General features: G+C 61.4%; 43 protein-coding genes (1 of these 43 cut by a window edge). 15 read left to right on the forward strand and 28 right to left on the reverse strand.

From position 1 onward, the window contains the following. From HY26_RS14695 to HY26_RS14725, 7 genes are all read right to left on the reverse strand, one after another. Window positions 1-201, reverse strand: the start of a protein-coding gene (locus tag HY26_RS14695; RefSeq protein WP_034761742.1) for a CpaF family protein. The gene continues 1,296 nt to the left of window position 1, outside the view; the window shows 201 of its 1,497 coding nt (coding positions 1-201); it begins with the start codon at window positions 199-201; the stop codon falls past the left edge of the window. 24 nt (window positions 202-225) lie between these two features. Then, window positions 226-1,629, reverse strand: coding sequence for an AAA family ATPase (locus HY26_RS14700; protein ID WP_112073930.1), 1,404 nt, complete (start codon window positions 1,627-1,629; stop codon window positions 226-228). Between the two features lie 26 nt (window positions 1,630-1,655). After that, window positions 1,656-2,369 carry a CpaD family pilus assembly lipoprotein gene (locus tag HY26_RS14705; protein WP_146740247.1) on the reverse strand — a complete coding sequence of 238 codons (714 nt, stop codon included), beginning with the start codon at window positions 2,367-2,369 and terminating at the stop codon, window positions 1,656-1,658. An 11-nt stretch (window positions 2,370-2,380) separates the two neighbouring features. Beyond that, on the reverse strand, window positions 2,381-3,946 hold the full coding sequence (locus HY26_RS14710) for a type II and III secretion system protein family protein (protein ID WP_034761739.1): 1,566 nt from the start codon (window positions 3,944-3,946) through the stop codon (window positions 2,381-2,383). Window positions 3,947-3,948: 2 nt separating this feature from the next. Beyond that, window positions 3,949-4,791, reverse strand: a complete 843-nt coding sequence (gene cpaB, locus HY26_RS14715; RefSeq protein ID WP_051599540.1) for a Flp pilus assembly protein CpaB — start codon at window positions 4,789-4,791, stop codon at window positions 3,949-3,951. A gap of 99 nt (window positions 4,792-4,890) precedes the next feature. Beyond that, window positions 4,891-5,406, reverse strand: a complete 516-nt coding sequence (locus HY26_RS14720; RefSeq protein ID WP_158531519.1) for a prepilin peptidase — start codon at window positions 5,404-5,406, stop codon at window positions 4,891-4,893. Between the two features lie 155 nt (window positions 5,407-5,561). After that, complete coding sequence (locus HY26_RS14725) at window positions 5,562-5,717, reverse strand: Flp family type IVb pilin (RefSeq protein WP_034761736.1); 156 nt, start codon at window positions 5,715-5,717, stop codon at window positions 5,562-5,564. Window positions 5,718-6,010: 293 nt separating this feature from the next. Between HY26_RS14725 and HY26_RS14730 the strand changes: the two genes are divergently transcribed. The 3 genes from HY26_RS14730 to HY26_RS14740 all read left to right on the forward strand — a co-directional run bounded on the left by HY26_RS14730 (window position 6,011) and on the right by HY26_RS14740 (window position 7,771). Beyond that, the gene (locus HY26_RS14730) at window positions 6,011-6,454 is read left to right on the forward strand and encodes a pilus assembly protein N-terminal domain-containing protein (RefSeq protein WP_112073933.1); all 444 of its coding nucleotides are present in this window, start codon (window positions 6,011-6,013) and stop codon (window positions 6,452-6,454) included. 141 nt (window positions 6,455-6,595) lie between these two features. Beyond that, window positions 6,596-7,156: a TadE/TadG family type IV pilus assembly protein gene (locus tag HY26_RS14735; protein WP_051599538.1), complete on the forward strand. Its 561-nt coding sequence runs from the start codon at window positions 6,596-6,598 to the stop codon at window positions 7,154-7,156. 3 nt (window positions 7,157-7,159) lie between these two features. Further along, window positions 7,160-7,771: a TadE/TadG family type IV pilus assembly protein gene (locus tag HY26_RS14740; RefSeq protein WP_051599537.1), complete on the forward strand. Its 612-nt coding sequence runs from the start codon at window positions 7,160-7,162 to the stop codon at window positions 7,769-7,771. A 69-nt stretch (window positions 7,772-7,840) separates the two neighbouring features. Here the strand turns inward: HY26_RS14740 and HY26_RS14745 are convergent, their stop codons facing one another. The 12 genes from HY26_RS14745 to HY26_RS14800 form a co-directional block, all read right to left on the reverse strand. Further along, window positions 7,841-9,334, reverse strand: a complete 1,494-nt coding sequence (locus HY26_RS14745; RefSeq protein WP_051599536.1) for an MFS transporter — start codon at window positions 9,332-9,334, stop codon at window positions 7,841-7,843. Between the two features lie 108 nt (window positions 9,335-9,442). After that, window positions 9,443-10,873, reverse strand: coding sequence for a UDP-N-acetylmuramate--L-alanine ligase (gene murC, locus HY26_RS14750; RefSeq protein ID WP_034761730.1), 1,431 nt, complete (start codon window positions 10,871-10,873; stop codon window positions 9,443-9,445). A 64-nt stretch (window positions 10,874-10,937) separates the two neighbouring features. Then, window positions 10,938-12,038, reverse strand: coding sequence for an undecaprenyldiphospho-muramoylpentapeptide beta-N-acetylglucosaminyltransferase (murG, locus tag HY26_RS14755; RefSeq protein WP_112073934.1), 1,101 nt, complete (start codon window positions 12,036-12,038; stop codon window positions 10,938-10,940). Then, window positions 12,031-13,185 (reverse strand): FtsW/RodA/SpoVE family cell cycle protein, encoded by a 1,155-nt coding sequence (locus HY26_RS14760; RefSeq protein WP_233351641.1) that lies wholly within the window; start codon window positions 13,183-13,185, stop codon window positions 12,031-12,033. The genes murG and HY26_RS14760 overlap by 8 nt, the downstream gene beginning before the upstream one ends. Continuing rightward, complete coding sequence (gene murD / locus HY26_RS14765; protein WP_112073935.1) at window positions 13,182-14,597, reverse strand: UDP-N-acetylmuramoyl-L-alanine--D-glutamate ligase; 1,416 nt, start codon at window positions 14,595-14,597, stop codon at window positions 13,182-13,184. Before murD ends, HY26_RS14760 begins: the two co-directional genes overlap by 4 nt. Window positions 14,598-14,607: 10 nt before the next feature. Next, window positions 14,608-15,801, reverse strand: a complete 1,194-nt coding sequence (gene mraY, locus HY26_RS14770) for a phospho-N-acetylmuramoyl-pentapeptide-transferase (protein WP_034761717.1) — start codon at window positions 15,799-15,801, stop codon at window positions 14,608-14,610. Beyond that, window positions 15,801-17,237: a UDP-N-acetylmuramoyl-tripeptide--D-alanyl-D-alanine ligase gene (gene murF / locus HY26_RS14775; protein ID WP_034761714.1), complete on the reverse strand. Its 1,437-nt coding sequence runs from the start codon at window positions 17,235-17,237 to the stop codon at window positions 15,801-15,803. Before murF ends, mraY begins: the two co-directional genes overlap by 1 nt. Next, window positions 17,234-18,676: a UDP-N-acetylmuramoyl-L-alanyl-D-glutamate--2,6-diaminopimelate ligase gene (locus HY26_RS14780; protein ID WP_233351642.1), complete on the reverse strand. Its 1,443-nt coding sequence runs from the start codon at window positions 18,674-18,676 to the stop codon at window positions 17,234-17,236. Before HY26_RS14780 ends, murF begins: the two co-directional genes overlap by 4 nt. Then, window positions 18,673-20,295 carry a penicillin-binding protein 2 gene (locus HY26_RS14785; protein WP_051599534.1) on the reverse strand — a complete coding sequence of 541 codons (1,623 nt, stop codon included), beginning with the start codon at window positions 20,293-20,295 and terminating at the stop codon, window positions 18,673-18,675. The genes HY26_RS14780 and HY26_RS14785 overlap by 4 nt, the downstream gene beginning before the upstream one ends. Beyond that, window positions 20,292-20,621 carry a septum formation initiator family protein gene (locus HY26_RS14790; protein ID WP_081812921.1) on the reverse strand — a complete coding sequence of 110 codons (330 nt, stop codon included), beginning with the start codon at window positions 20,619-20,621 and terminating at the stop codon, window positions 20,292-20,294. The genes HY26_RS14785 and HY26_RS14790 overlap by 4 nt, the downstream gene beginning before the upstream one ends. Then, complete coding sequence (gene rsmH / locus HY26_RS14795) at window positions 20,618-21,643, reverse strand: 16S rRNA (cytosine(1402)-N(4))-methyltransferase RsmH (RefSeq protein WP_034762443.1); 1,026 nt, start codon at window positions 21,641-21,643, stop codon at window positions 20,618-20,620. Before rsmH ends, HY26_RS14790 begins: the two co-directional genes overlap by 4 nt. Further along, window positions 21,643-22,194 (reverse strand): division/cell wall cluster transcriptional repressor MraZ, encoded by a 552-nt coding sequence (locus HY26_RS14800; RefSeq protein WP_112073936.1) that lies wholly within the window; start codon window positions 22,192-22,194, stop codon window positions 21,643-21,645. The genes rsmH and HY26_RS14800 overlap by 1 nt, the downstream gene beginning before the upstream one ends. Window positions 22,195-23,001: 807 nt before the next feature. On the opposite strand from HY26_RS14800, the gene HY26_RS14805 reads away from it, so the two are divergent. The 3 genes from HY26_RS14805 (at window position 23,002) to HY26_RS14815 (ending at window position 26,312) form a co-directional block, all read left to right on the forward strand. Continuing rightward, on the forward strand, window positions 23,002-23,910 hold the full coding sequence (locus tag HY26_RS14805) for a hydrogen peroxide-inducible genes activator (protein WP_112073937.1): 909 nt from the start codon (window positions 23,002-23,004) through the stop codon (window positions 23,908-23,910). 141 nt (window positions 23,911-24,051) lie between these two features. Next, complete coding sequence (locus tag HY26_RS14810; protein ID WP_112073938.1) at window positions 24,052-25,254, forward strand: MFS transporter; 1,203 nt, start codon at window positions 24,052-24,054, stop codon at window positions 25,252-25,254. An 80-nt stretch (window positions 25,255-25,334) separates the two neighbouring features. After that, entirely contained in the window at window positions 25,335-26,312 is a 978-nt protein-coding gene (locus tag HY26_RS14815) for a GNAT family N-acetyltransferase (protein ID WP_112073939.1), read from the forward strand. A 27-nt stretch (window positions 26,313-26,339) separates the two neighbouring features. On the opposite strand, the gene HY26_RS14820 is transcribed toward HY26_RS14815, so the two are convergent. Then, the gene (locus HY26_RS14820; RefSeq protein ID WP_112073940.1) at window positions 26,340-27,806 is read right to left on the reverse strand and encodes a sigma-54 dependent transcriptional regulator; all 1,467 of its coding nucleotides are present in this window, start codon (window positions 27,804-27,806) and stop codon (window positions 26,340-26,342) included. A gap of 720 nt (window positions 27,807-28,526) precedes the next feature. Between HY26_RS14820 and HY26_RS14825 the strand changes: the two genes are divergently transcribed. Next, window positions 28,527-28,736, forward strand: a complete 210-nt coding sequence (locus HY26_RS14825) for a hypothetical protein (protein ID WP_034761690.1) — start codon at window positions 28,527-28,529, stop codon at window positions 28,734-28,736. A gap of 114 nt (window positions 28,737-28,850) precedes the next feature. On the opposite strand, the gene HY26_RS14830 is transcribed toward HY26_RS14825, so the two are convergent. The 5 genes from HY26_RS14830 to HY26_RS14850 form a co-directional block, all read right to left on the reverse strand. Then, window positions 28,851-29,933, reverse strand: coding sequence for a PLP-dependent cysteine synthase family protein (locus HY26_RS14830; protein ID WP_034761687.1), 1,083 nt, complete (start codon window positions 29,931-29,933; stop codon window positions 28,851-28,853). Window positions 29,934-29,965: 32 nt separating this feature from the next. After that, window positions 29,966-30,862, reverse strand: a complete 897-nt coding sequence (locus HY26_RS14835; RefSeq protein ID WP_112073941.1) for a DMT family transporter — start codon at window positions 30,860-30,862, stop codon at window positions 29,966-29,968. Window positions 30,863-30,941: 79 nt separating this feature from the next. Continuing rightward, a complete protein-coding gene (locus HY26_RS14840; protein ID WP_034761681.1) occupies window positions 30,942-32,477 on the reverse strand; it encodes a 2-isopropylmalate synthase in 1,536 nt (511 codons plus the stop codon). Between the two features lie 151 nt (window positions 32,478-32,628). Then, entirely contained in the window at window positions 32,629-33,381 is a 753-nt protein-coding gene (locus HY26_RS14845) for a TVP38/TMEM64 family protein (protein ID WP_139068866.1), read from the reverse strand. Window positions 33,382-33,488: 107 nt separating this feature from the next. After that, window positions 33,489-33,944: a helix-turn-helix domain-containing protein gene (locus HY26_RS14850; protein ID WP_112073943.1), complete on the reverse strand. Its 456-nt coding sequence runs from the start codon at window positions 33,942-33,944 to the stop codon at window positions 33,489-33,491. Window positions 33,945-34,159: 215 nt separating this feature from the next. Between HY26_RS14850 and HY26_RS14855 the strand changes: the two genes are divergently transcribed. Further along, window positions 34,160-35,470, forward strand: coding sequence for a cytochrome P450 (locus HY26_RS14855; RefSeq protein WP_112073944.1), 1,311 nt, complete (start codon window positions 34,160-34,162; stop codon window positions 35,468-35,470). Here the strand turns inward: HY26_RS14855 and HY26_RS14860 are convergent. Beyond that, window positions 35,463-36,668, reverse strand: coding sequence for an NAD(P)/FAD-dependent oxidoreductase (locus HY26_RS14860; RefSeq protein WP_112073945.1), 1,206 nt, complete (start codon window positions 36,666-36,668; stop codon window positions 35,463-35,465). The two genes, HY26_RS14855 and HY26_RS14860, sit on opposite strands and share 8 nt — an antisense overlap. Window positions 36,669-36,813: 145 nt before the next feature. Between HY26_RS14860 and HY26_RS19155 the strand changes: the two genes are divergently transcribed. The 3 genes from HY26_RS19155 to HY26_RS14870 all read left to right on the forward strand — a co-directional run bounded on the left by HY26_RS19155 (window position 36,814) and on the right by HY26_RS14870 (window position 39,051). Further along, entirely contained in the window at window positions 36,814-36,966 is a 153-nt protein-coding gene (locus HY26_RS19155) for a hypothetical protein (protein WP_175354463.1), read from the forward strand. Window positions 36,967-36,987: 21 nt separating this feature from the next. After that, window positions 36,988-37,422 carry a group III truncated hemoglobin gene (locus tag HY26_RS14865; protein ID WP_034761673.1) on the forward strand — a complete coding sequence of 145 codons (435 nt, stop codon included), beginning with the start codon at window positions 36,988-36,990 and terminating at the stop codon, window positions 37,420-37,422. A 108-nt stretch (window positions 37,423-37,530) separates the two neighbouring features. Next, entirely contained in the window at window positions 37,531-39,051 is a 1,521-nt protein-coding gene (locus HY26_RS14870) for an inorganic phosphate transporter (RefSeq protein ID WP_034761671.1), read from the forward strand. 5 nt (window positions 39,052-39,056) lie between these two features. Here the strand turns inward: HY26_RS14870 and HY26_RS14875 are convergent, their stop codons facing one another. Next, window positions 39,057-39,494, reverse strand: coding sequence for an ester cyclase (locus tag HY26_RS14875; protein WP_112073946.1), 438 nt, complete (start codon window positions 39,492-39,494; stop codon window positions 39,057-39,059). Window positions 39,495-39,827: 333 nt separating this feature from the next. On the opposite strand from HY26_RS14875, the gene HY26_RS14880 reads away from it, so the two are divergent. Then, the gene (locus tag HY26_RS14880) at window positions 39,828-42,008 is read left to right on the forward strand and encodes a hypothetical protein (protein ID WP_146740249.1); all 2,181 of its coding nucleotides are present in this window, start codon (window positions 39,828-39,830) and stop codon (window positions 42,006-42,008) included. A 45-nt stretch (window positions 42,009-42,053) separates the two neighbouring features. Here the strand turns inward: HY26_RS14880 and HY26_RS14885 are convergent, their stop codons facing one another. Continuing rightward, window positions 42,054-42,650: an RNA polymerase sigma factor gene (locus tag HY26_RS14885; protein WP_112073948.1), complete on the reverse strand. Its 597-nt coding sequence runs from the start codon at window positions 42,648-42,650 to the stop codon at window positions 42,054-42,056. A gap of 206 nt (window positions 42,651-42,856) precedes the next feature. Here HY26_RS14885 and HY26_RS14890 point away from each other — a divergent pair, with 206 nt between their 5' ends. From HY26_RS14890 to HY26_RS14905, 3 genes are all read left to right on the forward strand, one after another. Next, window positions 42,857-43,201, forward strand: coding sequence for a helix-turn-helix domain-containing protein (locus HY26_RS14890; RefSeq protein ID WP_112073949.1), 345 nt, complete (start codon window positions 42,857-42,859; stop codon window positions 43,199-43,201). Between the two features lie 109 nt (window positions 43,202-43,310). Further along, window positions 43,311-45,515 carry an excinuclease ABC subunit UvrB gene (gene uvrB, locus HY26_RS14895; protein WP_112073950.1) on the forward strand — a complete coding sequence of 735 codons (2,205 nt, stop codon included), beginning with the start codon at window positions 43,311-43,313 and terminating at the stop codon, window positions 45,513-45,515. A gap of 66 nt (window positions 45,516-45,581) precedes the next feature. Continuing rightward, window positions 45,582-46,852, forward strand: a 1,271-nt coding sequence (locus HY26_RS14905) for an ATP-binding protein (RefSeq protein ID WP_146740250.1), incomplete at its 3' end; no start/stop codon positions are given.

The raw sequence follows: 46,852 nt of genomic DNA on the forward strand, positions 1-46,852 counted from the left end.
CTTTTCCTGCTTCGGCTCCGGCGGGGCCGGGGCTGGCGGAGACGGCGCCTTGGGCGCGCCCTTCACCGCAACAGGTTTTGGTGCTGCCGCTTTTGCGGCCTCCGGACGCGGTGCGGCTGGCGCAGGTGCAGCCTTCGGCGCCGGCGCAGAGGCCGGTGCCGCTGTCGGTGTCGCAGAAGGTGAACGTTTCCCGAATGCCATTCGTATGTCCCGCCTTGTCAGGCCTTACTTGCCCAACAGTTTCTTGAAGATGGATTTCTGCTGCGCCGCGACCGAACGCCCGGTGAGCAGCGAAGCCATATGGTCGATTGCCTGGGCAGAGCGCGACGTCCCGTCCGTCTCGGAAATCATTTGCCCGTTGTTTGCTGCCGTACCGAACAGTTCCGGTTCGAACGGCAGGATCACTTCCGGCTCAACGCCAATCGCGGCGCCGAAGTCTTTCACCGGAATTTCCGGCCGCTTCGGCACACCCGACATGTTTATGACGAGACGCGGCGGGTTGTCGTTGGGCCGGGCAGCCTTCAACTGGTCGATATAATTCTTGCCGTTGCGCAGGGAGGCGAGATCCGGCTGGCAGACGATGATCACTTCATCGGATGCAACGAGCGTGCGCTGCACCCAGCGGCTCCACACATGCGGCAGGTCCAGGACCAGGAATGGCACGTTCCGTCGAACGACTTCGATCACGGAGACGTAAGACTCATCCGGGATGTCCATGATCTGGCCGATCGAGGCCGGCGCTGTGAACAGGGAGAGCCGGTCACTTGCCTTGGCAAGCAGACGCTCGATCACGGCATCATCTGCCCGTTCCGGCTGGAGCAAGGCATCGGCGATCGTCTGCGCCGGCTCCTGATTGAAATCCAGTGCCGTGGTCCCGAATGACAGATCAAGATCGACGAGTGTCGTATTGACCTTGGTGTTCTCTGCCATGGCCCAAGCCAGGTTGTGGGCAATTGTCGAGGCCCCGACCCCACCTTTCGCACCAACCACAGATATCTGTTTGCCGACAAATGGCGCATCCGGATCAGCGAAGAGACCAGAGATGGTCCGGAGAATCTGCAGGGGCTGGAATGGCGGGACAACGTACTCGCTGACGCCGCGGGCAACCAGTTGGCGATACAGGGCGATATCGTTGATCGCGCCGACAACCATCACCTTGACTGTTTCGTCGCAATGTTCTGCCAGCTGATCGATCTCGGACAGAAGCTGGGCCGAACGGGCAGACGACTCGATGATGAGCAGGTTTGGCGTCGGGTTTACGCGCATATATTCGGTCGCCGCGGAAATGCCGCCCGGGTGCGCCTCGATCGTGGCGCGGCCCATGCGCCGGTCACGGGCGCAAACTTCCATCAACAGGCGGGTTTCATCGCGCTCGTAGAAGACCTGGATCGAAATGGCGGGCAGGACGGAATCTCCCCCCAGGCCATCCTCAGGCGCAGAAAAGACCGGTTGGTCAAACTCGACTTCACGCTGCGGCGTATCCAGATCGACCATTACCGAAGACTCTTCCATCTCTTCGGCCACCGGCTCCTCTTTCGGCAGGGCCAGATCCGCCAATGGATCATCTGCGAAGACGTCTTCGAAGTCGGATTCGAAATCGGATTCGTGGAGCGGCTTTTCACTGGACATGGCTTGTTTATTCCTTGTCTTACGCTCTAGTTCGAAACGGCTTGGGAGACGGTGCCGGATTCATTGCTGCCGCGCGTGGAAGCCGTCGATTCCCCCTTGCGGAATTTCTCAAGAATAACGCTGCGGCGAACCGGATCGGCGCTATCCAGCGGCCGGCTTCCAAGAAGGTCGGCCGGATCGGCGATCATCACTGCGAGGTTCGCACGGATAGAACAACCGAGCGTCGCCCGCTCATTGTTGGAGCTGATGTCCGAATAGTCGATCGTGGCCTGAGAAGGACAATCTGGCGCAATCGCATCGTAGGCCTGGAACGCCAGGATCATCGGTTCGGACACGAGGGAATCTTCGCCATGATGCGTTCCCTCGATCTCTTCATACTGAACGCCATTCTCGTAGGCGATCGCGCGGGCCTCTGCGACCGCTGCAACAGCCAGCTGCGGATTGGCGGATGAGGCTGGCAAGGACATGATCAGCGGGCCATGGCCATGATCCCGATACGCCGAAACGAAATTCGAGATCGCAGCCTTGTCTGCGAGGCTGACTTCCGACGCTTGCGGGTGGATCGCAATCTCCAGGAATTCAGTCTTCTTCTCAACGCGGATGGCATTCCGGTCCAGCGCGGTTCCCTGCAGATAGGCGGCAGGTACATTCGATGGGGCCACGCTGGAGCAAGCGCTCAGCGCTGCCATGCCAATGCCGGCAACAATCAAAGTGGCGGTGGGTTTCAGGATCCTGGTCACCTTCTGGTCCCCTATTCCTCGATAAAGCCCACAGGGGCACGATAGTCGGATGCCGATACGGGTTCACCGTTGCGGCCATATTGTTCATTCAGCTTCCCGAAGAAGATCGTCTTCGCGTCCGAAGCGTTTGCATAACCGTCAGCTGGCGTACGAAGCTGGTCCTTCTTGGTCGGGTCGACCAGATAAGGCGTCACGATCACGACGAGTTCGGTCTCCTCCTGGATGAAGTCGCGGGACTGGAACAGCGCGCCCAGGATCGGCAACTTCTTGAGGCCGGGAATCTGGTCGAGGCTCTGACGCGACTGCGACTGGATCAGACCTGCCATCATCATCGAGCCACCAGACGGCAGCTCAATCACCGACTCGGCCCGGCGGACAGAGAGCGCCGGCAGGGTCACACCTTCATAGGAGGTGGTGTTGCCCTGGGCGTCGACAATCGTGGTGCTCTCGCCCTGGAAGGCGCCCTCGGAGCTCAGCTCGGAAACTTCCGTCGAGATCTTCAGGGAGATACGACCTTCCGACAAGACGACCGGCGTAAACCCGAGACCGACGCCGTAGGGCTTGAACTCGACCGTGATCCGGCCATTCTGGTCCTGACCGACCGGTACCGGGAATTCACCGCCGGCAAGGAATTTCGCACTCTCGCCGGACATGGCGACAATATTCGGTTCGGCCAGTGTTTTGACGATGCCGATACGCTCCAGCGCATTCAGTTCAACACCGACGCTCGACTGGAGGTCCTGGCCAACATAATTGCTGTACGTAGCACGGCCGGAGAAGCCGCCCAGGGAGCGTCCCTGAAGCGGATAGCCCAGGCTCGAACCGACTTTCGAGGAGACGTCGAACGGCAGCCCCGGGAAGAGCGCGGTCGTATCAGCATTCACGGGCGGATTGTTGCCAACGAACAGCTGGCGCTCGACCAGATTGCCGAGGTCACCGAAGGTCGGTGCTCCGCTCAGATTGATCCCAAGCTGCTTGATCGCATTGCGCTGCATCTCGACGACGCGGACTTCCAGGAGCACCTGGTCCTTCGCCGCAATGTCGATCATGTTGATGACTTTGGTCTCTTCTTCCTCACCGCTGCCCAGATAGGCTTCGACAAGGCGTTCCACAGCGTCAGATTCGGACAGGCTGTCCGTGGTTCCGGTAATCACCACATTGCCGTTCAGGCCTTCAACCTTGACCCGGGCACCCGGCACATGGCGGGCAATCATCTGCTGGATGCTGGCCATGTCCATCTCGACATTGATTTCGAGATTGAGAAGCTGGTTGCCCTGGCGGTCAAAGACAAAGGCATTTGTCTGCCCGTAATCCATGCCCCGGAAGATGATCCGCTGCGACGTCTGCACAATGGCGTCGGCAATCTCCGGATTCGTGATCACGACATCTGCTGCAGGCGCGCTCAGGTCGATGATTGTCGACTTGTTCAGCCCGAGTGTCACTTGCTCGCTGACCGCGGATTCACCCGGTTGGGTGATCTGGGTCCCGAATGTATTTGGTCCCGCCAAAGCCGCCGGCCCTATCGCGAGCGACAAGGCAATTACAGCTGCCGTTCTGGCTTTCTGGAAGGCCTTCATGCTCAGCTACCCCCAAGGCCGGACGCTGCCTGGCCATTGCGATAAATTGTGATGCCGTTTCCGGGCGTACCGCCGCCGCGCAGGAGGTCAGTCCGTGCGCCCCGCGACCCAGTGTCACCTGCATCCGACCACGGCCGCAGCGACAGCGACAACGTGCCGAGACGCTGCGAATGGGCGATCAGTTCCGCTTCGTCCGGCTTCACTTCCAGCGTGGCCGTATTGCCGATCTGGGAGGCCGATTCGGATTCGCCCTGGTAAAAGACCTGGTCGATTGCCAGCACCCGGACATTCTGGAGAATGGTTTCAGTCACAGGGCGGTCCAGAACCGCTTCAGCCATGGCGACCTGCGCCTGATAGGTCAGGATCACATCCACCCGGTCATCCGGAAGGATGAAGCCGCCGGACGCCGATTCGGTCGAGATCTCCACGGAGATGGCCCGCATACCGGGCGACAGCAGCGCGGCCATGAAGCCGGTCTCGCCCTTCATGACCAGCTTTTGCGGAAGGACAGGCTCTTCTGCATAGATTGGAATGCGCACGACGCTTCCCGACAATTCTGCGATTGCGTCAGCGTCAGCTTCTTCCGTCTTGTAACCATCCACGACGTTTTTCTCGGGCCATGGCGCCCATTCAAAATCATCGGGTGACAGAAGGTCACCAACCATCAGGTCGCGCTTCGCGACGAGAACGTGAGTCTCGGAGACTTCTCTCGTCTGCAACACGGTCTGCTGCTCAGTAACGGTCTGCGTCACGGTCTGCGGCTGGGTCAGCCCCCGGACGAGAAACGCTGCCGCTATGGCCGCAGCGGCCGCGCCAATCAGGATAATGAGACGCATCGGTGACATGGAGTGTAACTCCCCTAAATTACGATACACAGGGACTCTGGCCGGTCAGCGCTCATCCCCATCCACGAGTCAGATTCCCACAGCACGCCTAAAGCAACGTTAACCGATTACTCCGGCTGATCTTAACGTTTGGGAAAGAATTGGAGACGCGGGGCTGGCGAAGAAGGCCCCCGCCGCGATGGCCACACCGTAAGGAACGCCGGCTTTTTCTTCAAACGGAGCGCGGATCGGCCCCGGCACCACGGCCGCCGGTATCGTGTTCCGCACAAGCACAATGATCATTGCACAGAGACCGCCGACAAGCGCCATCGCAAAAATGAACTGCAAGGACGCTGAAGGCCCGACCCAAAGCATGACGGCCGGGATCATTTTCGCATCCCCTCCCCCAAAAATGCGGAACGCAAACAGGCCGAAAGCAATCACAAAAGCTGCCAGGCCGGCCAGCACGTGTCCGAAAATGATTTCCATGGGGAGGCCGGAAAATGCTGCCGCGGGAATGAACAGGCCAGCAAGCATCAGATTCAGCCAATTGGGAATCGTCAGGCTGTTCACATCGTGAAGTGCCGCAAAAAGGCAGAGGGCGAGGAATAGCCCGCCAAGAATGACCAGAATCATGTCCGCACTCCCCATCAGAAAGGACTGCGCCGGACCCTGCCCCCTAAATCCTAAGGAATGCTGATCACTGGATCCCGGGCCATTGGCCAAAGAAAAAGACCGCCGGGAAAACCCGGCGGCCTCTTCTAGGTAATCAGTAGTTCTGAGAACTACGATTAGGACATCGCAGTAGCGACTTCCTGGAACTTGGCGTTAGCGTTCGTACCAAGAGCCGTAACACCACCGATGATGGCAACAGCGATCAGAGCGGCGATAAGGCCGTATTCGATAGCCGTAGCACCCGACTCGTCTTTCAGAAAACGTGCAAACATTGGAAACTCCCATCATGCATTTGTTCGCGCCCCGGTTCTCATTTGTCTGCCGGAACAGTTCGAACTCTACGCGATTATTGTTCACATCGAGTTGAGAGAAACAGAAATTCCATGAAGGGGTTACAGGGATTTGTTTACTACCTGAATCCGGGTGCGGACAGGTTCGGCCCCTGCGGCCTTACTTGGATTCTTTATATACATAGCTCATCCGGAAAAGCGAGCTTTTAGGCAGTTAGCACTCGTGAAACTTTCTTCAGACAAATTGCACGAAATCATTCCCGGAGTGACCAGACATGAAAACTTTCGCACGGACTTGCGCATTCGGCCTGGCCGCCAGCCTGTTGGTGCTCCCGGCAATTGCGGGACCTTTGACCGTCGAAACCAACAAGACTGTCCCGCTCAAAATGAAGGGGACGGCAGCAAGTGTTGTACTCGGTAACCGGAACATTGCAGACGTTGCCGTTCATGACGAACATCTGATCTTTATCACCGGCAAGACATTCGGCACCACCAATCTGATGGTGTTCGACCGTTCGGGGAACCAGATCCTGAATACCGAAGTCGTTGTCACAGCCAATACGTCAAATCTCGTCACCGTGAATCGTAACGGGTCGAATTTCACTTATGACTGTGCCCCGTCCTGCCGCTCTATCATCAGCCCGGGCGACAACGTCCAGCATTTCGATGATCTGATGCAGCAGCAGATGGGTATGCAGGCCCTGACAAACGCCGACTGATCTGGCGCCTAAATCCGGGTCGCCACGGTCGTCTGCGGCTTTACGTCGGGAATTCCTTGAAATTTGTACGATCTCTGAAACGGGCCGCAAACCCAGATCTGGTAGCCAGAAGACTGAGCGACTCTGAGAGAGGGGTTTGGGATGCGTTCGCCGAATGCGGGATTTCTGACATCCAGACTGCAGCGCAAGCTTGCAGAGTGGGCGACTGAACGCCGTGGCCAGACGGCGGTGGAATTCGCCCTGATCGCTGCGCCTTTCTTTTTCATCATTTTCGGCCTGATGGAGATCTGCCTGATCTTCATCATGTCGACGGTACTGGAACATGCCGTGTCGGACGCCTCTCGTGAGATCCGGACCGGCCAGGCGCAAGAAGCCGGGTTTTCCAAAGTCGAATTCCAGAACTCCGTCTGTGACGAGATGTTCGGCCTGATGGGATGCGATGCGAGCCTGCACATCGACGTGAAGCGGCTCACCAGCTTCAGCGCCGCCAATTTGGGATCCCCGCTCGATTCGGATGGTAATTTCGATGACAGCGACTTTGACTTCCAGCCAGGTGGCGCCAATGAAATCGTGGCTGTGCGCGTCTATTATGAGTGGGGTCTGGTGACGCCGGTCCTGTCTGCCCCTCTGGCAAACATGGCCAATGGCAAGCACCTGATTTCGGCCACGACCGTCTTCCGCAACGAGCCATTCGGAGACTGATCCATGGCCAAACGTACCCTTCTTTCGCGGCTCAACCCTCGTCTGAACTGGCGCGGCATCCGCGGGCTTCGTTACAATGAGCGGGGCATTTCTGCGGTCGAGTTCGCTCTGATCTCGCCCCTGCTGATCATGCTCTATCTCGGCGCCATCGAACTCAATTTCCTGATGGAAGCCGACCGCCGGGTCACCCAGACCAGCGCCAGCCTTGGTGACCTGACCGCCCGTCTCACGACCGTGACGGATGCCGACATGGCGGAAATGTTTGCAGCGGCAAAAGTCCTGATGGAGCCGTATGACGCAACCACGGCCGAGATGCGTATCTCAAGCATTGTCGACAATGGCGACGGCAATCCGAAAGTGGCCTGGTCCGACGCTCACAACATGACGCCGTATACGAAAGGCACGACGGTAACCCTGCCTACCGGGATCATGCCCTCCCCCGGCTCAATCATCATGGCCGAAGTCAGCTATCCGTATGAGAGCGACATCGGCTACATCATTACGACCTCGAAGACGATCAGCGACAAATTCTACCTGCGTCCGCGGCGCGTGTCTGAAATCGCCCGTGTGACATCGTCCGGTTCAGGTACCAACCCGTTCGGCCCCACCAGCTGATCCAACTCCTCTCCCAGGAGCATTTACCGGAAGGCTGGCCTCTCAGGAGGCCGGCCTTCCTTTATGGGATCAGTCTTCGAAACCACGTTTCGGCGCGTGGACTTTCCAGAGGATGATCAATCCGGCCAGGAACATGAACCCGATACCGCCCATGCCGATCCGCTGATTGCCGGTCACCCAGGTGAGCAGGCTGACGATACCGGGGCCCATCCACACCGTCACTGTCCCGGCGATGGCATAGAGGCCGAAGAATTCTCCAATCCGGTCGCGCGGGGCAATATGCACCAGCATGTACCGGCTCGATGAAATCGACGCGACCACGGCGATTGCAACCGGGATGACGAACAGGAAATAGGTGATGTCAGACAGCGTGCTGAAGAACGGGCTGTCCCAGATGGGCGTGTTGGCCGGTAGCAAGCCGAAGAACAGCGCGTCCGGCGTGATCGAGAGCTGCGCGAGCAGCAGGATCACCAGCGCTGAAATTTCCCAGACAAGCGCCAGCTTCGGTCCAAGAAGGCGGTCCAGATAACCGCCCACAAAGCCGCCGACGGCCCCGAAAAGAACGCCTGTGATCCCAAAGAACAGGATTTCGACGCCGGTCCAGCCGAGGAAGGTGCCGGCATAGACCGCGCCAAGCGTCAGCAGCGCTGACATCGCATCGGCATAGATGGTGCGGGCGATCAGGAACCGCATGGTCTGCGGGTGCTCCTTGAACAGGCCTTTCAGGTAGCCAAACAGCACCTTCCCACGCTCAATCAGGTTCTGTGCATTCCCGGAATGGCGGTCTTCACCGCGAAATACGTCCGCCGCCGCCTGTTTCCAGGTTGTGCTCTGGCCACCCTTGATACCGTCCGGCATGAAGATGAAGAACGGGATCAGCAGCACGGCCATCCAGACCGCGACAAACGGCCCGGCGAACCGTTCCGGCGCAAAGGTCTCCCGGTCCAGCTTGATCACCTGTTCTGCCGGCGCAAATGGCAATCCCGATCCGGGCAGCAACAGGCCGAACAGGAAGAAGACAAGAATCCCGACGCTCAGAATGTTGCCTAGCGAAAGGCCCAGGCCGGAGATATAGGGCAAGGCGCTTGGCCGGCCCGCATTCGGCAGCATCGCATTGTGCAGCACTTCCGAGTAGCCGTAGCAGCAATAGGCCACCGCGAGGACGGCCATGGTCGGCCACATGGTCAGCGGGCCTTCCGGGCGCGCCCACCAAAGGCTGAACGAGCAGACGAACATGAGCGCCATGAAGAAGGCGATCGGCGGCTTCCGCCGGCCCGCCTTGTCAGCGATGACTCCCAGGAAAGGCGCCGTCAGGGCTGTTGCGATGCCTGCAATCGTAACCGTCAGGCCGGAAAGGCTGAGACCATGCTCACCGCCCCCGGCCATCTCTTTTGCGAAATAGGGCGCAAAAACATAAATGACGATCAGGTTGTAATAGGGATTGCGCGCGCCTTCGAAGATCGCCCAGGCCAGTCCCTTGATCCCGAACGGCCCGCCGTCAGCGCGCTCCGTCTCGGATTCGGGCACAGCCAGCACCGGTCCGACAACCTGCGTGTCGCTCATTTAGTTTCACTCCCTTGGCCAATAGTCGCCTCTTGCCGGGCGGTTTCGTCCAGCCTGCGACATTGCAAGGCAAAGGGGAAGAGTCAGTCTGCGGCACCTGCCGCGAGGTCAGCTTGTGGTTTCCAGCTTGGAGGCAAGGTCTCCGGCATAGCGGGTAATGTCGCCCGCGCCGAGGCAAACGACCATGGTGCCGGGCCCTGCTTGCGACCGGATCACGCCGGGCAAATTCTCCAGCGAATCCAGCAGCGACACTGACCGGTGGCCATGCCGCCGGATGGATGCGACGAGCGATTCTGCGTCATAGCCTTCGATCGGGCTTTCGCCCGCCTCATAGACTGGCGCGACAAGCACTTCGTCCGCCTGGTCAAAACATCGTGAGAATTCTTCGAACAGGTCCCGCAGGCGGGTGTAACGGTGCGGCTGGCAAACGGCGATGATTTGCCCCTGTCCCTGCATGGCCCGGGCGGCTTTCAGCACGGCGGTGATCTCCACCGGGTGGTGGCCGTAGTCGTCGATGATGCGGACCGGCGCTTCGCCGGCAACCGGGGTCCACTCCCCCACCGATGTAAACCGGCGCTTCACGCCGCCGAAACTGATCAGGGCGTTCCGGATTTGCTCGTCCGTCGCACCGAGTTCCAGCGCCACGGCAATTGCCGCGAGGGAGTTCTGCACATTGTGCTCGCCCGCCATGGGCAGGGTCAGACCTTCGATCATGCGCGGCATGGCCGATCCGGGGCGGCGCAGCGCGACATCAAAGTGCGCGCCGGCCAGGTCGGTTTCCAGATTCACGGCGCGGATATCAGCCTGCCGGTTGAAGCCATAGGTGATACGGCGACGGTCCGTCACCCGTGCGGCGAGCGCCTGCACTTCCGGGTGGTCGGTACACAGAACGGCAAACCCGTAGAAGGGAAGGTTTTCGACAAAGACATCGAATGCCTCGCGAAGTTTCTCCATGGAACCGTAATGGTCCATGTGTTCCGGATCGATGTTCGTGACAATGGCGCAGGTAGGGTGCAGTTTCGTGAACGTCCCGTCGCTTTCGTCGCTTTCCACGACCATCCAGTCGCTTTCGCCCGCCTTGTAGTTCGAACCATAGGCGTGGATGATGCCGCCATTGATGACGGTCGGGTCGATCCCGGACCCGTCCAGCAGGGCCGCCACCATGGACGTTGTCGTCGTCTTGCCATGGGTGCCCGCAACGCAAACCGTGTATTTGAGGCGCGTGATTTCAGCCAGCATGTTGGCCCGGCGCACGACCGGGATACCGGCGGCGCGCGCCGCGGCGACTTCCGGATTGTCGCCCTTGATGGCGGACGAAATGATCACCGTACCGGCGCCTTTGACGTTGTCCGCCTTGTGCCCGATGAAGACCTTCGCCCCGCGCTGGCGCAGGCGCTCAATGTTGTCGGAATCCTTGATGTCGGACCCCTGCACATCATAACCCATCGTGATCATCACATCGGCGATGCCGGACATCCCGATACCGCCAATGCCAACGATATGAGCCGGGCCAAGATCAAAAGGTGTTGGGGAAGCCATGTTCTAAGGTCTCCGGAGTCTGGTGTGTGTCATGCTGCGCCAAGTCGGGGTGCCGGTCGAGACCTCAGTGCAGGGCCACGGCTTCGGCGAGGTCGGCAAGATCTCCTGCCGCATTCACCTTGGCAGATTTCTTCGCCACTTCGGCGCGTTGTTTCAGTTCGTCCACATCGGACAGGCGTGCCGCGATCAACTCGCCCAGCAATGCAGGATAAAGGTTCGCCTCGAGGACCATGTCAGCCGCGCCCACATCCGTCAGGGCTTCGGCATTGGCGGCCTGATGGTCGTCCATGGCGATGGCCAGCGGGATCAGGATCGAGGGGCGGCCGACAGCGGCGAGTTCGCTGACCGTCCCTGCGCCGCTGCGCGCGATCACAAGATGGGCGGCCGCAAGTTTCTCCGGCATGTCGGAGAAGAACGGTGCCAGCTCGGCCTCGACCATGACCTTGTCGTAGATGTCTTTCACCTTCTCCAGCTGTTCGGCGCGCACCTGCTGGACTACTTTCAGGCGGGCACGCAGCGGCGCGGGGATGTGATTGGCAATCGCCAGCGGAACACTCTCGCCGATGATCTGCGAGCCCTGGCTGCCGCCGGTGACAAGAATGGTCAGCTTGTCATCTGTGGACGGATAGGGCTGGTCCCTTACGGCGAGGATCGGGGCGCGGACAGGATTGCCGACCGCCTTGTGCGGCTTGCCCTTCGGCAGTCGGTCCAGCCGGTCGAACCCGCTGGCGATGACAGCAGCATTTGGTGCCATGTTACGGTTCACACGTCCAAGCACGGAATTCTGTTCGTGTATCAGGATCGGCACTTTGCGCGCCTTCGCCGCAGCCAAAGCCGGAAACGCCGGATAGCCGCCAAAGCCCGCGACGAGCGCCGGCTTCTTTTCCTTCATGATCCGCTTGGCCATCCCAATGCCGGCCTGGATCTTCAGGAAAGCACCCGGCAGGGTCCATGGCTTGCGGAAGTTCGGGGAGGCGGCGAACACCTCTTCCTTCCATTCTGCCGGGAAATCGCTGGCATAATGGAGACCGCGGCTGTCGGAGATCAGGCCAACGCGCCAGCCCCGTTTGCGCATCTCGTCGGCAAAGGCGCGCGCCGGGAACATGTGCCCGCCGGTCCCGCCTGCCGCGATGATGACCAGTTTTCCGTTCTTATCGTCAGCCATACCGGCCCCTTGTGCGCGTACCTTGTCCGCGCACAAGTGCCAGCGCAAGGCCCAGAGTCAATGCCGTGCCGAGCATGGAAGAGCCGCCATAGGAGACAAATGGCAGTGTCATCCCTTTCGGCGGGATCAGGGCCAGATTTACTGCCAGGTTTATGGCAGCCTGAAGACCAAAAAGCGTGAAAAGTCCGGCACTTGCCGCCCGGGCATATCCATCTTCCACCCGTGCCGACGCCCGGAAGCCGCGCAGGAGCATGAGCGCGAAAGCCACCAGCAGCACGATCGCGGCGACAAGGCCGAACTCTTCCGCCATGACCGCGAAGATAAAGTCCGTATGCGCATCAGGAAGGTGGGCCTTGACCAGGCCCTCCCCCGGGCCGACACCGAACAGGCCGCCGCGTCCGATGGCTTCGGCCGCGCGGTCGATCTGCGAATGGTCGCCATGCTGGACATTGGCAAAGCCGCGGATCCGGTCGCGCACGTGCGGCAGCAGCGCATAAAGCATACCGCCGAGCGCGACACCGCCGCCGGCGAAGGCCGCGCCCCAGCGCCAGGGCAGGCCGCTGACAAAGAAAGTGACGATAAAGGCAACGGTCAGCAGGAAAGACTGGCCGACATCCGGCTGCAGCAGGAACAGGCCGACCGTGACCGCGAAGAAGATGAACGCGACAGTTTCCCAGATCCGGTTCGGATAGAGTTCGCGCTGCGCCAGCAGCCAGCCAGACATGACGATCAGTGCGGGCTTGGCCGCTTCGGACGGTTGCAGCGAGAATCCGGCGACCCGGATCCAGCGATGCGCGCCTTTGGCCTCATGTCCGCCGCCGACCAGGATATAGACCATCAGACCGATACAGCCCAGCAGCAGCACGGCCGCGAAGCGCCGCGCCCAGGCCCGGTCCAGCATGCTGGTGCCGAGCAACAGGATGACGCCTGCCGCCGCAAACAGCGACTGGCGCATGGGGAAGAAATAGGGGTTGTCATAGCCGATGCGCGCCGCCGCGCTCGGGCCAGCCGCGAGCGACATCAGAAGGCCGATCGCCATCAGGAAAAAGGCCCCTGCAAGCAGGCCCCAATCTACTGTTCGCCGCCATTCCATGAACCAGGACGTGTCTGACCGGGCAAGAAATGGCGCTGTGGCCGTGTAGCTCAAGCCAATTCCCTCAGCTCTGTGGGCATCATCGCCTCCACGATCGACCGGAACGTATCGCCCCGGTGCTCAAAATCGCGGAACTGGTCAAAGCTCGCACAGGCTGGTGAAAGAAGAATGACCGGATGGTCGATTCCGGCGTTTCTGGCATCGCGGAAGGCAGCCTGAACTGCATTTTCAAGGGTTCCGCAGCCTTGGGTGGCCACCTTTCCCTTCAGCGTGGAGGCAAACGCCTCTTCCGCCTCGCCGATCAGATAGGCCTTGTTGATGCGCGGGAAGTAAGGCGTCAGCGGGCCGATGCCGTCAGCTTTGGGCACGCCGCCGGCAATCCAGTAAATATTGTCGTAAGACTTCAGCGCCTGCTCGGCGGCCTGCGCATTCGTGGCTTTGGAATCGTTGATGAAGCGCACGCCTTCGATCTCGCCGACGCGTTCCATGCGGTGCGCAAGACCCGGGAAGGTTCTGAGACCTTCCATGATGGTCTGCGGATCAAGGCCAAGGGCCCGGCAGGCCGCATAGGCCGCGACGGCGTTCTGGTGATTGTGCTTGCCCGGCAGTGCGGCGCATTCGGCGAGGTTGCCAACGAAGACGGCATTGCCGCTGTTGGAATCATAGAGCCGTCCGTCCACGGCGCTTACACCGCGGCCGAGCGCATAACTTGAGGAGACCTGCACCACACGGGCCGGCCCGCGCGCCGCGAGGCCGATGGCAATGGACTGGGTGACCACATCATCGAACCCGACCACGGCAGTGTCCCGCTCGGTCTGGTTCTGGAAGATCCGCATCTTGGCAGCGTGATAGCCATCCATGCCGCCATGGCGGTCCAGATGGTCCGGGCTGATATTCAGCAGGACAGCCACATCGCAGTGCAGGCTCTTCACCAGGTCCAGCTGGTAGGAGCTGAGTTCCAGCACATAGATCGCATTGGCATGCAGGGCCGCAAGGTCCAGCACGCCGGTGCCGATGTTCCCGCCGATCCGCGCGTCGCGGCCAGCCTGTTTCAGGATATGCCCGATCAGGGCCGTCGTCGTCGACTTGCCGTTCGTGCCGGTTATGCCGACAATTTTCGGGCGACCGCGTTCCGGCAGGCTCTGCACGGCGCGGGCGAAGAGTTCCATGTCCCCGACGATCGGCACGCCGGTCATTTCTGCCATGCGCACGATGCGGTGCGGCTGTGGGAATTTGTAGGGAATGCCCGGTGACAGGACGAGCGCGGCAAAGGTCTGCCAGTCGCGCTTGTTGATGTCTGACAGGGTCAGGCCCGCGGCTTCCGCCTTACGGCGGGTGTCTTCATTGTCATCCCACGCATGAACACGCGCGCCGCCGGCCTTCAGGGCCTTGGCAGCGGAAAGGCCGGTGCGGCCAAGGCCGAACACCGCAACATCCCTTCCTGCGTATTCCGTGATCGGGATCATGCGCGCTCGCTCACCTCAGCTTCAGGGTTGCAAGGCCCGCAAGGGCGAACAGGACGGACAGGATCCAGAAGCGGACGACGACCCGGGTCTCCGGCCAGTTCTTCTTCTGGAAATGGTGGTGCAGCGGCGCCATCAGGAAGATGCGCTTGCCTTCGCCGGTCAGGCGTCGGGTCAGCTTGAACCAGATGACCTGCATGATCACGGACAGCGCCTCGATCACGAACAGGCCGCCGATCACAACGAGCGCGAACTCATGCTTGGTCGCCACGGCCACGACGCCCAGCATGCCGCCGAGGCCGAGCGAGCCGGTATCACCCATGAAGACTTTCGCCGGATAGGCATTGTACCAGAGGAACCCCATGCCTGCGCCCATCATGGCGCCCAGCAGCACGGCCAGCTCCCCTGCGCCCGGCGCGAACTGGATACCGAGATATTCGGCGAAGACGAAGTTACCGGTCAGGTAGGCGATCATCGCATACGCGGCCGCGGCGAACGTCATCGGCACAATGGCGAGGCCATCGAGGCCATCGGTGAAGTTCACTGCATTGGCACTGCCGACCACGACGATCATCCCGAACAGGATGAAGAACATGCCGAGCGGCAGGAAGTAGTTGTTGACGAAGGGCACCGCGACACCGCCGGAGAAATCCGGATCGGCCGGCGTCACGCTGGTTTGCGGCGCGAAGGCAGCAATCTGCTCGGCCAGGCCGTTCAGCGCGCCCCATTCAGCATGGCCTTCGGGCGTGTGCGCGCCGTGCAGGCCCATGATGAACGCACAGGCCACGGCGGCAATGCCGAAACCGGCCAGCAAGCGCACCTTGGCGGAAACACCAGCATCGGTCTGCTTGGTCACCTTGGCATAGTCATCGAGGAAGCCGAGGATTGCGTAGGACAGGGTCACGAACAGGGTGACCCAGATGTAAGGATTATTCAGGTTCGCCCAGAGCAGGACGCCGACGACCAGGCCGAGCCAGATCAGGAAGCCGCCCATGGTCGGTGTACCGCGCTTTTCCAGCTGCTGTTCCAGCGACAGGTCGCGAATGGGCTGGCCCTTGCCCTGGCGGGCGCGCAGGAAATTGATGATGGTGTCGCCAAATATCACCGTCACCAGGAACGCCGTGACCACGGCCGCGCCTGTGCGGAAAGTAATATAGTTGAGAACGTTCAGGATACCGCTGTCAGCGGCCAGCCATTCGTACAGCATCAACTAACCCCTGCAGCACCTTCTGTGCCGCTTGCCATCTTGCCCATGTCTGCCGTTGCACTCCATTGGCGCAAACGGTCTGCTAGTCGTCCCATCCCGGATGCATTCGAGCCTTTGATCAAGACCACGTCGCCATCCCGAAGTGCATTTTCCAGTGCATTAAGAAGTTCGTCGGCCTTTGGCGCCCACACCTTTTGCAGGTCTGTCGGCAGCGCCTCGGCCAGATGAGTCATTTTGTCCCCTGCCAGGAACACGCCCGCCGCGCCGGTCTCCACGACCGGTCCGGCCAGGCCCGCATGTTCCGCATCCGACGTATCGCCGATTTCCAGCATCTCACCCAGCGCGACCAGCCGCCTGCCTGCACCGCGTTGTTTCAATGAGGAAAGTGCAGCTCGCATGGAGCCCGGATTGGCGTTGTAGGCGTCATCGATCATCAGGAAGCTGCCGCCGCCGGGCAGGGCGAGGCGCTCGGCCGTGCCGCGTCCGGCCGGCGGGGCATAGCCCGAAAGCGCCTCGGCGCAGTCATTGACTGCCGCACCGGTTTGCGTCGCTGCCAGCAGCGCAGCAGCGACATTCATTGCCCAATGTTCACCAACCGCTTCCAGCCTCACCAGCACCGGCTTGCCGACCACATCGACCTGAATACGGCTGGTCACACCGTCGGTTTCATAGCCGACGACGCGCGCGGTCGCATCCGGCCCGCGGCCGAAGGATTCCATGTTCCCGGTCGGGCACAGCGACCGTGCCCGGTCTGCCAGATATTCGAAGAATGTGTCGTCCGACGGCAGGATGAAGGTGCCGCCTGCCTCAAGGCCTTCAAAGATATCGGCTTTCTCGCGTGCGACGGCTTCGAGGCTGCCAAGGCCCTCCAGGTGCGCTCCGGCGATACAGGTGATGATCCCCGTATGCGGACGGACCATGCGGCTGCGCGGGGCGATCTCGCCGGGGGTCGACATGCCGATTTCAAAGACGGCACGCTCAGTCTCTTCCGGCATGCGGGCCAGCGTCAGCGGGACGCCCCAGTGATTGTTGAAACTTTTCTGGCTCCAGTGCGCCGGGCCAAGCGCGCGGTAGATCCGCGCCAGCATTTCCTTGACGCTGGTCTTGCCGGCCGAGCCGGTGATCGCCGTGCGGTGCGCAGCGCAGCGGGCCCGGGCTGCGACGCCCAGCTGCTCCAGCGCTGTCAGCGTGTCATCGGCGACGACCTGCGGCCCCTCTCCCTTCTTGCGGGAGACGAGCGCCCCGGCGGCACCGGCCTCGAAAGCGGCCTCGACGAAGTCATGCCCGTCGCGCTGGTCCTTCAGCGCAACGAACAGATCCCCCGGCTGCAGGGACCTTGTGTCGATCGACACAGTACCCGTCACCGTAAAGGGCGCAGTCGCAATGCCGCCGGTGGCAAGGGTGATGTCGTCGGAGGTCCAGAGCGGTTTCGTCATGCACGCACCGCTCCCAGCGCCTCACGCGCCGTGTCCTGATCGGAGAAGGGATGGATTTCCTTGCCGATGATTTGGCCAGTCTCGTGACCCTTGCCGGCAATGACGAGCGTGTCGCCTTTTTTCAGCTCTGCGATAACGGTGCGGATGGCTTCGCCGCGATCGCCGATCTCGCGGGCGTCCGGGCAACCGACCAGAACCTGCTTGCGGATTTCAGCGGCGTCTTCCGTCCGCGGATTGTCGTCAGTCACGATCACATCGTCGGCCTGCCGGGCGGCGATCTCGCCCATGAGGGGACGCTTGCGCGCGTCGCGGTCGCCGCCACAGCCGAAGATGACTTTCAGGTCACCGGCCGTGTGCGGGCGTACGGCGCGCAGCAGCACGTCCAGGCCGTCCGGCGTATGCGCATAATCGACAAAGACAGCGGCCCCGGATTCGGTCTTGCCGATGAACTCCATCCGGCCTTTGACCGGTTCCAGATGGGTCAGGCCTTCGGCGACCTGGTCGAACTCCATGCCCAGCGACAGGCAGATCGCGGCGGCGGCCAGCGCGTTCAGCGCCTGGAACTCACCGATCAGCGGCAGTTCCAGCGGCTTCTGTTCCACGTCACGCCAATAGAGATGCAGGATCTGCCCTGTGGCGCGCGGCATGATCTCGTCGATCCAGAGGTCTTCCCCGCGCCAGCCGAAGGACACGATCGGCATGAGATTGCCGAGGGCAGCGGCTTCGAAATCATTGCACTGTTCGGAATCGGCATTGACGATGGCGGGCACACCCGGCCGGCCAAGCTCACGGAACAGGCGCAGCTTGGCGGAGAGGTATTCCTCCATCGTCGAATGGTAATCGAGATGGTCCTGCGTGAAGTTCAGGAAGGCGACGGCGGAGAGGTCCACCCCGTCGAGGCGGTGCTGTTCCAGGCCGTGGCTGGAGGCTTCCATCGCGCAATGGGTGACGCCCTGCCGTGTCAATTCGGCGAGCGTTTCGTGAATGGTCACCGGATCGGGCGTCGTGTGGCCGACATCGATATGACCTTCGGGGCCGATGGCGCCCAGCGTGCCCATGGAGGCGGACTTTATCCCGGCTTGCGCCCAGATCTGGCGGCAGAAATCCACGGTGGAGGATTTGCCGTTCGTGCCGGTGACCGCCACCACGGTGCCCGGCTGGGAATTGTAGAAACGCTTCGCGGCCAGCGCGAGCGCCCGGCGCGGTTCGTCATCGACGATATGGGTGACGGACACCTCATCGGCTGCGTCGCCGGAGAGGATCACCACGGCGCCCTTCTCGATCGCGTCCGGAATGAACCGGCGCCCGTCGGTGACGCTGCCCTTCAGGGCCGCGAACAGATAGCCCGGTTTCACGTTACGGCTGTCCGCCGTCATCCCGGTGATGACGGTGTCGCCATTCGGCGCATCAGGGAACAGGTCTTTCAGTTTACAGGTCACAGCGAAGTCCTCTCATCTCCGGAGCGGTACGCGTCTCCTGCAGGACGGAAATCTTCAAAGCGTGGGGCGATGCCGAGCAGCGGCGCGACACGTTCTATGATGCGACCTGCGGTCGGCGCCGCATTCTGGGAAGCCACAGAGCCTCCCGGTCCGGCTTTGGGATCATCCAGTGTCACAATCAAGGCATACTGCGGGCTGTCATAGGGAAATATCGCCGCAAAGCTGGAGATATTGCGCCCGTCATCATAGCCGCCCGGCACAGGCTTCTCCGCCGTGCCGGTCTTCCCTGCAACGCGGTAGCCTGCCACTTCGGCATTCTTGCCCGTTCCGGTCAGCACCGCTTCGCGCATCATCGCGTTCACGAGGTCTGCCGTGATGGCCGACATCACGCGCACCGGTTTCGACTTGCGGGCCTCATCGACGATCAGGGTCGGCGCCACACGCTCCCCGCCATTGGCGAAGGCAGCGAAGGCGGACAGGAATGCCATAGGCGTCACGGCGATACCGTGACCATAGGCCATCGTCGCCGCGGTCAGGTCGTCCATGCGCTCGGGCAGGATCGGCGCGGCGCTGCCAGCGAGTTCGACGGGCGAGCGATCAAGCAGGCCAGCGGTTTTCAGGAAATCCTGCTGGCGGCGCGGGCCGAGCTTCTGGTTGATGTGCACGGTGCCGATATTCGAGCTTTCGGCGATGATCGTCGTGACATTTGCACGTGTACCGATGGGGTGCAGGTCCGAAATCGTATAGCCGCGCATCTCGATCGGATCGTGGACATCAAATATGTCGGTCGGACGGATCGCCCCGGCTTCGAGGGCCGCCGCCACAGTCAGCGGCTTGAAGACAGAGCCCAGCTCATAAAGCGCGCCCGTCGCCCGGTTCATGCGGGATGGATCGTCGATGGCGATGTCGGACGAGCGGTTCGGATTGAAAGGCGGCCAGCTGGCCATGGCGCGGACTTCGCCGGTACGCGCCTCCATCAGGATGACCGCCGCCCCTTCGAACCCGTCGGCCGCCGCCGAAGCGGCAAGCTCTGCCTCGACCGCAGCCTGAACGCCATTGTCGATGGTCAGGCGCAGCGGTTCCCCGCCTGCGGTGAGACGGTCATTCTGGCTGAACTCGACCCCGCCGGCGCCAACGCCGTCAACGTTCACGAAGCCCAGCACATGGCCGGCGAGCGTCCCGCGCGGATAGGCCCGGCTGATCTCTTCCTTGAACCAGAGGCCTTCGAGGCCGAGGTCGAACACGGTCTGGCGTTGGCGCGGGGTCAGGCCGCGCTTCACCCAGACAAATTCCCGCGACTGGTCGGACAGGCGGCTCGTCAGGCTGTCGGCATCGATGTCGGGCAGGACACCGGCGATGCGGGTTGCCACTTCGCGCGGATCCCAGATCAGCTGCGGATTGGCGACCAGCGAGTAGACGGTGACGGACGTCGCGAGCTGCTCACCGTTCCGGTCGACAATGTCGGCCCGTTTGACCTGTTCGCCAGCCCGCATGGCCAGCGTGCCGGAATCGCGGTCAGGCGCCAGCGCCAGGTAGCCGGCCTTGCCGGCCAGCACCACAAACAACGCGCTGAGGCCGAGGCCGACCAGCCGTGTCCGGTGGCGCGACGCTTCCGTCATTCAGGCGCCTCCACAGAAGCGGCATCCCTGGCGGGATCGACCGGAAGACCGACCAGCGCATCCAGATCACGCTCATTGGCCATCTGCTCCGGGCGTGGCGGCGCCATGCCCAGCTCGTTGCGGGCGTATTCCTCGATCCACTCGCGGCGGCTCATATGGGAAAGCTCGGTTTCCAGCAGCGCCTTTTCGTGGCGGGCGTCCTCGATCTGGGCTTCCACGGCCATCAGTTCGGCCGCCGTGTCCTTGGCGCCGTATTTCGCCCGGTAGAGGCTGAACACCAGCAATCCGACAATGACGAGACCCAGAATGAATGCGCGGCGGCTCATGACACGTCCTCCAGTTGCGAAAGCGGGGGCAGGTTCATGCCATCATCCGCTTCTTCGTCGATTGCAGGCGCTTCGGTCCGGATCGCCGCCCGCAATTTTGCAGATCGTGCACGCGGATTGCCTTCCACTTCCTTATCCTGGGGCAGGATCGCCTTGTTTGGGCGCAGTTCGAAAGTCGGTTCCGGGCCTTTGGCCATCAGCGGCATGTGGCGGGATCCGCCGGTATTCTTGCCGGACCGGTCGCGCAGCCATTGCTTCACCATCCGGTCTTCCAGCGAATGGAAGGTGACGATCACCAGACGCCCGCCGGGCTTCAACAGCCGTTCGGCCGCCACCAGCGCCCGGGCCAGCTCGCCCAGCTCGTCGTTCACATACATGCGGATCGCCTGGAAGGTCAGCGTGGCAGGGTGGATCCGGCTGCCTTTCCGGCCGCCCACAGCGGTCTCGACCGTTTCGGCGAGGTCCAGCGTGGTCTCGAACAGTTTTTCCTTGCGGCGCTGGACGATCTGGCGGGCAATCCGGCGCGCCTGCTTCTCTTCACCGAGGCGGAAGATGACATTGGCGAGATCGCCTTCGGCCATGTGGTTCACGACATCCGCAGCGGTGGGGCCTGCAGCGCCCATGCGCATGTCCAGCGGGCCGTCCTTGTTGAAGGAAAAGCCGCGATGACCCTCATCGATCTGGAAGCTGGACACACCGATATCCAGCACAACGGCATCGACCTGATCGCATCCGGTCGCCTCGACCAGCGCATCCATTTCGCCAAAACGGCCCAGCAGCGGGGTGATGCGGTCGGTCTGGGCGGCGAGGGCCTCGGCCCGCATGATGGCGTCGAGGTCGCGGTCGATCGCAAAGACGGAGCACTTCGCCGCCGTCAGGATGGCACGCGTATAGCCGCCACCGCCGAATGTGCCATCGACAACGCGGTCGCTGTCCTTGAGGTCGAGGGCAGCGAGCACCTCATCGAGCATGACGGGCTTGTGCCCGGAAGCGGCGGTTTCAGGCCGGGGTTTGGTGGTCATCATCCATCCCCTCCCTCAACGAGTTTCAGGTCGGGATAGAGGCCCATTTCGTGCTGGCGCAGCACCTCATTATAGGCCTGGCCCAGCGCCTCGAGCGTCTCCGGTTTCGCAGCGGTTTCGGACATGGCCGTGGTAAATGCGGCGTGCTTTTCGGGGTTCCAGATCTGGAAGCTGTCGATATTGCCGGCGAACTTCACGCGGCCGTCGAGACCGGCTGCCGCGATCAGCTCATCGGTCAGCTTGATGCGGCCGGTATCGTCCATCTTCAGGTCGGCCGAGCCGGCGATGATCGAGGACACGAGCGCCTTGCGGACCGGGGATTGCGGGGGCAGGCGGGTCAGCGTCGCGCGGTACATGGCCATCAGGGCTTCGCCGCCGCCTTCCAGGCAACCGGATCCGTCGAGGGCAGGCCACAGGAATATCCGGTTTCCACCGCCAAGCGCAGCGCGAAAGGGAGCCGGGATGGACACCCGCCCTTTTGCGTCAATTGCACTTTCATAGGTGGATACAAACACCCGCCAGCCCGATCTTCGTTTGCCTAAACCCCGCATGGGTAAACCATGTCTTAATTTGGAGTATCATGGGCAGACATGGGCCTCAATGGGCGAGACACGTGAATCGAAATATCCACAACAGCCCCGCACAGGAACACCAAGCGATCCAACCATGAACAAACCGGAACAAACGGGTGGGTCGGTATGGGCAGGAACCGAATTTCCTTTTTGAATCAGCTCGATGCCGAAACAGACTCGGTTATCCACAGCCAGATTAAAAGTTACTGAGTTTTTAACATTTGAAGCCTGCGGTTTGCGCAGCCATCCAGAAATCATCTCGCAGAAACTTGGTTTCACTTACCAGGCACTGGGATTCGACTTGTACGCCGCCGAAGCAATCAGGTGGTTTTCTTGAGACACCCGGACGCCGCATACGGGCCGCTCAAGGTCCGTTAAGATCATGCTGAAGTCCGGAGAGTGAGGAAATCAGGCCCGACAAGCCATCTGGCTTGGGAGGGGGACGGTGCCGAGCGCCCTGATGGGTGGCGGACGCTTTGTTCCGGCTTGCCGGGCCATTTTCGCCGCTCGAAACGAGGGTCTTGGGTGGGGAGTTGAGATAACCCGCCCCGAACGGTTCATGAGCAATATGTCTGGCGGCGCCAAATGGTTCCAATTTTTCTCGCCTCGGCTGAAGTTTTTTCCTCCCAAAGTCACCCAGGGCTGATTTTCCGAACCATCACGCAGCGAAAAAACAAGTCAGTTAATTGTTTTTGCTGGGTATTTTCGGGTTTCAGGGTTGTGGGAGTTTTTCCCTGCGACAAAAAGAAATTTTGATGGATTGTCGTTAGGCCATAGATCGAACCTATGATTATCCCGACACTCCGCCAGTTGCAGTTCCTGGTCGCGCTCGGCGAGACGGGATCCTTTTCCCGCGCAGCCGAAGCCTGCCATGTCACCCAGCCAACGCTGTCTGCCGGAATTCGCGAACTGGAAGACCTGCTGGGCGTCAAGCTGGCCGAGCGAGAGGCCCGCGGCGCCAGCCTCACCCATGCCGGCGAGATCGCCCTCGCCCGCGCCTCGGCGCTGCTGAACGATGCCCATGCGCTCGTGCAGGCGGTGCAGAGCGCCGGCGCCCTGCTGACGGGCCCCTTCCACCTCGGCGCCATCCCCACCATCGCCCCTTTCGTGCTGCCGCAGACCGTGCGAGCCCTGAACACGGCCTATCCGGACCTGAAACTCTACCTGCATGAGGACAAGACCGGACGCCTGATCGACCAGCTGCGCACCCGTACGCTGGACGCCGCCCTGATCGCGCTGCCCTGGGATACGCCCGGCATCGAGACCATGACGCTGCTGGACGACGAGTTCCTGTTTGCCGCCCCGGCCAATCACCCGCTGGCGAAGAAGAACGGGCTCGCCCCGGAAGACCTGGCGGACGAGAACTTGCTGCTGCTGGAAGACGGCCACTGCCTGCGCGACCATGCCCTCTCCATCTGCCGCATGCGGACAGGCGCCCGGAAGGACCAGGTGGCCGCGACCTCGCTCGGCACGCTGGTCAACATGATCGCCGGCGGGCTCGGCGTCTCGCTCCTGCCCAGGCTCGCGGTGGATCACGGGCTGAATGTCGGCAACGATGTTGCCGTGCGCGAGTTTGTGCGCCCGGTCATCGGACGCCGGATCGGCATCGCCTGGCGGGCCGGCAGCCCACGGGAAGCCGATGCGAGGAAAGTGGGCGAAGTTATCAAGGAACAGCTCACCGCTACCGGTGTTTGAGAGCTGCTGAGGATTTTTCCGGACACGGTCAGTTTCCGCTATCCCGGCCGCCATAACCGGGCTAGTGCGGATTCCGTTCTCAACACAGCTTACGGACCCCCAAATGCAAACCGGCCCGTTTCCCGCCAGCAGGCCTGACGCATGCGCCTGAACGATGCCTGGCTGGCCTCGCTTTCGGCCGGCGCCGTCAATCTCGTACTGGGCGCGAACCTGCCTTACCTGCCGGTCTGGATGGAAAAAGCCGGTGGCATGTCGGGCGCGGAAATCGCCGGGGCAGGCACGCTCGCCGCACTGATCCGCATCTTCGCCGGACCGCTCGCCGCAGGCCGGGCGCAGTCGCACGGGCTTCGCGCCACACTGGCGGGCACAATGGCCGTCTGCCTCGCCGGATACGTGCTGCTCTTCCCGGACGTGCCGCAGGCAGCCGCCTTCCTTGTCTGCGTCGCCATCTATAGTGCGACCAACGTCTCCGGGCCGCTGTTCGAAGCGGTGCTGATCTACGGCACACGGAATGCCCGGCCGGATTACGGGCAGGGCCGCGCCATCGCCTCGCTCGCTTTCGTGGTTTCCAACCTGGCGGGCGGCGCCGTCCTCTCGGCCTTCGGACCGGACGGTATCCTCACCTATCTCATCATCGCGGCCCTGTTGGCGACAATCGCGCCGCTGTTCACGCGGGAGGGTGCGCGGAAGGTTCTGCCGAAGCGCACCATTCTCAGCACATTTGCGGAGGGCTTCTCGCTTTACCGTCTGCCCGCGCTCTTCGCCTTCATCCTGGCCGCAGCGCTGATCCAGGCGAGCCATGGCGTCTATTACGCTTTCTCGTCCGTGATCTGGGTATCGCAAGGCATTTCCGGCTCCAGCATCGGCGTGCTCTGGGCGGTCGGCGTGGTGACAGAGATCGCGCTCCTGCTGCTCTCCGGGCGGCTCCTGCGAGGCTTCAGTTCGGTTGGCCTGCTCTGGCTGGGCGGGCTCGGCGCCATGATCCGCTGGACAGCGGCGGGATTCGTCCTGCCGGTCATGGCCGCGGCCCTGTTCCAGACGCTGCACGCAGCCTCATTCGCGTTGACGCACCTGGCCACGATGCGCTTCCTTCAGCAGGCATTGCCGGATGAGCGCCTGCCGCTGGCCTATGCCGTGAACGGCGCGCTCGTGTTCGGGCCGATCCTCGCGTTGTCCACTTTCCTGTCCGGCCTTGCCTATGATGCCCTCGCCCCCGGCGGCGCGAGCGCGCAGACACACATCTACTGGCTGATGGTGCTGGCCGCAGGCGCGGGCCTCGCCGTCGCAGCCGTCACACGGCCGACGCCCGCCACAGTGGCCAGCTCGATCGACGAAGACGCCTGAGCGCGGCCACATCACCGAAAACTGGTTGACAATCCCAATCACATAACAAGTTATATATCCTGTGAATCAGGAGACTGGGCATGACACGAGACGTTCTGGCTGAAATGGGACCGCTGGCGCTCGGCAGCCGGCTGAAGCGGCTGGCAGAGCGGATGCAGGCCGACGCAACGAAAGTGTTCGCCGACCGGGGCCTGCCCATTCAGGGCACGCATTTCCCGCTTCTGGCGGCACTCTCCACCTACGGCCCGCTCAGTGTCAGCGAAGCGGTAGAGGCCGTCGGCATCAGCCAGCCTGCCGTCACCCGCATCCACAACGCCCTGCAGAAGATGGGGCTCACCACCGTCTCGCCCGTTGAAGGCGACAGCCGGCAGAAGCAGATCCGCCTGACGCCTGAGGGCGAAACCCTGGTCAACGCGCTGAAGCGCGATCTCTGGCCCCAGGTGCGCCGCGCGGCCCAGCGCCTCTGCGAAGGCCCCGATGCAGACTTCCTGACCCAGATCGGCCGGGTCGAAGCGGCGCTGCAGGAACGCTCGCTGCACGACCGTATCCTGGATGAGGGCGCAGGCCCGGCGCTCAGGCTGGTCAATTATGACGACCGCCTCGCCCCCGACTTTGACGCCATCACCCGCGAATGGGTGGAAGACATGTTCACGCTGGAGGAAAAGGACATCGAGATCATCGAGCATCCGCGCGAGATGATCATCGACCGGGGCGGCGATATCCTGTTCATCGAAGCGGCGGGACTGGGCATCATCGGCACTTGTGCCCTGATGCCGGTGGAGGGCGATACGTTCGAACTGACCAAGATGGGGGTCCGCGCCAGCGCGCGCGGCCTGAAGGCCGGAGAATTCCTCCTGCAACGGACAATCGAGCGTGCCCGGCAACTGCCCATCGGCACGCTGTTCCTGTTGACCAACAGGAAATGCGCAGCTGCCATTCATCTCTATGAGAAGGCCGGCTTCGTCCATGATGCGGACATCATGGAACGCTACGGCAAACGCTATGCGCGCTGCGATGTAGCCATGTCATTTGACCTGTCGAGACCGCCTCAGGGCTGAGGCGGCCTCAAACCGGTCAAAGGATGATCAGCTGGCTTCGCGCTCGTGCATGTCGAGATCGTACTCGCGCACCTTGCGGTAAAGCGTCGAGCGGCCGATGCCGAGACGCCGGGACACTTCGCTCATATGGCCCTGATAATAATCGATGGCATACTGAAGGATGTCGCGTTCGATGTCCTGCAGGGCGCGCATCTCGCCATCGGAATCCATGATGGAGACCGGGCCTTCACCAACAGCCGCCACACCGGGGGCAGCCGGAACGGCCGCTTCGGCTGAGGTTACGGCCGGGGCCGCCGGCAAGCTGGCGATGTCCGGCATCTGACCGGAAATCTGCGGGAAGTCCTGCGGACGCAGCTTGTCGCCATCGCAGAGGACCACGGCGCGGAAGACAGCGTTCTCCAGCTGACGGACGTTGCCCGGCCAGTCGAAGGCATAGAGCATTTTCATCGTGTCGTCAGAAACACCGGACACTTTCGTGCCTTCGCTCGCATTGAAGCGGGCGATGAAGTGATCGACCAGCGCCGGAATGTCGTCGCGGCGTTCGCGAAGGCTCGGCATGTCGATCGGGAACACGTTGAGGCGGTAAAACAGGTCTTCGCGGAATGTGCCCTCGGCCACTTGCTGGGACAGGTCGCGGTTGGTGGCGGAGATAATCCGCACATCGACCTTTGTCGGACGGCGTGAGCCGACGGCATCGACTTCGCCTTCCTGCAGCGCACGCAGCAGTTTCACCTGCGCGTCCAGCGGCAGTTCGCCGACTTCATCCAGGAAGAGCGTGCCGCCATCGGCCTCGACAAACTTGCCGAGCGCTTTGGAGACAGCACCGGTAAAGGCGCCCTTCTCGTGACCGAACAGGATCGACTCGACCAGGTTTTCCGGAATGGCCCCACAGTTCACGGTCACAAACGGCTTGCCGACGCGGGTCGAGGCACCCTGGATACAACGGGCAACAACTTCCTTACCCACACCGCTTTCACCGAGGATGAGGACCGGAATGTCGGAGACCGCAGCGCGCTCGGCCAGGCGGATCACCTGACGCATCGGCGCAGCCGACGCGATCATGTCATCAAACGCCATACCACCTTCCGCCTTGCGGGCGAGGCGTTTCACTTCGCCGGTCAGCGACTGCATCTTCAGGGCGTTCCGGATGCTGACAACCACGCGCTCCGGATTGGCCGGCTTCACGATAAAGTCGACGGCGCCGCCGCGCATGGACTGGACAATCGTGTCAATGCCGCTGGTTGCGGTCAGCATGATCACCGGCAGGTCCTGCCGTTTGGCGGCCAGACGCTCCAGCGTTTCCATCCCGGACAGGCCTGGCATGGTCAGGTCCAGGAGGACGACATCAATGCCATCCTTCGGGTCCGCAGCCAGCGCAATGCCAGCTTCGCCATCCGGCGCCGTGCGGCAGGCAAAGCCCGCCTTTTCCACAGCCGCCTGAAGCAGGCGGCGTTGCGTCGGATCGTCATCGATAACGAGGACCGTCTTTGCCATGTTTTTATCACCCTATTGGTTGCCAGGCAGGTCTTTGCGCCCGCTCAGGCATGGTCGGTTGTTCAATCCGGCACATTGGACGTGCCACATCGTTACGGCCCGTTCTGACACAGGGGGATGGAGTTACGGTTGAAGGAATAGATGAAATTTGCCGTATCCGGCGGTTTCGATTCCGCATGTTGAATCGTATGCGCGACACATGTGCCGCAGGCGGACTTGGTCAGAACTGACCACTGGCCGCCGCAGCCTATTGAAATCGGAACCGAGCACCGGTCCTCAGCCCACCGGACCTTTCCGGGACGGCTCGGCCGAGGGCTTTATGTGCGAAACACAGACCCGGATTCCGACGGCTCGGCTGGCCGGAAGACAGATTCGGATTCGGCATGAAGAATGCCACTTCTCGACGATCCAAGTCCCCATTTCGCCGATTAGGCGCATTATTCTTGGTAGATAAATCGAGAATTCTACAAATGTAATCTTTAGACCGGGCCACGCGTCAGACGCACGGAAGAAAGTCCCAATGCGTAGTATTTATTGCAGTATTCGTCATTCCCAAGCGCGTGCGACTCTCTGAATTTTCGACACCCGCCAATTGCCACCCCGCTCCGAGCGCAAAAGTTACGCAAATTACGGTTGCGATCACCGGACCGCCTGATATTCATCGCGGTCGATATGACCATAAGGGACGCGGTAGAATTGGCATCTCGGGGAAACGATCTCATGAAGGACAATTCTCAGGACAAGGACCAGCCCGAAAGTGCGCCGAAGGAAATCCCGGTCGGCGCCTCTCAGGCCCTGAATTCTGCCCTGCAGAAAACCTTCGAAGCCCTGCTTCAGGAACCCGTTCCCGAAAAATTCGAAGCCCTGATCGCCCGCATTCGGGACGAAGAGACACGGCGGGCTGAAAAGTCCGACGACGAGGAAAGCTGAGCGCTTTTTCCGCTTCTTTTCGAAGGCAATGTCTCAGATTCACACGCAAAACTGACCCGGTTCGGTCCAGGAAGGTTATGACCTGACCGTCTCCTTTTGGAGCAGAACAAGCGTTCAGGCGCCGGTCGTCTCCGCCAGCCATTGCGTGTGCGAGGCAAGCATCAGGCCTTCCCGCGCGATCCAGTCCGGATTGTAGCAAGTGTCCAGATAGCGCTCGCCGCCATCGCAGATCAGCGTTGCCACAGAGCCCGGCTGACCGGCCGCCCGCATCTCATCCATCAGGTGCAGCGCCGCCCAGACATTCGTTCCGGTCGACCCGCCGCATTTGCGGCCCAGCACCTTTTCCAGCCAGTGGATCGTCGCAATGGAGGCGGCATCCGGCACCTGCATCATCCGGTCGATGACGCGCGGCTGGAAGGAGGCTTCGACGCGTGGACGCCCGATACCCTCGATCCGTGACTTCGTCTTGATCCGCAGGGACGGATCACCTGTGCGGTAATGATCGTAGAAAACCGAATTTTCCGGATCGGCCACGCATAGCTGCGTCTTTGCGGCAAGATCACAGCGGTAACGGATATAGCGCCCGATCGTGGCAGAGGTGCCGCCCGTGCCAGCGCTCATGACCACCCAGTCGGGGATCGCATGATCTTCCAGCGCAAGCTGCGCAAACAGGCTGTCGGCGATGGAGTTGTTGCCCCGCCAGTCAGTCACCCGTTCGGCAAAGGTGAACTGGTCCATGAAATGGCCACCGGCCTCGCAAGCCAGCCGCTCGGCCTCGGCATAGATATCGCCAGGCTCCACCTCGTGCGGCTCCCCGCCATAAAAGGTGATCTTCTCGATCTTCGAAGGTGCGGTCCCCTTCGGCATCACGGCGATGAAGCGCAGGCCGAGCAGGCGCGCAAAATAGGCCTCCGACACGGCCGTCGACCCGGAGGAGCATTCCACGATCACCGTGTCCGGCCCGATATGCCCGTTGCAGAGGCCATAGAGATAGAGCGAGCGCGCCAGCCGGTGCTTCAGGCTGCCGGACGGGTGGATGGACTCGTCCTTCAGGTAGAGCGTCTGGTCCGGGAATGCCGGCAGGTCCACCTTGATCAGGTGCGTGTCGGCAGAGCGGTTGAAGTCCGCATTGATCTTCTGCACCGCCTCGCGCACCCAGGCGCGATCCATGATGGGCACTGAACAGCCTTCCGCCATGCCAGCCTCCTCTATTCCAGACATCGTCGCCCTCAATGCGCCAGAAGCACCAGCGCGACAACACCAGCAGCCACAAGCAACACACCTGCGATCTCTCTCGGCGTGACTTTCTCGCGAAAGAAGAGGATCGAGATGGCCAGCGTGAAGATCACCTCCACCTGCCCCACGGCCCGCACATGGGCCGCATTTTCAAGCGTGAACGCCGTGAACCAGGCGAGGGAGCCGAGCATGCCGGTGATGCCCACCAGCGAGGCCACGCGCCAGGCCCGAACGAGATGGGCCACCTGCCCGCGCTCCCGCCAGATCAGCCAGCCTGAAATCGCGATGGCCTGGAACATTGTCACGAAGGCGAGCGCAGCCGACGCCCTCAGCACCACGCCGCCTTCCGGCAGCGAAAGCGATGCTCCGCGATAGGCGACCGCGGAGAGACCGAACAGTCCGCCGGACAGCACACCGATCCAGACTTTGCTGTCGATCCGGAAACGCGCCTTTCCCTCACCACCCGGCATGGAGACGAGGATCACGCCCAGCAGGCTGATGAGGATGGCGATCGCTGCCCCGCCTGTCAGCCGGTCTCCCAGAAGGACGATGCCGAACAGGGCCGTCTGCAGGGGCTCTGTCTTGGTGAAGGCCGTGGCGACCGCAAAGTTCGTGTACGAGAACAGATGGATCAGCAGGCCCGTCGCAATGATCTGCGCGAGGCCGCCGACCATGCCCCAGACATAGAAGCTGCCCGGCGGTACGCCGACGCCCTGCCCGGTCACGCCGCGAAGCGTGAAGAAGAACAGCACGGCCAGCGGCGCCGCGAAGACAAACCGGCTGGCCGTCGCCCCCCATGTGCTGAGGCGGCCTTTCAGCGTCTTCTGCAGCGCATTGCGCAAATTCTGGGAGAAAGCCGCCGCAAGGGTGACCGGGATCCAGAGTTCCATGAAGCGGTCTCGTCAGCACACAGCCGACCTCTCTCCCGCGCGCGATGCACAGGAGAAAAGCGCTGTTTTCAAAGGATGATCAGGCCGCCTGGCGTTTTGCCTTGCGGTTTTCCAGCTTGTTGACCGCGTGGAGATAGGCCTTCGCACTCGCGACCAGCGTATCCGGGTCGGACGCCCGGCCGGTGGCCATGAAGCCATCGGCATCGTTCAGGCGCACAGACACGGTCGCCTGCGCATCCGTGCCACCGGTCACGGCATGCACCTGATAGAGGTCCAGCTTGCCGGTATGCGGGATCAGCGAACGGATCGCGTTGAAGACCGCATCGACCGGGCCGTTGCCGCGGGCGATGGCGAACTTGTCTTCACCATCCATGACGAGGTCGATCTCGGCCGTTTGCGGGCCTTCGGTGCCGGCCACGACGCGCAGGCGCTTGAACATGGCGCGCTCGCCATCTTCCGCCAGCTGATCGTCGACCAGGGCCACGATGTCGTCATCGAAGACATGCTTCTTCTTGTCGGCCAGCGCCTTGAAGCGTTTGAAGGCGTCGTTCAGCGCGTCCTGCTCCAGCACGTAGCCCAGCGATTCCAGCTTGTCGCGGAAGGCGTGGCGGCCGGACAGCTTGCCCATCACCAAGGACGTCTTGGCGACGCCGACATCTTCCGGCTTCATGATCTCGTAGGTTTCGGAATTCTTCAGCATGCCATCCTGGTGGATGCCGCTTTCGTGCGCGAAGGCGTTCTTGCCGACGATGGCCTTGTTGTACTGCACCGGGAAGCCCGTGATGCGGCTCAGCATGGCGGAGGCACGCGAGAGGTACTCGCTCTTCACATTGGTTGTGTAGGGCAGCGTGTCCTGACGGACGCGCAGCGCCATGACGACTTCTTCCAGCGCGGCATTGCCGGCGCGCTCGCCGAGGCCGTTGATCGCGCATTCCACCTGGCGGGCGCCATTGGCGACGGCGCTGATGGAGTTGGCGACGGCGAGGCCGAGGTCATTGTGGCAGTGCGCCGACCAGATCACTTTGTCCGAATTGGCGACATTCTCGATCAGGCGCTTGAAAAGGCGGCCATATTCGTCCGGGTGGGAATAGCCAACCGTGTCCGGAATATTGATCGTGGTCGCACCGCTCTGGATGGCGACGTCGATACATTTGCACAGGAAGTCGAATTCGGTGCGGGTCGCATCCTCTGCGCTCCACTCGACATCGTCGACCAAATTGCGGGCCTGGCTGACAGAGCGACCAACGGCTTCGAGCACGGCGTTCGGGCCCATCTGCAGCTTGTGCTTCATGTGCACGGGGCTGGTGGAGATGAACGTGTGGATGCGCGGGCGCGCCGCGTGGCGCACGGCTTCGCCGCAGCGTTCGATGTCCTTCTCGGTCGAGCGGGACAGGCCGCAGATGATGGCCTCTTTCGAGCGGCGGGCAATCTCGCTGACGGAGGCAAAGTCGCCTTCCGAGGCGGCGGGGAAACCGGCTTCGATCACGTCGACGCCCATGTCTTCCATCAGGGCGGCGAGTTCGAGTTTCTCGCCATGGGTCATGGACGCGCCCGGCGATTGTTCGCCATCACGCAAGGTGGTGTCGAAGATGCGGATATGTTCTGGCTTGGTCATGGCAGGCTGCCTGGATCTGGGGAATATCGGAAAAGGTTCGGCTGAAAATCCCCTGACCGTGCGCCTGCCCCGGACTTAGTGCGGAGCAGTCGGCACCGGCCAGGGGCCGGTAAGAAGCAGGAGTAGGGGCAAATTCTTGCGCATGGTGCGGTTATTCCGGCAGATCGCCCGAATTGTCAACCGCGCCTGAACCGATCAGGGCAACAGATTGCCCCGATCTTCGCACCCTTTGGCGCACCCAGAGGGCAATGCCCGCATAAACGGCAACCGCCGCCAGCGCCGTCAGAATTGCGGTGACCGGATTTCCCTGCAGCGCAGCCAGCAGGCTGCGGCCTGCAAAGGCGATCAGCAGGATCTTCGGAAGGCTGCCCAGCCCCATGCCGGCCCAGTAAGGCAGGAAGCGCGCATGGCTGACGCCGAACGCCATGTTGACCAGCAGCAGCGGCCCGGTCGGCACGTTGCGTACCACGGCGCTGGCGACAAAGGCATTGCGCCCGATAAAGCCCGCCAGCCGGTTCGCTGTCTTGCCGGCATAGCGGCGGAAAGCCTGCTCGCCCGTCAGCCGCCCGACATAAAAGGTCAGCGCGCCCGATGCCATGGTCGCGATCCAGGAATAGCCCGCCCCGGCCCAGGGGCCGAACACGGCCACGGCGGCAGCGATCAGCGCGAATTGCGGCACGCCCAGAAAGGCGGCGACGCAGAAGACAAGGATCAGCGCCGGCAGGCCCCAGGGACTGTCGGCCATGCCGTCCATCCAGGCCGTCATCGCCTCCCCGCTCGGCAGGATGCCCAGTTTTCCGAGGCCGAAGACAAGCAGCACAACGGCCAGAAGCACGCCGCCGAGCAGCATGGCCCGGCGTGCTGGCGTGTCCTCAGGAGAAGTGGCAGGCAACGGCTCTTTCATGGTGAATGCGATGTGATCCGCCACCGCCTCAACGTCAAGCAGCAACAGGCGGCAAAACTGGTGTCCGGATTGCGGCAGCCCTGCCTCCTGCCGTGCACAGCCTGAACTTATTCGGCCGCGCTCATCAGGGCCTTGTGCCGGGTGACCAGTTCATAAAGGACCACAGCGAGGCCGTGACCGGCTGTCCCGACCGTCCACCAGATCATGGCCCACATCATCACATAGCTGCCCGTGCCGATATTGATGCCGGCGAAAAGGACCATTCCGAACAGATAGCTCGCCAGACTGATCCAGAAGGACAGCCGCAGCGCCGCGCCTTTCCGGGCGACCTTCTGCCGTGACTGGGCGCGGGCTTCCGACTGGGCATCCACCGTCAGCGCCATGACATCGACATTGAAGGCCGCCGCCAGCGCCATCAGCGACTCGCGGGAGGCTTTCTCGCCCCGCTCGATCCTCTGGATTGTGCGCAGGCCGATCCCGGCGAGATCTGCCAGGTGTTCCTGTGACCAATGACGCTCCTCGCGCCATCGTCTGATCTTGGCTGCATCTGCGTGAAACTGCATGATGACCTCCCTTAACAAGGTTCGCTTCCGTCCACCAGAAAGAGCGGGAAATTCCCCTGTCAGCCACGCCATCACGGCGTCACGCGCCCGCCAGAGGGCCGCCACACCCCCGCCAACCCACGTAAACAGCGGCAAACCGGGGCGAATTACCGGGCGGCATGGCTTGACGGCATAGAGCTGACGTCTTCACCTTCGAAGAAAACAGGGAGGAATTCATGGCCGACGGAACGCAAACCGTTTTTCCGGGCTTCAAGCGCGACACGGTGGACGATGAGATCGTCCATCCGGACCTTTATGCCAGCTGGGAAATCCATGACGTCTATACCAAGCTGAGACAGGACGACCCGCTGCACTGGACCGAGCCCGACGGCTTCCGCCCGTTCTGGTCGGTCACCAAACATGCCGACATTCTCGAGGTCGAGAAGAACAACAAGATCTTCATCAATCATGACCGCACCTATCTGAGCCCGAAAGCGGGTGAGGAATGGATCATGTCGATGACCGGCGACACCCACCTCTTCCGCACGCTCGTCGACCTCGACGATCCGGTACACATGAAGCTGCGCGCCCTGACGCAGGCCTGGTTCATGCCGCCGAACCTCCGCAAGCTGGAAGGCCGTATCGCCGAGATCGCCAAGGAACATGTCGACCACATGGCCAGCCTCGGCGGCGAGTGTGACTTCGTGAAGGAGGTCGCCCTCTGGTATCCGCTGCGCGTGATCATGGAGATCCTCGGCGTTCCGAGGTCTGATGAAAAATTCATGCTGAAGATGACGCAGGAAATCTTTGGCCCCAGTGATCCGGATGTGGCCGGTGAAAGCGAAAACAAGTCGGAGACCGGCCAGACCGTTACCAGCGACGAAGGCGTCGACCTCCTGAAAACGGCGCAGGAACTGTTCAAGTATTTCGGCGCCATCACCGAAGACCGCCGCGCCAATCCGCGCGATGATGTCTCCACCGTTATCGCCAATGGCCAGATCGACGGCCAGCCCATCGGCGATCGCGAAGCGATGTCCTATTATATCATCGTCGCCACCGCCGGGCATGACACGACCAGCTCTACCGTCTCCGGCGGCATGCTGGAACTGATCAAACGTCCGGACCAGCTGGCCAAGCTCAAGAACGACCTTTCGCTGCTACCGAATGCTATCGAGGAAATGATCCGCTGGACGACACCGGTGAAGCATTTCATGCGCACAGCGACCGAGGACTACACACTTCGTGGCAAGACGATCAGGAAAGGCGACGGGCTCGCCCTCTTCTACTGGTCCGGCAACCGCGACGAGGAAGTCTTCGAGGATCCGTTCGAATTCCGGGTCGACCGCGACGTGAAGAAACAGGTCGCCTTCGGCTATGGCGTTCATGTCTGCCTCGGCATGCACCTTGCGCGGATGGAGATCAAAGCCCTGCTGAACGAGCTGCTGCCGCGCCTCGAATCCATCGAGCTGGCTGGCGAGCCGCAAAGCACGCGGGCGAATTTCGTTTCCGGCCTGAAAAGCCTGCCGATCCGCTACAAGCTCAGCTAGGGCGTTCGGCGGCAGCGGCAGCGGCGCTCGCCCAGGCCCATTGGAAATTGTAGCCGCCGAGCCAGCCGGTCACGTCGACGCATTCACCGATGAAGTGGAGGCCCGGTACTTGGCGGCTTTCCATGGTGCGGGAAGAGAGCCCGGCGGTATCGACGCCGCCGGCGGTCACCTCTGCCGTGCGGTAGCCTTCCGTGCCCGCTGGGCGCACCTGCCAGCTGGTGAGCGCGCCTGCAAGATCGTCCAGCACGGCGTGTGAGAGGTCGGCCAGCCGCGCCGCGGGGTCGAGACCCTGACGGCGCAGGATGAGATCGGCGAGGCGTTTCGCGAAGAAGCCTTCAAGCGCGGTGGCGAGCGTCTGCATCGGCCGGTCGCGTTTTGTCTCTTTCAACTGGCCCGCAATGTCAGTGCCCGGCAGCAGGGTCAGCATCACCGCCTCTCCGGGATGCCAATAGGAGGACACCTGCAGGATCGCCGGGCCGGAAAGGCCCCGGTGGGTGAACAGCATCGCTTCCTCGAAGGCCGCCCCGCCCGCCGTCGCGCGCACGTCGCAGGCAACGCCGGAGATGGACGCGAAGTCTTCATGGTCTGCGCCGGTGAACACGAAAGGCACGAGCGCCGCCCGTGTCGGCACGATCTCGTGCCCGAACCGGCGAGCGATGTCATAGGCAAGGCCTGTCGCGCCCATCTTCGGAATGGAAAGCCCACCCGTCGCCACGACCAGTTTCGGCGCGGTGTACTCGCCGCCGGAGGTTTCCACCCGGAAGCGGCCATCGGCATGCGTCACCGAATGGATCGACGTATCGAGGCGCAATTCCCCCTGCCCGGCGGCCAGCTCGTCCAGCAGCATCTGGATGATCGCGCCGGATTTCTGGTCGCAGAATAATTGCCCAAGCGTCTTCTCGTTCCAGGTCAGGCCGTGGGCGGCCATCAGGCTGGTAAAATCCCACGGCGTGTAGCGGGCAAGCGCCGACTTCGCGAAATGCGGGTTCTGGCTGATGAACCGGTTCGCCACAGTTTCGAGATTGGTGAAGTTGCACCGCCCGCCGCCGGAGATGCGCACTTTCTCCGCAGGCTTAGCCGCATGGTCCAGCACGACGACGCACTGGCCCGCCTGCCCCATGCGCGCCGCGCAGAACAGGCCCGCCGCCCCGGCGCCGAGCACGATCGCATCATATGAGAGGGGCTGGGCCGGAGACATGCCGGGCCTATGCCGCAGGACGGCCTGCCCGCGCAAGCGGCCGCAGCGGTGGCACATCCGACCCCTCGGTAAGGTTACGTATTGATTTTTCAAAGGTCAGGCCCGACCCTGCGCGGCACAAGAGGCTACCGTGCAGGAGGCGGTTATGGGGAATCTGACGGTCGACAATCTGGCAATCTATGCCCTGATCGGGTTTGGCTGCCTGGTCGTGATCATGGTGGGCATCACCGCCTGGGTCGTGCGCAAGGCGTTCAGCGCGCCGGTGACGCCGCCGCCGGTCGAGCCCCCAAAGGATTAGAGCAGGATTAGACCGCAGACCATGACCGACGCCATCCGCCGCTCGGGCGAAGAACGACAGGCTGCGATGGAGCGGAACGCTGCCGCCCTCGGCATTGACGAGGCGCTGGTCTCGCGGCTGGTCGACACATTCTATGCCCGCGTGCGGGAAGACGATTTGCTCGGCCCCATTTTCCAGTCGGCGCTGGGGGATGACTGGGACCCGCACCTGGCGAAGCTGAAGGATTTCTGGTCGGCCATTGCGCTCGGCACGCGGCGCTATAACGGCCGCCCCATGCCGCCGCACCTGCGCCTGTCCGGCCGCATCAGCGAGGCGCATTTCGCGCGCTGGCTGGGCCTGTTCCGCCAGACCGTGGACGAGCTGATGCCGAATCCCGCCGCGGCGGACTTCTTCTACGACCGGGCAAACATGATTGGACGGAACTTTCAGGCCATGATCTTCGCGCTGAACTCATGAGTTTCGTGACAGTCTTATGACATCTACAGCCTGAATTTTCGAATCCGGTTGAAAATTCCGGCGGCTTGCGGCTGATGCAGCCCAACGCCTGCTAGCGAAGGGGCTCTCATGGCTGACGGCAAGGATCCGAAACTCGTCAAGGAAACCCTGGACAAGGACCTTGTCAAACTCGGCAGGGCAGAGGCCGCCGTTCAGGCCACCGCCCGCAGTGTTGTCGCCCCCGGTCTCGCCTTCCTGTTCCTGGCCGCCATCGTCGTCATCGGCGGCGCCCTGCTCGGCGGACAGGACAACGGCCTCCTGATCATCGCAGCGGCAGCCATTGGCGGCTACATGGCCCTAAACATCGGCGCCAATGACGTGGCCAACAATGTCGGCCCGGCCGTCGGCTCCAAGGCGCTGACCATTGGCGGCGCGCTGGTCATTGCGGCGATCTGCGAAAGCGCCGGCGCCCTGCTGGCCGGCGGCGACGTCGTCTCCACGATTTCCAAGGGCATCATCGACCCCTCCACCGTGCCGACGACCGAGACCTTCGTCTGGCTGATGATGGCCGCCCTCATCTCCTCGGCCCTGTGGGTGAACCTCGCCACCGTGCTGAACGCGCCGGTCTCGACCACCCATGCCGTCGTCGGCGGCGTGATGGGCGCCGGCATTGCCGCGGCCGGCTTCGGCGCGGTGCACTGGCCCACCATGGCCTCCATCGCCGCCAGCTGGGTCGTCTCGCCGGTCCTCGGCGGCATCATCGCGGCCGGCGTGCTGGCCTTCATCAAGATTTTCATCATCTACCGCGAAGACAAGATCGCCGCCGCGCGCCGCTGGGTGCCTGTTCTGATCTCGATCATGGCCGGCGCCTTTGGCACCTATATGTCGCTCAAGGGCCTGAAGCACCTTCCCTGGTTCGATCATATCAGCCTGTCCACGGCCCTCCTCATCGGCCTCGGCGTCGCCATTGTCGCCTGGATCATCACGCATCCGCTGATCAGGCGCCAGTCGCGCGGCATGGCCAACCGCAACCAGTCGCTGCGCGAGCTCTTCGTGTGGCCGCTGATCTTCTCCGCCGCCCTGCTCTCCTTCGCGCATGGCGCCAACGACGTGGCCAACGCCATCGGCCCGCTGGCTGCCATCGTTCACGCGGTCGAGGCGGGCGAGGTTGCCTCCAAGGTCCACATTCCGCTCTGGGTCATGCTGATCGGCGCGGCAGGCATCTCCTTCGGCCTCGTCCTGTTCGGGCCGAAACTGATCCGCATGGTCGGCGAGTCGATTACCAAGCTGAACCCGATGCGCGCCTACTGCGTCGCGCTCGCCGCCGCCGTCACCGTCATCATCGCCAGCTGGCTGGGCCTGCCGGTCTCCTCCACGCACATCGCCGTGGGCGCTGTGTTCGGCGTCGGCTTCTTCCGGGAATGGTTCACCGCGAACTCGAAGACACGCCTGCGCTACATCCACACCGTGTCGCCAAACGCGGCGAAGACGCAATATGCCGGCGTCCAGCGCCGCAAGGCCGCCCGCAAGCTTGTGCGCCGCGCGCATGTGAACACGGTCGTCGCCGCCTGGCTGATCACCGTTCCGGCCTCCGCAGTGCTCGCCGCCGGCATCTTCTTCGCACTGGAAAACCTGTTCGGCGTGGTCTGAGGCCTTCAGGCCAGATCCAGAGCCCGCAGCACCGCGCCCTGATCGAAATAGGGCCGCTCGCAGATGATGCGGTCGCTGCCCGGCGCGAACTCGAACGTTGCCGCCATCCGTACCCGGAAGCTCCGCCCCGTCGGCTCGATTGTCTTGTCGCCCACCCGCAGCGGCCCGGTATGCGTGCCGGTCAGCCAGAACTCGACCAGAACCGTGTCCTTGTCCTCGTCCGCCGCGATGGAGATGATCTCATTGTCCTGGTCCGGGAACGGTGTGCGCGACAGTTCGAAATAGCGCCGCACCGCCGCCTCCCCATCGAACACCTGCCCGCCGCCATGCATCTCGTACCGCGGATGCTCAAATGTCGCGATCACCGCATCCCAATCATGCGTGACCTCCAGCGCCATATGATTGCGGACACTCGCGATGCGGGCTTCGGTGAGTGGGGTCATGGCGTTTCCTCTTGTGGTTTTTCGGCGATGTTATCTGGAGGTTGAGCCAAGTCTACTGGACTGTAGATGTCGCCCCCTCAGGATGCCGCCCAATTTCCTCCCTTGCGCGAAGGTTAACAATCCGTAAAGTTCATAGATTGGGGATGCGTACAGGGAGCAGGCGTAATGCCTGAACACAGGGTGGTGGACGGGATTGCGACTTCCAACGCGGCGAAGCGGCCCTTCATCAGGATCACAAGCGTCCTGATCGTATTGGGATTCCTTCTCGCGCTCTCCGGCATTGTTTTTCTGGGAACAGACCTCGAAATCGCCTTTCTGGACGCAATCGACCGCGTGGCCGAGATCGGACCGCCGGGTTGGATCGGACTGGGTCTTTTCGTTTCCGGCCTGTTCATCGCAAACATGGCCCGAATGGTTCAGGTCTGGGGCGCCCTGAAAGAGGCGATGCAGATCGCGCCAGCGAGGCGCGACGACAAGCAACGCCGCCGTGTCCGCCATGGGTTCCGCGAACTCTTCGCGTACATGTTCTTCGAAACGATCGTCGCGACCTGTGTCGTCTACCTGTCTGCAGAGCAACATTTGCCCTGGACGAATCTGGGGCTGGATGGCCTGAACGAGGGCGCCGCAAAACCCCTGCATATTCTGGTGCTGGTGGGATGCCTCATGGCAGCGATCACACCCGTTGGGATCGCGCTGTTCCTTCAGGCGCGGCTCGGGCGCACAAACGAGCGTCCCTTGCTGCGCGACGATGTCATTTCTCCGGCGTCCTTTTATTTAAGCGCATTGCTGATCGGGGGCATCGTAGGGCTCGCTTCATGGGCGGGACGCGTGTCCAGCCTGCCTTCGGATATGAGCCTTCTAATCAATCTGTCCATCATGTTCAGCGTGGTCGCGGTTTTCGTTGCCTTTATTTTCATTCCGCACATCGCCCGGTTCATAAACTCTCTTTCGGCAAGAAACCCAGACGGATCAGTTCTGGCCGCGGCAGGCTTTCCCCTTCAGGCACCTGCCCAAGCCGTCAGCTATCTCGATTCCATCCTCGTCCATATCGTCGCCCCGCTCACAGGCGCGACCCAGCACGGACGCGGCGTTCCGCATGGCTTTGTCCTGTTATCACTGCTCCCCCTCACAGCGCTCGGCTTTGTATTGGCGCCGCCTTACGGCCTGATCCCTATCATCCTGGGTGTGCTGATGATTGTTGCGCTCGGGCGGCGCTGGGCATGGATCGAGGAAGATCGGGAAACTGCCTCAAGACTGCTGAAAACGTCCAGTCCGGAAATCCAGGTCGGGTTCGACAATGACCTCAAGGATGAAGCACTTCTGGGTTACGCGACCCTGTTCATTTTTGTTCCGCTCGCACTTTATCAGATCAATGGGTCCACGAACGTTTTTGAAATTCACGACGTTCAGAACCCATTTATTGCCTGGCTGGCCTTTTTCGGCGCCGAACTCGCCAAGGCCGTACCTTTTGTTGATTGGTGGGAAATCTACAATGTCGACCTGAACTCACCGGTGACTGGTGTTACATTGGATATTGGTGGGCACGAGACAACCGCCCCACTGGCCAAGCATTTGACATTTGCGGCCCGAGCGATGGTTGACCTCGTCATCATGGCGGCCCTCCTGCAAGCCATCGGCATATGGCAGCGCACGCGCACCCAGCGGCACCTATTCAACATCGGTCATGTGAATCACTTTGATCCGTTTGCAGAACGGGACTTTTTTGAGAACGCCACAATCTCCGGACACAAAACGCCAAAGCCTGAATTCATCAAGAAAATTGAAAATCATGTCTCTGCACGCGAAGGGCTCAAATTACCCGGCGAACCGTATAGCCCTGAACGACTTGCAGATTTGCTTCAGTCGGAAAATGAGAGAGTCCGCGATACCGCGCTCTGGATGGTCCAGAAATACAATATTCTGACCGGCACGCCTTCGGAAAAGCTGAACCAGATCAGACGTCAATGGCTCAATTTATCCTTTCCTCAAATGTCGGGCTCAGGCATTCCTGCTCACCGGCGGCGTCTTTTAGAAGAGAAAAGCAAGTTCGAACAGTTGATCTCGGAATTGGGCGAACGCCGCGCAGAAATCCGAAAGGACGATGTCGGACTTCTGCTCGGCCTGTTCGAAGAAGTCCACCAGATTCCCGAGTTTTCTTTCAGCCAAATTGAGGGTGTCTGGTTGCTCGGCCAGCTCTCCAGCGAGTTTGCGTTCCTCGGACTGGCGGCGCACGTGCTTCCAGACGATCAGCATGAATGGCGTGGTCGAATAGTTCAGAAATTTGGCAGACTACCGAGACTTCGTTTCGGACAAGCGCCGCTAAGGTCAAAGGTCTATGAAAGCATCGAACAGGTCGGTTTAGACAAAGACACATCTCCGACTATAACCTGCAAAATCCTCCAACTTTTGGACCTGCTCAGCGATCCGCTGATCGAAGGCGCAAACGCCAGTGCGGCAAGAGCCAATCAGGCTGCCGAGAGCATTCGCACTCAGAAGCCTGACTTGGAGTGTTAAGAATAAGCGACTCGCACGCGGTGCCTAAAGACACACACCTCGGGCTCAATCTGAAGAGCCCCTGTCCGCTTTCACGAGCGCCTTGGAAATCTCCGCGAGCGCGTTCGCAATATCAGTCCTCACCGTTCTCGGGGACACTGAAAGCCGCCGGGCGATTTCATCATGCGTGAGCCGCTCAAACCGACTAAGAAGCAATGCTTGACGCTGGCGCGATTTCAACTTCGCGATTGTCGCCTCTGCAATTGCCAATGTTTCGGTGTCAATCACCTGCGTTTCTGGCGTCACGGTCCGCGGACAAGCAAAGAGCTCGCTCATCCCATCAATCTCTGCTGACGATCGCCGATGCTTTGCGTAGCCCGATTTCAGGTAATCCAGCGTGAGATTGCGTAACACCGTGAACAAGAGTGGCTTCAGATCACGTGCCTCTTTGTCAGGATAAGCGCGCGCCACGATAAGAAAAGCATCCTGCACCAGATCCTCTGCGTCAGCTGTTTTACCTATGCGGATCTGGCTGAACCTCAGAAGCTGTTCGTAGTGACACCGAAAGACCTCATTTAAGACTGACGGGCCTCGCGTCACCAAAGCTCCTTCAACCATAGGGCTGAGATCTTCGCATCGGCGCTCAGTTCCACGACTAATCATTTGCCCAAACTCCCCGGCTCAACATGCCCGCTGCCAACTTTTGCGCGTGATGCGCCACTGCCCCCTCTCATTCAAAACCACGTCACCCAAAGTCTGCTTTAAGTTTATTCAGTTTTTCAACGCAAACTTTAAGTTTCCTTTGAGTTCTTGTCAAAACATAAAGTCTGCTTTATGGAAGTTGTCGCTTCCCAAAGTGAACTTGGGGAATGACAAATGCACAAAGAGAGCAGCTTGCTGCCGCAATACGAGCAGCACGCAGATCGAAAGGCCTGACCCAGGAGGCCTTGGCTGAGCGCATCAACCGCACCTCCGCAAGCCTGAGCAATCTTGAACGGGCCCAATCGCTTCCCTCTCTGGAAACACTGGTGTTGATCGCAGAAGCTCTGGACGTGCCGATCGGTAGTCTTCTCGATTTTCCAGCAACGCGGGGAAAAACGAGGTCCCGAATTCGGGAAGAAAACGAGATAATGGATATGGTCCGGTCACTTTCAGCCGAACAGCTCAGAATCGCACGCATGCAGATCGAAGCGCTCGGCTCGATGAAAAAGTAAAATCACCAACCGCGAAGACATGTGATGCGGCTTCCAGCCCTCGGGGCTCTACCCGAACACAACAAGAACACCCTAGACACGCTCCCTCCCCCGCTCCATATCTCGACTTATGGCTCGGTCTCCCTCCAAAGGTGTTTCGGAAGCCCCGGCGATCTTCGGGGCAGATGGCTTCGCGCGTGATGCGGCGGGGGCGCTGCCGTCGGACAACTGGACGCCCCACCGGCCGGACCGCAACTGGGTCAGCGTCGACGATTCCCGGCCGCTGCGCGTCGCCTCCCCCTATGAGCCGGCGGGCGACCAGCGCACGGCCATTCCGGAACTCGTCGAGGGCATCCAGGCCGGCGAGCGCGACCAGGTCCTCCTCGGCGCGACGGGCACGGGCAAGACCTTCACCATGGCCAAGATCATCGAGGCGACCCAGCGCCCGGCCCTGATCCTCGCGCCCAACAAGACGCTCGCCGCGCAGCTTTACGGCGAGTTCAAATCCTTCTTCCCCGACAATGCGGTGGAGTATTTCGTCTCCTATTACGACTACTACCAGCCGGAGGCCTATGTGCCGCGGTCGGACCTCTATATCGAGAAGGAATCCTCCATCAACGAGGCGATCGACCGGATGCGCCACTCGGCCACCCGCGCGATCCTGGAGCGCGACGACGTGATCATCGTCGCCTCCGTCTCGTGCATCTACGGCATCGGCTCGGTCGAGACCTACACCTCGATGACCTTCAAGCTGGAAGAGGGCCAGCGCATCGACCCCCGCGCCGTGGCCGAGCGCCTCGTGGCCAACCAGTACACCCGCAACGACATCAACTTCGTCCGAGGCTCGTTCCGCGTGAAGGGCGACGTGATGGACATCTTCCCCGCCCACTATGAGGACCGCGCCTGGAAGCTCTCCTTCTTCGGCGACGAGCTGGAGAGCATCACCGAGTTCGACCCCCTCACCGGCCGCACGCAGCAGAAACTGCCCGCGATCAAGATCTACGCCAACAGCCACTACGTGACGCCCCGCCCGACGCTCAACCAGGCCATCGAGCAGATCAAGGCGGAGTTGAAATCCACCATCGCGCACTTCCAGAAGCACGGGAAACTGCTGGAAGCCCAGCGCATCGAACAGCGCGTGCAGTATGACATCGAGATGCTGGCCGCCACGGGCAGCTGCAACGGCATCGAGAACTATTCCCGCTACCTCACCGGCCGGAAGCCCGGCGAGCCGCCGCCGACCATGTTCGAATACCTGCCCGACAACGCCCTCGTCTTCGCCGATGAGAGCCACCAGACGATCCCCCAGATCGGCGCCATGTTCAAAGGCGACTTCAGCCGCAAGTCGACGCTGGCCGAATACGGCTTCCGCCTGCCCTCCTGCATGGACAACCGGCCGCTGAAATTCGAGGAATGGGACGCCATGCGCCCGCAGACGGTGCACGTCTCCGCCACGCCCGGCCCGTGGGAGCTGGAGCGCACCGGCGGCGTGTTCACCGAACAGGTCATCCGCCCCACCGGCCTGCTCGACCCGCCTGTGGAAGTCCGCCCCGTCTCGACGGGCGGCGCCAACCAGGTCGACGATGTCATGGCCGAGGTGAAGGCCGTCGCCGCGAAGGGCTACCGCTCCCTCATCACGACGCTGACCAAGAAGATGGCGGAAGACCTGACGGACTTCCTGCACGAGAATGGCGTGCGCGTGCGCTACATGCACTCCGACGTCGACACGATCGAGCGGATCGAGATCATCCGCGACCTGCGCCTTGGGCAGTTCGACGTGCTGGTCGGCATCAATTTGCTGCGCGAGGGGCTCGACATTCCGGAGTGCGGTTTTGTCGGCATCCTCGATGCGGACAAGGAGGGGTTTCTCCGCTCGGAGACCAGCCTCGTGCAGACCATCGGCCGCGCGGCGCGGAACGCCGAGGCGCGCGTTGTTCTCTATGCGGACAAGGTGACCGGCTCCATGCAGCGCGCCATGGACGAAACGGACCGCCGCCGGTCCAAGCAGCAGGCCTACAATGAGGAACACGGCATCACGCCTACCACGATCCGCCGCGACGTCGCCGACATCCTCGGCGAGCTCGGCGAGAAGAAGGACGTCTCAGCGAAAGGCCGGGGCCGCGGCAAGGATGGCGGCAAGTCCCGCGGCCGCACCCGCGCTGTCGCGGAGGACAAGGCCCCTGCCCTCGAGGGCGGCAGCGGTCACAATCTCAAGGCTGTGGTCGCCGACCTCGAAAAACAAATGCGCGAAGCCGCCGCGAACCTGGAGTTCGAAGAGGCTGCGCGGCTGCGGGACGAGGTGAAGCGCCTACGTGAGCAGGAATTGGGGCTTTAATTGGCGGTTATTGGCTTTATGACTACGATAAAACTAATCCCTTGAAAAACAAATCCGGCCCAAAACATGGAAATCACATTAGATAAATTTCGCTGTTTTGGAGAAAAGCAAACAGCTGAGATTGCCCCAATAACTTTGTTGGTGGGAGAAAACAGCTCGGGCAAAAGCTCGTTTCTTGCTGCTCTTCGATACATCCTGGACTTTTCAAATGGACGGAGCGAACCGTCCTTCAACAAAGATCCATTTTTTTTGGGTGGATATAAGAACATCGCACATCATCGCGGAGGTCGATATGGTCGTGATGATCATTTTAGCATCGCACTTTCCGAGACGTTTCGAAAAAGAGCTTCCGAAACTCGCGACTTGTTTGAAGCTGAACCGAGAACCGGACAAGAAGTATCTCTAGAGCTTATATTTACCGAGGTCGAAGGCGAACCAGTTCCGACAGGCTACGAAATAGTTTCGGGGTCTAAATCCATAAGCATTGAAATCAAAGAAAACCGTGTACAAGCGACCGTCTATGATAGCGATATTGGTTTCGAACATAAGCTAAATGCTCAGCGCCTTAGAGGGTTGCTTGCCTCAAGATTAGACTTCATTACGTTGGAATATTTTCTTCGTGATCTGATCATTTTTCGGCGCGAAGAAGGCGAAATCACTGCCAACGACAAGACCGCCGCAGCCATAATTGAAAAAGTCTGGGAAATCCTCAGAAAGCTTCGATCTAGAGGCCAATCTAAAGTGCTTGCCCTAGCACCTGTTAGGACAAGACCGCAGCGCAACTATGATCCTACTCAACTCTCCCAATCATCGGAAGGGGACGTTCTGATCGGACAATTGGGCAGAGCCGCTCGAAAAAGTGATCGGCACTGGGAGGTTTTAAAAAGAAGACTAGAGCATTTCGGAGAGATGACCGGCCTGTTTGATGAAATCAAAGTCCGTAAACTTGGGAATAGCGAATCCAACCCATTTCAAATCCTAGTGAAAAAATCAGGAAGAGAAGCAAACATCATTGATGTCGGTTACGGGGTCAGCCAAATCCTCCCATTGTTTATTATGCTAACAGAATTGGATCGCAGATCGACCCTGCTAATTCAACAGCCAGAAGTACACTTGCACCCCTCTGCTCAGGCAGCATTGGGGTCAGTGTTTGCCGAAGTCGCAAAATCGAGACAAGGGCCAAATTTCTTGATTGAGACTCATAGCGACTTTGTAATCGACCGACTTCGATTGGCGATAAAAAAAGGCGAACTTCCTGAGTCTGCGCTCAGGATCCTCTTCTTTAAAAAAGATCGTCACAACACAATGAACCGCCCCGGTAACCCCGGAGGCAATTC

The sequence above is a fragment of the Hyphomonas sp. GM-8P genome (assembly GCF_003263315.1).
Lineage (GTDB): Bacteria > Pseudomonadota > Alphaproteobacteria > Caulobacterales > Hyphomonadaceae > Hyphomonas.

Coding starts and splice junctions, on each gene's coding strand:
- murG (WP_112073934.1), bottom strand. CDS start 12,038: ATGGCTGACGATAAGAACGGAAAACTGGTCATCATCGCGGCAGGCGGG.
- HY26_RS14875 (WP_112073946.1), bottom strand. CDS start 39,494: ATGACCCCACTCACCGAAGCCCGCATCGCGAGTGTCCGCAATCATATG.
- HY26_RS14885 (WP_112073948.1), bottom strand. CDS start 42,650: ATGATTAGTCGTGGAACTGAGCGCCGATGCGAAGATCTCAGCCCTATG.
- HY26_RS14810 (WP_112073938.1), top strand. CDS start 24,052: ATGCGCCTGAACGATGCCTGGCTGGCCTCGCTTTCGGCCGGCGCCGTC.
- HY26_RS14865 (WP_034761673.1), top strand. CDS start 36,988: ATGACCGACGCCATCCGCCGCTCGGGCGAAGAACGACAGGCTGCGATG.
- HY26_RS14830 (WP_034761687.1), bottom strand. CDS start 29,933: ATGGCGGAAGGCTGTTCAGTGCCCATCATGGATCGCGCCTGGGTGCGC.
- HY26_RS14745 (WP_051599536.1), bottom strand. CDS start 9,334: ATGAGCGACACGCAGGTTGTCGGACCGGTGCTGGCTGTGCCCGAATCC.
- HY26_RS14740 (WP_051599537.1), top strand. CDS start 7,160: ATGGCCAAACGTACCCTTCTTTCGCGGCTCAACCCTCGTCTGAACTGG.
- uvrB (WP_112073950.1), top strand. CDS start 43,311: ATGGCTCGGTCTCCCTCCAAAGGTGTTTCGGAAGCCCCGGCGATCTTC.
- HY26_RS14820 (WP_112073940.1), bottom strand. CDS start 27,806: ATGGCAAAGACGGTCCTCGTTATCGATGACGATCCGACGCAACGCCGC.
- HY26_RS14860 (WP_112073945.1), bottom strand. CDS start 36,668: ATGTCTCCGGCCCAGCCCCTCTCATATGATGCGATCGTGCTCGGCGCC.
- HY26_RS14845 (WP_139068866.1), bottom strand. CDS start 33,381: ATGAAAGAGCCGTTGCCTGCCACTTCTCCTGAGGACACGCCAGCACGC.
- murD (WP_112073935.1), bottom strand. CDS start 14,597: ATGATCCCGATCACGGAATACGCAGGAAGGGATGTTGCGGTGTTCGGC.
- HY26_RS14735 (WP_051599538.1), top strand. CDS start 6,596: ATGCGTTCGCCGAATGCGGGATTTCTGACATCCAGACTGCAGCGCAAG.
- HY26_RS14850 (WP_112073943.1), bottom strand. CDS start 33,944: ATGCAGTTTCACGCAGATGCAGCCAAGATCAGACGATGGCGCGAGGAG.
- rsmH (WP_034762443.1), bottom strand. CDS start 21,643: ATGACCACCAAACCCCGGCCTGAAACCGCCGCTTCCGGGCACAAGCCC.
- HY26_RS14840 (WP_034761681.1), bottom strand. CDS start 32,477: ATGACCAAGCCAGAACATATCCGCATCTTCGACACCACCTTGCGTGAT.
- cpaB (WP_051599540.1), bottom strand. CDS start 4,791: ATGTCACCGATGCGTCTCATTATCCTGATTGGCGCGGCCGCTGCGGCC.
- HY26_RS14805 (WP_112073937.1), top strand. CDS start 23,002: ATGATTATCCCGACACTCCGCCAGTTGCAGTTCCTGGTCGCGCTCGGC.
- HY26_RS14720 (WP_158531519.1), bottom strand. CDS start 5,406: ATGATTCTGGTCATTCTTGGCGGGCTATTCCTCGCCCTCTGCCTTTTT.
- HY26_RS14725 (WP_034761736.1), bottom strand. CDS start 5,717: ATGTTTGCACGTTTTCTGAAAGACGAGTCGGGTGCTACGGCTATCGAA.
- mraY (WP_034761717.1), bottom strand. CDS start 15,801: ATGCTGTACGAATGGCTGGCCGCTGACAGCGGTATCCTGAACGTTCTC.
- HY26_RS14855 (WP_112073944.1), top strand. CDS start 34,160: ATGGCCGACGGAACGCAAACCGTTTTTCCGGGCTTCAAGCGCGACACG.
- murF (WP_034761714.1), bottom strand. CDS start 17,237: ATGACGAAACCGCTCTGGACCTCCGACGACATCACCCTTGCCACCGGC.
- HY26_RS14870 (WP_034761671.1), top strand. CDS start 37,531: ATGGCTGACGGCAAGGATCCGAAACTCGTCAAGGAAACCCTGGACAAG.
- HY26_RS14825 (WP_034761690.1), top strand. CDS start 28,527: ATGAAGGACAATTCTCAGGACAAGGACCAGCCCGAAAGTGCGCCGAAG.
- murC (WP_034761730.1), bottom strand. CDS start 10,873: ATGGCTTCCCCAACACCTTTTGATCTTGGCCCGGCTCATATCGTTGGC.
- HY26_RS14800 (WP_112073936.1), bottom strand. CDS start 22,194: ATGCGGGGTTTAGGCAAACGAAGATCGGGCTGGCGGGTGTTTGTATCC.
- HY26_RS14835 (WP_112073941.1), bottom strand. CDS start 30,862: ATGGAACTCTGGATCCCGGTCACCCTTGCGGCGGCTTTCTCCCAGAAT.
- HY26_RS14710 (WP_034761739.1), bottom strand. CDS start 3,946: ATGAAGGCCTTCCAGAAAGCCAGAACGGCAGCTGTAATTGCCTTGTCG.
- HY26_RS14785 (WP_051599534.1), bottom strand. CDS start 20,295: ATGACGGAAGCGTCGCGCCACCGGACACGGCTGGTCGGCCTCGGCCTC.
- HY26_RS14790 (WP_081812921.1), bottom strand. CDS start 20,621: ATGAGCCGCCGCGCATTCATTCTGGGTCTCGTCATTGTCGGATTGCTG.
- HY26_RS14890 (WP_112073949.1), top strand. CDS start 42,857: ATGACAAATGCACAAAGAGAGCAGCTTGCTGCCGCAATACGAGCAGCA.
- HY26_RS14730 (WP_112073933.1), top strand. CDS start 6,011: ATGAAAACTTTCGCACGGACTTGCGCATTCGGCCTGGCCGCCAGCCTG.
- HY26_RS14815 (WP_112073939.1), top strand. CDS start 25,335: ATGACACGAGACGTTCTGGCTGAAATGGGACCGCTGGCGCTCGGCAGC.
- HY26_RS14700 (WP_112073930.1), bottom strand. CDS start 1,629: ATGTCCAGTGAAAAGCCGCTCCACGAATCCGATTTCGAATCCGACTTC.
- HY26_RS19155 (WP_175354463.1), top strand. CDS start 36,814: ATGGGGAATCTGACGGTCGACAATCTGGCAATCTATGCCCTGATCGGG.